Raw genomic sequence first — 54,920 nt, 5'->3', positions numbered from 1 at the left:
ATTGCCACCTTCCTCTTTACCAGCTGGCTGGGCCGGGTGCTGGGGGTCGATGCCGGGCTGACCCAGCTGATCGCCGCCGGCAGTTCGATCTGCGGTGCCTCGGCGGTGATCGCCACCAATACGGTGACCCGGGCGCGTGACGAGGATGTCGCCTATGCGGTGGCCTGCGTGACCATCTTCGGGTCGCTCTCCATGGTACTGATGCCGTTGGCGGGCGGTCTGTTGCAGATGGGGCCGCAAAGCTTCGGCTTGTGGGCCGGATCGTCGATTCATGAGGTTGCCCAGGTGGTTGCCGCCGCCTATGCCCGCGGTCAGGAGGCCGGCGAATTCGGCACCATTGCCAAGCTGACGCGGGTGATGATGCTGGCCCCCGTGGTGCTGACGCTAGGGGCGCTGGCGACCCGCCGGCTGCGCCGCGACGGTGGCGAGGCCAGCCGCGCCGCGCCGCCGGTGCCCTGGTTCGTGTTCGGTTTCATCGCAATGGTGGGCGTCGCCAGCACCGGCTGGCTCCCCTCAGGGCTGTTGTCGGGGAGCGCCACGCTGACCAGCTTCCTGCTGGCCACCGCGCTGGCGGCAATGGGGCTGGAGACCGATATCCGCAAACTGGCGGCGGAGGGGCTGCGCCCGGCGCTTCTCGGCGCAGGGGCCTGGGTTTTCATTTCTCTTTTCAGCCTGGGTCTGGTTCTGATGGCGGCATGACCTTCGAACAGCTTCGTATCTTCGTCGCCGTCGCCGAGCGGGAGCATGTCACCCGCGCGGCGGCGGCGCTGCATCTGACCCAGAGCGCCGTCAGCGCCGCCATCGCCGCGCTGGAAGAACGCCACGCCGTCTGCCTGTTCGATCGGGTCGGGCGGCGCATCGTCCTGACCGATGCGGGGCGGCTGTTTCTGGGCGAAGCGCAGGCGGTGCTGGCACGGGTCGACCAGGCAGAGCGGGTGCTGGGCGATCTGGCCGGGCTGCGCCGCGGCACCTTGCGGCTGGGCGCCAGTCAGACGGTGGCGAATTACTGGCTGCCGCCGCTGATGCAGCGGTTTCACGCGGCGCATCCGGGATTCGCGCTGGAGCTGATCACCGGCAACACGACCGAGATCGTCCGGATGGTCGAGGCGGCGACGGTGGATCTGGGCTTTGTCGAAGGTGCGGCGGAGGCGCCGCGGCTGGCGGTGGAGACCCTGCCGGGGGATGAGCTGGCGCTGGTGGTGGCGCCGGCCGGGCCCTGGGCGGCGACACCGGGGACGGTGGCGTCGGGGGAGGCGGAGACGAGGGCGGCGGCGCTGGCGGCGATGCCCTGGGTCCTGCGCGAGCCCGGCTCCGGCACCCGCGCGGTCTGCGAGACGGCGCTGGCGGGCTATGGGCTGGGGTTCGGCGATATCGAGGTGGCGCTGGAGCTGCCCTCCAACGAGGCGGTGCGCGCCGCCGTCGTCGCCGGGGCCGGGGCGACGATCCTGTCGACGCTGGTGGTCGGCCCGTCGATCCGCGCCGGGGAGCTGATCCGGTTGCCCTTCGATCTGCCGCCGCGCCCCTTCCACGTGCTGCGCCACCGCGACCGCCATGTCTCCCGTGCGGAGGCGCGGTTTCTGGACCTGGCGCAGGCGGGTGGCGCCCTGTGATGCGGCGGCCGCGAACGCCGGCCGGAGGGCGCGTCGACGGGGGAGGGGCCTGTTTGCCCCCTCTTTCCCTTGCTGGGCAACTCACCCCCGAGGATATTTCCGGCCAGAAAAAGACCGGGGGGAGATCGGGCGGGGCGCGGTGATTGTGTCCAGGCTTTCAGTCTTCGATTGACCGATAGGGGGTAAGCTATCAGTCTGGGGCCATGGCCATCACCTTTCGTCAGCTCGAGCATTTTCTGGCCCTGTCGGAGGAGCTGCATTTCGGCAATGCGGCGCGGAAGCTGAATATTTCGCAGCCGCCGCTCTCCGCCAGCCTGAAGCAGCTGGAGGAACATCTGGGCTTTGCGCTGATGATCCGCACCAACCGGTCGGTGCGGCTGACCGAGGCGGGGGTGGTCTTCGCCCGTCATGCGGCGCGGCTGCTGAGCCAGCTGACGCAGGCGGAGGTGATCGCGGCGCAGACCGCCAAGGGCAGCACCGGCCGGCTGAGCGTGGCCTTCGCCCCGTCGATGCTGTTTCGCAATCTGCCCTCGACCCTGCGGCGGTTTCAGGAGGCCTACCCCAGGGTGGAGCTGATGCTGCACGAGATGAACACCGCCGATCAGATCGACTGGCTGACCCGGCATGAGTTGGACGTCGGTTTCATCCATGGCATCCCGCTGCCGGAGACGGTGGAAGAACATCTGCTGGAGACCGAGCGGCTGGTCTGTTGTCTGCCGCGCGGTCACCGGCTGGCTGGGCGCAGCCAGATTTCGCTGGATCAGCTGGCGGGGGAGCGGTTCCTGGTCTTCGCCCGCGAATACGCCGAGGCCAATTACGACCGGATCGCGGCGCTGCTGGCACAGCACGGGCTGGAGCTCTACAGCCCCTACAAGCTGCGCAACTGGTTCACGGTGGTGGCGCTGGTCAGTCAGGAGCTGGGGGTGGCGATTGTGCCGGCGTCGCTGGCGCGGATGGCCTTCGGCGATGTCACCTATGTCGAGATCCAGCGGCAGGAGGCGGAGCACCGGATCTCGATGATCTGCCACCGCGAGAGTGGCAATGAGGTGGTGCGGGAGTTCATCCGATTCGTGAAGGCCTCAGACATGGGGCATGCCAGCCCCGCGGGGTGGGATGGAAACGAGGGTTGAGGCGCGGGGGACGCCGCGGCGCCTGCGCCGGTGATCCCGTCTCGCCGCTCAACCTGTCGAGGCGCGCGATCGGGGCGCATGGCCGATCCGGCGCACGACGGGCGGGAAAGGCGCGTGCCGCTCCGCCAGAGCGGCGAAAGTCGGGGCCGAAACGGAAAGCCCCTTGCGGGACCTGGAGATATCCGCCGAAGCTGATCCGATTTTTGAGGCGCTTTGAGGGAATTTCAGCGGGGTGGATGGTGGGCGACCTTGGAATCGAACCAAGCGTGCGTCTCCGCGAGGGAGTTACAGTCCCCTGCCACACCTTGCGGCCTGTCGCCCATCCACGTGCGCTGTTGCGCCCGCTGTGCCGGCGTGATTACTAGCGTGGCCGAAGGGCGTCAACAGGAAAAACCGCATTTATTCAGCCTTTGCGGAGAGAGCCGGGGAAGACCATGAAAAAGCCGAAGTGGGTCATCGAGAAAGAGCAGTCGCGCAAGGCCGCCGCCGCCGAAACTGTGTGGCTGTTCGGGCTGCATGCGGTGCGCGATGCGCTGCTCAACCCACGGCGCGAAAAACTGCGGCTGATGGTGACGCTGAATGCCCAGGCCAAGCTGGCCGATGCCATCGCCGAGGCGGGGCTGGAGCCGGAGGTGGTCGATCCGCGCAAGTTCAACGCACCGATCGATCCCGGCTCGGTGCATCAAGGGGCGGCGCTGGAGGTCAAGCCGCTGGCCTGGGGCAGCCTGGCGGAGGCCTGTATCGGCCGCGACGTGCCGCGGGTGATTCTGCTCGACCGGGTGACGGACCCGCATAACGTGGGGGCAATTCTGCGCAGCGCCGAGGTGCTGGGTGCCTCAGCGGTGATCGGGACCCGACATCACTCCGCCCCGGAAACAGGGGCGCTGGCCAAGACGGCGAGCGGCGCGCTGGAGCGCCAGCCCTATCTCAGGATGCGCAATCTGGCGGAGACCATCGAAGAATTGCAGGGCATGGGCTTCTACGTCCTCGGCCTGGATGGCGAGGCGGAGGAGACCATCGAAACCGCGATGGCCGGCCGCTATGATCAGCCGGTGGCGCTGGTGCTGGGGGCGGAGGGGCCGGGGCTGCGGCCCAAGACCAAGGAAACCGTCGACAAGCTGGTCAAAATCGACGCAGCCGGCGGTTTCGGCTCGCTCAATGTCTCCAATGCCGCGGCGATCGCCCTATATGCCTCTCTGACGCATTGAAGGGCACAGCAAACGGCGCAGGGAGCGGACCTGCCGGCATGGCCTGCGCGGGAGGAGGCGACCATTCCCAGGACGACCAAGATTGCGACCTGCTGCTATTGCGGCACCCGCGCCGCGCTGGTGCTGAGCGGTGAGACCCGGCATGAGCTGAGCTGTTCGGCCTGCGGCGCGCCGCTGCACCGGATGAAGATGCTGCCGCAGGACCCGGCAGCCAAAGCCGCGGCTCCCCGGCCGGAAAAATCCTCCAGGCCGAAAAAGCGGAAGAAGGCGAAGATGCGCAAGGGGCTCTGGGCCCGGGCGCTGGAAGAGGCCTTCGACCTGGTGGAGGACGTGTTCGACTGACCGCCACGATGGCAGCGCCGGCTCCGGTGCTGTCATGAAGTTTCACAAGCCCGTCATTTCGCCGCTGTAGGGCTGTGCCGGCGGCGCATTCTCGCTACATCTTGGATATCGCGTTTCAATCCGGATGCCCGCCTGACCGTCATGATGCTTCGCCTGTTCCTGTCTTCCTGCTTCTTTGCCGTGATGCTGACCGGCCTGGCACGGGCCGGCGATCACCGCAGCCTGTTCTTCAACCGCGATGGCGTGGCGCTGTCGGGTTATGACACGGTGGCCTATTTCGTCGACGGGGCGGCGGTGCGGGGGCGGCAGGATATCGCGGTGATGTGGCGCGGCGTGGTCTGGCAATTCGCCAACCTCTTCCATCGTGAGCTGTTCGAGGCCAACCCGCGCGCCTACGCGCCGCAATACGGCGGCTATTGCGCCCATGGCATGGCCTTTGGCCGGGCTTCCTCCACCGATCCGCAGGCCTGGGCGATCCGGGAGGGCAAGCTCTATCTCATCCACTCCAAGGCGCAGCGCGACCTGTGGCTGCTGGCGCCGTCGGACTTCGTGGCCCGGGCCAATGCGCATTGGCCCAAGGCCCTGCATCGCTGATCGTGTTTCACGAAAATGCGAGGGGGTCTTTTTTTCCGAAATCTGCTGCTTAAATCACACAGTGACCGCGGACCGGAACTCCCGCGGGTCATTTCACTGTCCCTCGTTCCACACCTGTCGCCCGGAGCTTTTCAGCTTCGGGCGCTTTTTTCTGTCCCGCGCGACCCTTAAGGTGAGGCCATGCCCGAGTATTCCGACGACCTGCTGAAAGACATCCTGACCCGGACCCGGACCATCGCGCTGGTCGGGGCTTCCGCCAATCCGGAGCGGCCGAGCTTCCGGGTCGGCCAGTTCCTGGCGGCGCGGGGCTATCGGGTGATCCCGGTCAATCCCGGGCTGGCGGGTCAGGAGCTCTGGGGGCAGACCGTCGCCGCGTCGCTGGCGGAGATCGATGAGCCGGTGGATATGGTCGATATCTTTCGCCGCTCCGAGGCGGTCGGGCCGATCGTGACGGCAGCGCTTGCGGCCTTTCCGGGTCTGCAGACGGTGTGGATGCAGCTGGGCGTGGAGAATGCCGCCGCCGCGGCCCAGGCCGAGGAACGGGGCGTTCTGGTGATCCAGAACCGCTGCCCGAAAATCGAATACGACCGGTTGATGAGCTGAGGCGCGGGCGCAGGGCGGCTATGCGCCTCGCTTTGAGTTTTTAATTTGAATTGCAAATCAAATGATATTACCCGGGCGAGGAGTCTCCTGCCAATGAGCGCCGATATGTCTTCCCCCCGCACCCGTTTCGGTATCCGCTTTGCCCTGTTGTCGCGTCTCTGGCGGCGGGTGCTCGACATCCATCTGACCGAGGCCGGGCTGACCGATGCCACCTGGGTGCCACTGATCCATCTGAAGGAGACCGGCGGCGGGCTGACGCAGAAGGATCTGGCCGGGCTGGTGGGCGTCGAGGGATCGAGCCTGGTGCGGGTGATCGACATCCTGTCGCGGCAGGGGCTGGTCGAACGCCGCCCCGATGCCACGGACGGGCGGGCCAGGCTGATCTTTCTCACCGCAGAGGGCGACCGACGGGTGAGCGAGATCCGCGCCATGCTCTATGCCGCGGAGAAGGAGATGCTGATGGACCTGTCCGACAGCGAAATCGCCGCGACGCTGGAAACCTTCACGCGGATCGAGCGCCGCCTGAAACAGCTGCAAGCGCGGCCGGAGGAGGGCGGGAGCGATGCGCGGGCGTGATTCCACGAGAAACCGGCCCGGGGCGGGGAGCGCCGAAGGATCCCCAAGGCGGGCGGACAGCCTGCGGCAACTGCTGCACCGGCGCCAGTTGCTCGACGCGGTGACGCTGGCGCGGCAACCTTCGCTGCGCAATGCGGCGCTGGCCGGGCTGCAGGCGGCGCTGGCGATGGTGATCGCGCTGCCGCTGTTCCATTTCTCGCCCTGGCCGCAGCTGACCGGCTTTGCCTCGCTCGGGGCGATGGTGGCGCTGTTCGGTCGGTTCGCGCCGGAGCGCGGGCGCAGCCGGATCCTGCTCATGGCTGCGCTGTCACAGAGCTTCGCGGTGTTCGCCATGTCGCTGGCTGTCTGGCTGGGCGCCCCGACGGCGCTGCAGCTGGGCCTGCTGGCGCTGGCCTGCGGCGGGTTCTTCTTTCTCACCGTCAGTGCCGGCTTCGGCCCGCCGGGGGCGCTGATCTTCGTCTTTGCCGCCGGCGCTGCGATGGGACATGTCGATAGCTTCACCGTGGTGTTGGGCCGGACGCTGGCCACGGCGGGGGTGGCGGCGCTGGCTTGCGCGATCTGCTGGGGGATGGAAACGCTGCGCCAGCCGGCCGCGGCGGCCCAGCGTGCGCCGGACGATGCCGCCCGCCCGCTGGGGCACCGGCTGTTCGCGTCGGGACGGATCGTCATCGGCGCCGGGCTGGCGGCGGCGATCAGCCATGCGCTCGGTGGGCACTATCCGGCCTGGGCGGCGATGGGGGCGCTCGCGGTGATGCAGGGCGGGCACCTGCATGTGAGCATGAACCGCGCCCTGCAGCGGATGGCGGGGACGGTGGTCGGCGCGCTGATCGCCTGGGCGATTCTGATCCAGGACCCGGGTTTTCTGACTGTGGCGGTGGCACTTGCGATTCTGCAGTTCACCACCGAGCTGATCATCGGCACCAACTATGCCTTCGGTCAGGTGCTGGTGACGCCGATGGCGCTGTTGATGAGCCATCTCGCGGCCCCGGCCACCGCCGGTCCGGCAATGGCGCCGGAGAGGGTGATAGACACCCTGCTGGGGGCGAGCCTGGGGATCCTGGTGGCGGTGATCTTCTCCAGCCTCGATGACCGCCGGCACCTGGCCGAGCACCATCGCGCCCGGCTGGACGGCTGAACAGGGCGGGGGCGTCCCGCGTGACAGGCGCCGCCGGGGCCTCAGCCCTTGCGGGCGGCCTTTTCGGCGATGCCGCTGATGCCCTGACGGCGGGCCAGCTCATCAAGCACGGCCTGCAGCGGCACGTCGCGGGCCTGCAGCATGACCAGCAGGTGATAGAGCGTGTCGGCAGCCTCGGAGGTCAGCCGCTCCCGGTCGCCCTTCACCGCCTCGATGATCGCTTCCACCGCTTCTTCGCCGAATTTCTCGGCGCATTTCTCCGGTCCCTTGGACAAGAGCTTGGCAGTCCAGCTCGACTCGGGGTCGGCCGAGGCGCGCTCGGCAATGGTCTGGGCCAGGTGATCGAGGATATGCATCAGGCGAACTCCATCCGCATGGGGAGACCGGCGGCGGCCATGTATTCCTTGGCCTCGCGGATGGTGTAATCCCCGAAGTGAAAGATCGAGGCCGCCAGCACTGCGCTGGCATGCCCCTCGGTGACGCCGTCGACCAGGTGCTGCAGCGTGCCGACTCCGCCGCTGGCGATCACCGGCACATCGACGGCATCGGCAATGGCGCGGGTGAGGGGCAGGTTGAAGCCGGCGCGGGTGCCGTCGCGGTCCATCGAGGTGAGCAGGATTTCCCCGGCGCCCTTCGCCACCACCTTGCGGGCGAAGTCCACCGCGTCGATCGGATTGCCATTGGTATCGAGCGCGGGTTTGCGCCCGCCATGGGTGAAGATCCCCCAGCGGGTGCCGACGCCGTTGTCATCCGTTTCGATGGTCTTGGCGTCGATGGCGACGACGATGCACTGGCTGCCGAAATGATCAGAGGCTTCGGCCACCACATCCGGATTGGCGACGGCGGCGGAGTTGAAGCTGACCTTGTCGGCACCGGCCAGCAGCAGGGAACGGACATCGTCGCGGGTGCGGACCCCGCCGCCCACGGTCAGCGGGATATAGCATTGCTCCGCCGTGCGCCGCACCAGATCGTACATCGTGCCGCGGTTCTCATGGGTGGCGTGGATGTCGAGAAAGCAGAGCTCGTCGGCGCCGGCGGCATCATAGGCCTTGGCGGCCTCGACCGGGTCGCCGGCGTCAACCAGATCGACGAAATTGACGCCCTTGACCACGCGGCCGTCGGCAACGTCGAGGCAGGGGATGATGCGGGTTTTCAGCATGGGCCGCTCTCCTTTGCCGCTTTCATAGCGTCGGGGATGCAGAGGGGAAAGGGGGGATGGGCGGCCCGGAGGCCGGCGCCGGGGGCGGGACCCCCGGCGGGGATGTCGCGCCCCCGGCGCGCGGCCTCCCGCGGGGAAATTTGCGGCCAGAAAAAGACCGGGGCGATCTGCTTTGGCGGGAGCCGCTCAACCCTGCGCGGCGATGCGGCGCAGCGCGGATTTCAGGATCAGCACGTGGAAGGGTTTGATCAGCGCCAGATAGAAGTGACCCAGCGCGTTGTTGCGATGCACCCAGGTGGAGAGATGGACGAGGCCGCCGGCCTTCAGCACGGTGATGCGGAAGTCGAGATGCCGGTCGTCCATGCCGACGATGATTTCGTCCTCATCCTCGTATTCCACCGGAAAGCCGGCGTGCTCGTCGCTGGCGGCGGTCCTCAGGCCCAGCGGCGCGACCAGCGTATCGCGCAGGCGCAAGAGCGCCCTGGCCCAGCCGGGCGAGCGCAGGGCCAGTTCCAGCGCCTGCCGCGCGCTGAGCGGGGTGGCAACGCTGTAGGTGTCGAGGAAATCGCCGGGGCGGACGCGGGCCCAGATGCGGGCGTGGCGGGGCAGCGGGACGGTCTGGGCGGGCATCGTGGCTCTCCTCCGGCTGGATGACGCGAGGGAAGAGAACCACGCCGGCCCGGGCCGTGGCATGTGACCGACTGTCTCAGCCCCGCAGGGTGGCCAGCGCCTGTTGCAGGTCGATGGCACCGTCATAGAGGGCGCGGCCGGAGATGGCACCGTTGAGCGGGGCGCCGCAGTCGCGCAGCGCGATCAGGTCGTCGATCGAGCTGACGCCGCCGGAGGCGATCACCGGGATCGACACCGCCCGGGCGAGCGCCGCCGTCGCCTCGACATTCGGGCCCTGCATGGCGCCGTCGCGGTTGATGTCGGTATAGATGATGGCGGCGACCCCGGCGTCCTCGAAGGAGCGCGCCAGATCGGTGGCGTCGACGTCGGTTTCCTCGGCCCAGCCCTTGGTGGCGACCTTGCCGCCGCGGGCGTCGATGCCGACAGCGACCTGTCCGGGGAAGGCGCGGGCGGCCTCGCGCACCAGATCGGGGTTTTCCACCGCCACTGTGCCGAGGATGACGCGGGCCAGCCCCTTGTCGAGCCAGGTCTCGATCGTCTTCATGTCGCGGATGCCGCCGCCGAGCTGGGCGGGGACGTCGCAGGCTTCCAGAATGGCCTCCACTGCGGCGGCATTGACCGGCTGACCGGCAAAGGCGCCGTTCAGATCGACCAGATGCAGCCAGTCGCAGCCGGCGGCGACGAAGGCGCGGGCCTGGGCGGCGGGATCGTCGTTGAAGACGGTGGCCTTCTCCATCTCGCCGCGCAGCAGGCGCACGGCCTGACCGTCCTTGAGGTCGATAGCGGGGTAGAGGATCATCTGCGGGCCCTTTCGTTGCGCTGTTGGCGGCCTTTTGCACCGGGTTCGGGGGAAATGCAACGAAACCCGGATCCGGGCTTGCCGGTCCGGGGGCGGGCGCGTCAGTCTCGGGGCGGCAAGCGGGAGGATTCGCGATGAGATACAGGATTTCAGCAGCGCTGGCAGCGCTGGCGCTGGGGCTGGCGAGCGGGGCTGCGGCCGATCCGGCAGAGGGGATGTGGAAGACCCAGCCGGATGACGGCGCCTATGCCCATGTGCGGCTCGGCCCCTGCGGCGCCGCCGTCTGCGGCGTGATCGAACGCACTTTCAACGCCGGCGGCGAATATGCCTCGCCCAATATCGGCAAGACATTGGTGATCGACATGATGCCGCAGGGCGACGGGTCTTACGAAGGTCGTGTCTGGCGCCCGTCGAACGACAAGATCTACATCGGCAAAATGGAGCTGTCCGGCGACAGCCTGGCGCTGAAGGGCTGTATCGCCGGAGGGCTGATTTGTTCGAAACAGACCTGGCAGCGGTTGCCCTAGGCCGGTCACGCCGCGAGGGGCGGCGGACCCGCGGCCTCAGGGTCTCCAGCGCAGGAAGTTGCCGATCAGGGTCAGGCCGGTCTTCTGGCTTTTCTCCGGGTGGAACTGCATGCCCAGCATGGTGCCCCGGCCGACGATCGCGGTGACGTCGCCGCCGTAATCGACATGGGCGATCCGATCCGCCGCATCCGCGACGCGGAAGTGGTAGGAGTGGACGAAATAGGCGTGATCGCCGGTCTTGATCCCTTCCAGCACCGGGTGGGGATGGTCGATCACCAGGTCGTTCCAGCCCATGTGCGGCACCTTCAGCGCTGGGTCGGAGGGGGTGATCTTCACCACCTCGCCGCCGATCCAGTCGAGCCCCTTGGTATCCTCGTATTCGCGGCCCCAGCTGGCCATCAGCTGCATGCCGACGCAGATTCCGAGGAAGGGGCGGCCCTTGACCTCCACCGCCTCGACCAGTGCGTCGAACAGGCCGGACTGGCCGCGCAGCGCAGAGGCGCAGGCCGGAAAGGCGCCGTCGCCGGGCAGCACGACGCGATCGGCGCGGGCGACGACATCGGCGTCGCCGGTCACAACCACGGTGCCGCCGCCGACCTCATGCGCCATGCGCTGAAAGGCCTTTTCGGCGGAATGGAGGTTGCCGCTTTCGTAGTCGATGATGGCGGTCAGCATTTGGGCCTCCGAATATCATGCGCGTATCCCCGGGACGCGGGACCAGGCGCTGGTTAAGAGCTGGCTTCCGGGGCGCTGTGCGTCCCGGATCGCGCCTCCCTCGGGGCGGACGCGATCCTGTGTTCACCCTGGTGCCTGAACGGGGCCAGGAGGTGGTTCAAAGCGCCCCTTTGGTCGAGGGGATCGCATCGGCCTTGCGCGGGTCGGTCTCCACCGCCATGCGCAGGGCGCGGGCCACCGCCTTGAAGGCGGCCTCGGCGATATGGTGGCTGTTGAAGCCATGGAGCTGGTCGACATGCAGGGTGATGCCGCCATGGGTGCTGAGCGCCTGGAAGAATTCGCGCACCAGCTCGGTATCGAAGGTGCCGATCTTCGGCGTCGGCAGGGTGACGTTCCAGACCAGGAACGGCCGACCGGAGAGATCGAGCGCGCAGCGCACCTGGGCATCGTCCATCGGCAGGTGACATTCGCCATAGCGGCGGATGCCCTTCTTGTCGTCAAGCGCCTGTGCCAGCGCCTGACCCAGCGCGATGCCCACATCCTCGACCGTGTGGTGATCGTCGATGTGGTAATCGCCCTTGGCGCGCACCGTCATGTCGATCAGCGAATGCCGCGACAGCTGGTCCAGCATGTGGTCGAAGAAGCCCACGCCGGTCTTGTTGTCGTAGGTCCCGCTGCCGTCGAGATCGATGTCGACGGTGATGTCGGTTTCCGCCGTCTGGCGGCTGATCCGGGCCTGTCGCATGACGCCTGTCCTTTGCTGCCGCGCCGGGGCGCGTTCAGATGAAGTCGCGCCCCTTATAGGCGGGCGGCGGCGCGGCGCCAAGATGCCGATGCGCCGGTTTCGCGCTTCCCCCGCGGGCGGGGATGGGAAACAATGCGCCATGAAATATCTGGCCGATACCGAAGAGCTGATCCGGGACGGGATCCTGTCCGAGCCCCAGGCGGCAGAGATCGCCCGCCGCTCGCGCGAGGCGATGATCGCGCTGGCGATCAATATTGTGCTGTTCTGCGGCCTCCTCGCGGTGATCGCCGGCATGGCGGCCTATCTCGACGATGCCGCGCAGCTGACGCTGCTGGGGGCGGCGGTGACGCTGGCCGGGGGGATCGCGCTGCTGCTGGCCGGGGAGGCCTATCGGCTGCTGGCCAATGCCACCGCGGTGATCGGGGCGGCGATGCTGGTGGGCGGCGGTGCCTTCTGGCTGGTGCAGGCGCGCGGCACGCCGGATGCGGCGGCGGTGCTGGGGGTGCCGGTGGCGCTGCTGGGCTATCTCTGCTGGCGGGTGGGGCCGTCGCGGCTGCGGTTTCTGACCGGCTGGCTCTGTTTCCTGGGGGTGGCAGTGCATTTGGCCGGGCTGCTGGCGCAGCCGGCGCTGATCGCGCCGCAATGGCTGGTCTATCATTACGCCGGCGTGGCGCTGGTGCTGTGCGGTCTGGCGCTGGACATCCGGCTGATCACGGCGCTGTCGATGCTGGCCTTCGCCGCGGCGTTGTCGTCGCGCAGCTTCTACGCGACCGGTGCCTATGCGGTGGCGATCTACGAATGCACGCTGACGATCCTGCAGATGGGTGTGCTGGGCGGGCTCTGCCTCTGGGCGATGCGGCGGTGTCCCGATCGGCGCGCGCGGCACGCGGAGATCCTCGGCCGGCTCGCCTTCATCTGGCTGAACATGGCGTTCTGGATCGGGTCGATTTGGGGCGATACGGTCGGGGCGACCCTCTGGGGGCCGCGTTGGGCCCGGTTCAGCGAGATACCCTACTGGCAGGCGGATGCGGCGCTGCAGGCGGAGTTCCGCACCGCGCGGGAGGCCTTCGTGGCCTCGGCGCTGCATATCCCGGAGACCGTCTATGCCATCGCCTGGGCGGTGCTGTTGGCGGGTACGGTGATCTGGGCGGCGATGGGCGCGCGCCGGGCGCTGTTCAACACCGCCGTCACCTTCGGGGCGATCCACCTCTATACCCAGTATTTCGAGCGGATCGACACCACCCCGGGCAGCATCGTCATCGCCGGGCTGATCGCCATCGCCCTGGCCTATGCTACCTGGCGGCTGAACGCGCATCTGAAGGCGCGCGCCGGGGAGGGCGCCAGGGCGCGGGGATGATGATGGGGGTGGTCATGGCGGAGATCGCGGGGGATTGAACCCGATGGGCGGAGATGCGAGCTTGGCGGCGGAATAATTCAGAGGCCTCTCATGTCCACCTGCGTCTTCATCCAGCTGCGCTGCAAACCCGGCACCACCTATCGGGTGGCCGAAAAGATCGCCCTGCGGGAAATCCATTCGGAGCTCTATTCGACCAGCGGCGAATACGATCTGTTGATGAAGGTCTATATTCCCGAGGGCGAGGATGTCGGTAAATACATCAACGACAACCTGCTGGACATCGAGGGGATCGAGCGGTCGATGACGACGATGACCTACAAGGTCTTCTGAGCGGCGCGTCTTTGTCGGGGCGTGGGGGGCCGTCTGCTCCCTCCTGCCCCTGCGCGGCAATTCACCCCCGAGGATATTTTTCGCCCGAAAAAGACGGACGCGCGCCGGAGCCGTGCGTCGCAGTAGCGAGCGTCAGTCCTTCTTGCCCTTCATCAGCCGGTCGGCCTTCTTGCGGACCAGCACGGTGCGCAGGTCGTGCATCGCCATCAGCAGGCTGTCGGTGATGGCGTCGAGCTGGGCGTCGGTGGCGCGCGACTGCACCCATTGGGCGGTGAGATTCAGGTGATCGACCGCGCGCAGGATGTCGTCGACTTCGCGCCGGGCCAGAACCTGGGCGCGATCCTTCATCCAGGCGCGGATCTGGCGCAGATCCTCTGCGGTCAGCTCGCGGTTGGCATGGGGCTTGATCTCGCCGTTGCGCATGTTGATGACGGCGATCTGGTCCATCTCGATCCGCCGGTCCCGCGCCGCCTGGTCGAGGCGAAAGACGAGGGCGCCGTTGTCGCGGACGCGAAAGTAGTATTCGGGCAGATCGCTGGTCATCGGCAGGCTCCTCTCGCCCCGGGGGCTGCGGCGGGCGGCACCCGCCACAGCGGCCGGATCAGGTCAGGCTGGCGCAGAAATCGGCGATGCGGGCGCAGGCCTCTTTCAGGTTGTCGTCCGAGGTGGCGTAGCTGACCCGGAAGTTGGGGCTGAGGCCGAAGGCGGCGCCGAAGACCACGGCGACGCCCTTTTCCTCCAGCAGCGCCTTGGCGAAGGTCTCGTCATTCTCGATGGCGACGCCGGCCGGCGTGGTCTTGCCGATCAGCCCGGAGATCGATGGGTAGACGTAGAAGGCGCCTTCGGGCACCGGGCAGGTGATGCCGTCGATCGCGTTCAGCGCGTCGACCACCATGTCGCGGCGGCGTTTGAAGATGGCGTTGTTGGGCGCAAGGAAGTCCTGGGTGCCATTCAGCGCCTCGATCGCCGCCCACTGGCTGATGGTGCAGGGGTTCGAGGTCGATTGCGACTGGATCTTGCGCATCGCCGCGATCAGCTGCTCCGGGCCACCGGCATAGCCGATGCGCCAGCCGGTCATCGCATAGGCCTTGGAGACGCCGTTGCAGGTGAGCGTGCGGTCATAGAGCGCCGGTTCGATCTGCGCCGGCGAGAAGAATTCGAAATCGTCGTAGACCAGATGTTCGTACATGTCGTCAGACATGATCCAGACATGCGGGTGTTTCACCAGAACGTCGGTCAGCGCCTTCAGCTCAGCCTTGCTGTAGCCGGCGCCGGTCGGGTTCGAGGGGGAGTTGAAGATGAACCACTTGGTCTTGGGCGTGATCGCCGCCTCCAGCTGATCGGGGGTCAGCTTGAAGGCGTTTTCCAGCGTGGTTTCCACGGCGACAGGGGTGCCGCCGGCCAGCAGCACCATATCGGGGTAGCTTACCCAGTAGGGCGCGGGAATGATCACTTCGTCACCCGGGTTCAGCGTCGCCATCAGCGCGTTGTAGAGGATCTGCTTGCCGCCGGTGCCGACGCTGATCTGCTTGGGCGTATAGCTCAGGCCGTTTTCACGTTCGAACTTGGCGCAGATCGCCTGTTTCAGTTCCATCAGCCCGTCGGGGGCGGTGTATTTGGTCTTGCCGGCTTCGATCGCCGCGATGGCGGCGGCCTTGATGTTGTCGGGGGTGTCGAAATCGGGCTCCCCGGCGCCGAGGCCGATCACGTCGCGGCCGGCGGCCTTGAGCTCTGCCGCGAGGGTAGTGACCGCCACCGTGGGGGACGGTTTGACGCGGGAGAGGGTCGTGGAGAGGAAACTCATGGCAGGCCTCGATTTGAATGTTTGACGCGTCTGTCATAGGGTGAGGCCGGAAAGCGATCAAGCCGCCCTGGCGTCGTCGCGAGACTGGCGCATGGCGGCTATGACCTGAGGGAGAGTGACATGACGGAGACAGAGACAGACTGGTTCGGGCCGGACGCGGCGACCTTCGGCGACCGGGTGGCCGGTGCGCGCGAGGCGGCGGGAATGACGCAGTCGCAGCTGGCCCGGCGCCTGGGAGTGAAGCGCACCACGGTGCGGGCCTGGGAAGAGGATCTGTCGGAACCGCGTGCCAACAAGCTGTCGATGATGGCGGGGCTGCTGAATGTCTCGATCATGTGGTTGCTGACCGGAGAAGGCGATGGCATGACGGCGCCGGTGGACGAGGACGACGAGGATGGCCGTGACCTGCGCCAGCTTCTGGGCGAGCTCAGAAGCCTGCAGTCAGACATGCGCGCCCTCGCCGAACGCGCTGCGCGCACCGAGAAGAAGCTGCGCGCCCTTGTGGAACGGAAACAGGAATGAACGAGACACGCGAAATCCGCATCAAGCGGCTGAAGATGCGCTCCATGCGGCGCGGCATCAAGGAGATGGATCTGATCCTTCAGGCCTATGCCGGGCGCCATCTGGAACAGATGGATGCCGCGCAGCTCGATCTCTACGAGGCGCTGCTCGATGAAAACGATCAGGACCTCTATCAGTGGGTGACCGGCCAGGCGCCAGCCCCGGCGGCGCTGGCGCCGCTGATCGGTGACATCGCCCAGACCTTTCAGGTCTGAGGCCGGGCGGATCCTGCGTCCCGTGCGGGCGTGGGACGCAACGATCCGGCGGACCGGCGCCGGTCTGCCGAAGTGATTAAAAACTCTTCACGAGATTTAACCGAATTTTCGGGATTTCCGCTCAGGCTGGTCGCAAGCAGTTTGAGATGGAGACACCTATGAGTATGGAAATGCAGATGAGCCTGGCATCGCGCAAGGGCTTCATGACGGGGTATCTCGAATCGCTCGCCCTGGTCGAACGGCTGCACCGTCTGCTTCTGGACGTTATCAAGGATGAGTTCGAACGGGTTGGCGTTCTGGAAATCAACGCGGTGCAGGGGCTGTTGCTGTTCAACATCGGCGACAACGAAGTGACCGCTGGGGAACTGAAGTCGCGCGGATATTATCAGGGCAGCAATGTCAGTTATAACCTGAAGAAGCTGGTCGACATGGGCTATATGCATCACCAGCGCTGCGAGATCGACCGCCGGTCGGTGCGGGTGCGGCTGACCCAGCAGGGCCGCGATATCCGCGATATCGTTTCCGGCCTCTTTGCGCGCCACGCCGAGGGGCTGGAGGAGAAAGGTGTGATCACCGCCGCCGGGATCGAGGATATCACCAGCGCGCTGAAGCGGATGGAACGCTACTGGAGCGATCAGATTCGCTATATCTACTGAATATCTGCTAGCGGGCTGAGGCGCTGATCCTGCCCCTCAGGGGCGGGGTCGGCCGCTGCGGGTCAGCCGGGTCCTGGCGGCAACCGCCCGGGCAGGGCGCCGATGGCGCGGGGCTGCAATTCCCGGATCAGCTTGCGCCGCATGGCGCGTTCGTAGTCGCCGAAGCCGCGGGCGATTTCCAGGAAGGCGCCGGGACCATGCAGGACGTGTTCGCGGTAGTAGCGCACGATATCGACCTGATCGGGGCCGTCGGTCGCCGCCACCACCAGGCCGTTGACCACCACCTCGCCAAACGGAAACTCCGCATAGGCGCTGGCCGGGGGGAAGCCTTCGTTGTTCTGGCCGTCGCCGGCCATGTCGAGGGTCTGGAACAGGCAGCGCGGGCCACGGGATAGCAGACCGGCGCCATAGCCGAGCGCATAGCCCATTGCGGTGGGAAATTCGGTTTCGCCGCGGCTGGAGCGGCCGATGGTCTCCGCCAGCGCCAGCAGATCGGCGCGGTTGCGGATCAGCTGCCAGTCGGCCAGCAGCTTCTGCTTGTGCCTTCCGCTCCACTCATAGGCGGCGATGGCGACGGGCAGGGGGCTGGCGAACAGCGCGCGGTCGACCTCGGGGGCGAGGAGGGCGGCCGCCAGCCCGCGCCGCTGCAGCTGGTCTTCGCGGGCATCGACCGAACTGGACACATCCATCGCCAGAACCAGTGCCAGCCGACAGCCGTCACCGGAGCTCTGCGCGGTTGCGGCCCCGGCGCTCAGCGCCAGGGCCGCAGCTGCGATCCATGCGGTCAGCTTACCAATGGCCGGTGTTCTCCATCGTGTCCCAGGGGGCCTGCGGCGGCAGCGCCTCGCCATTCTGCAGCAGCTCGATCGAGATATTGTCGGGCGAGCGGACAAAGGCCATATGGCCGTCGCGCGGCGGCCGGTTGATGGTGACGCCGGCGTCCATCAGCTTCTGGCAGGTCTCGTAGATGTTATCGACGCCATAGGCGAGATGGCCGAAATGGCGGCTGTCGCTGGGCAGCCCGTCGTCGCCGTCCCAGTTGTAGGTCAGTTCGATCGGGCAGTCCTCCTGCCCGGGAGGGGCGAGGAAGATCAGCGAAAACCGCCCTGCCTCGCTGTCGTACTGGCGGGTTTTGACCAGGCCGAGCAATTCATAGAAGGCCATCGAGGCCTCGAGATCCTTCACGCGGACCATGGTGTGGAGATATTTCAGCGCCATTGTCGGGATATCGCCTTTGTTCATAGTGGGACTTCGCACCAGATTAGCGTGCCTGCGCCGCATGTCGAGCCACAGGCCGGGGGCGAGCGGTCAGAAGGCGGATTGGATGCCGAAATTCACCCCGACCTGCTCGACATCGTAGAGCGAGATATTGCTGTCGGTGCGCGAAGCGGTGATCTGCATCGTCGGGTTGAACCCGTAATAGTCGATCTGACGGAAGATCATTGTCACATCCGCCTGCAGCCGGTCGTCGTTGCGCCCGTCGCGGCTGTGGGGAGAGACATCATAGCTGCGGTTGCGCGCCCAGACCCCGAATTGCAGTGTGGCGCCGGCGATGGGTTTGGCCAGCGTCAGCTCTGCCCTGAGACCGATTTCATCGTATTCGTCGGAGGCATAAGTCGAGGAGGCGGTGGCCAGCGTCGCCCCGGTCCAGAGCGTCGCGGCGCCGAAGATGCGCTGCGAATAGAACAGATCGGCGCGCAGGGTGTCGCTGTCGCTGGTGGCGATTCCCAACTGGCGTTCGCCGGTCAGCCGCAGGTCGATCTTGCGGCCCCGGGGCAGCCGGTAGGACTGCGCCCCGCTCAGTCGCAGGAAGCGGGCGTATTCGTTGCCGCCGTACCAGCTCTGCCCCATGTCGGCGAGCAGCCGGTATTCGCCGCGCCGGTTCAGGTTCAGGCCGCGCTGACTGTAGCCCAGGGAAAACGTGTCGAAGGCGAAATCACTGCCCTTGGCATTGGGGGCGATTTCCTTCGCTTCGTTCGACAGGGTGTAATGGCGCAGATCGGTGGAGAAGGTCAGATCGTGGGCGCGAGTCTCGGTCTCGACGAAGCGATAGCGGCCGCGCAGCCCCAGCGCATATTCGACACCGGAAAGCGCCCGGGCCGTACCGCCGAGTTCATATTCCACCGGCTCGTCAAAGATCAGCTCGCTCAGCGCGTAGTTCAGATAGGAGGACCGCTTGGAGGAGCCGTTGTTGACGTTGGATGTTGGCGTGACCGAGAACGACAGTTGCATCGCCCAGGGATTGCGCATCCGGACATAGCGGAAATCCTCGGCCGCGCGTTGCGACAGCCGTTCGTCCGGGGCGAACTGGATCGCCCGGCGCAGCCACCATTGCGCCTGTGTGCGCTGGCCGTTCGACGACAGCGCCTGCGCCATCACCAGCGAACTGGCGTATTTCTCCGCATCGGTGGTGGCGCTGCGCCAGGCGGCGCGGGCGGCGTCTTTGGCCTGATCGTAGCGGCCGAGGTCGCGGGCGGCGCGGGCGTTGATCAGCAGCGCGGTGCGGTCGGTCGGATCGCGCTGCAGCAGCGCCTCGGAAAAGCGGAGGGCGCGCCGGGCATCGCCGCCGCGCAGCGCCATCCAGGCGGCGCCGCGCATCTGGTCCGGCGCCAGCTCCAGCCCGTCGGACTGTGCCATCGCCGGCCCGCCGCAGAGAGCGAGCCCGAACAGTACTGCCGCCCCCCAGCCCCGGGAGGCGCGCGGAAGGATGCGCCGCCACATGGTCGGCCCTATCGGTATACGACGAAGCCGCTGGTGTCGCGCACCGTCTCCGCGATCGGGTCGACACTGTTTTCCAGCACCACGATGCCGACGATCTGATTGGCCTTCTTGCCGGAGACGATGGCATAGTAGTTGCCGGTCTCGAACACCGCGGTATCGCCGCTGCTGTTGGTGTAATAGCTCTGCACCGTGCCGAGGATCTCGCCGTTGTCGTCCATCACGCCGGGGCCGACGTTGAAGGTCGCCACCGGATAGCTGCGCAGGGTGATATCCTCGGCTGTCTCGATCCGGTTCAGCACCGTGCGGGTGATATCGTTGCCGTTGATGTCGAAGATCTTGCGGTTGCTGATCGTACCGGTGACGGCATCGCCGCGCCCGCCGGTGGTGGCGTTGAAATCGTCGAAGTCGATGGCGATCTCGATATCGGCGGTGGAATATTCCAGCCCGCCCGCGCCCCGGAAATCGCGCATCCCCGCCATCACCCCGTTATAGAGCGCCTGGCCGGTCGAGGGCAGCACCACATCGTTGTTGCGCTGGTAGATGAAGCCGCCGAAGCCGTAACCGGCATAGGCGCCGGTGCGCACGATGGCGAATTCGGTGTTGCCGTTGCGGCTGACCCCGTAGATCGCCCGGTGGGTGAATTGGTTCACCGGCTTGTCGTTCTCGGGGTCGGTATATTGGGTGTCGGCCTCGTAGACCGCGTATTTCCCGGCCAGGGAGCCGACCTTGTCACCGCGGGCATATTCGTTGTCGCCGTCGAAGGCGAGGTTGTCGACGGTGAAAGTGTCGGTCTTGGAGTTGTAGCTGATATCGGAGGCGTAGCCGTTGCCCTCGTACCCGCTTTCGTCCGAGGTCGGCTCGGAGCGGTAGATCGCCGTCGCCGCGCTGGGGGAGGGGGTGCCCGGCGGCATCTCGCGGTCGCTGTCGATGCCCGACCCGCCGTCATCCTCGGTGGTGGTGTCCTCGGTGAAGGGGTTGCTGCCACCGCCACATGCGCAAAGCGCCAGGGCCGTCGCGGCCGCGACGATAAACCTGCTCATACTGCCTGCCTCTGTTCTCTGTAAAGCCGGAACAATTTTGCCACGAAGGAACCGGGAAAACGCAGCAAAGTCAATCTGCAAAGGTCCTGTCTTCAGGCTTTTGGCGGCGGGGATGGCGGAAATGCCATACCTGATCTAGCGGTTTTATCGCAATCTTCGGCAATATATAGTGGCGTTCGACTCATCTTGTGAAAGGATCCCGCCATGCCGCTGTCGCCCGAGCAACAGGCCGAAATCGACGATCTGCGCGCCCGGCCGCAGCCCACGCTGCGCAGCACCGCGCCGGGGATGGAGGGTCACCTCTACACCGCCTATCCGGTGCTGGACCATGGCTTCGTGCGGGTGGTCGACTACATGGGCGACGATGCGGCGATCTGCCAGGCGGCGCGGGTCTCCTACGGCAAGGGCACCAAGTCGGTGTCGAATGACGAAGGGCTGATCCGCTATCTGATGCGGCACTGGCATTCGACCCCCTTCGAGATGTGCGAGATCAAGCTGCACGTCAAACTGCCGGTCTTCGTGGCGCGCCAGTGGATTCGCCACCGCACCGCCAACGTCAACGAATATTCGGCGCGCTATTCGATCCTGGACCGCGAATTCTATATCCCGGCGCCGGAACATGTGGCGGCGCAATCGACGGTGAACAACCAGGGCCGGGGCGAGCTGCTGGAGGGGGCAGAGGCCGCCCGTGTCCTGGAAATCCTGAAAGCCGACAGCGCGCGGGCCTATGACAATTACGAGGCGATGATTTCCCAGGACGGCCAGCAGGGGCTGGCCCGCGAATTGGCGCGGATGAACCTGCCCGCCAATATCTATACCCAATGGTATTGGAAGGTCGATCTGCACAACCTGTTCCATTTCCTGCGCCTGCGGGCAGACGCCCACGCCCAATACGAAATCCGGGTTTATGCCGAGGAGATCTGCAAACTGGTCGCCGATTGGGTCCCCTTCGCCTATCGCGCCTTCGAGGATTACCGCATGGGGGGCGCAACGCTCTCCGCCACAGCCCTTGATTGCATTCGCCGGATGGTGAAGGGTGAAGAGGTGACGCAGGAGACCTCCGGCATGTCCAAGGGGGAATGGCGGGAGTTTATGCAAGTGGTGGGGTGAGAGGGCTATGAAGAAAGCGGAATCGGCGATCGAGCAGATCCTGAGTGATGACTACGAGGTTGTGGAGGGGAAGGAGCAGAATCAGCCGATCTTTGATTTTGATACAGACTATGCTGGAATTAAGCAAAAGCACGACGATACTGTTGAGGCTTGGAAATCTCTTGCCGACGAAGATCGAGCGAAGTATGGGAGGGGGCTCCCGGATTATTTGATTGAGGCGGGAGCTGAGAACCCGAAAGATCAAAAATTTTCTCGCGCGCGAAATGCATATTTGGTTTCTAACGAGATTTCCGCGCGAGTTGGAAATGCGTCGCCTTTCAAGGTTCTGCCTCTTGATGCAATTAATTATCAGAGCTCGTTGACGGAGCTTGTAGAGAGTATCGAGAATACGGAGTAAATTAGACATATATATCGGATGAGGAAGCAGACGTCAGGGGATTCGAAGAAATCGGGTATTCCTGAGGCGGAGGCTGCAAAGCTAAAGAACTGTTTCGGTCAGGGGCGGGAATTGTATTTGGCTGGTTGCCGAGGTTCGTTGATGGTCAAGCCTCTAAACCACTTTTATTCTGTGACTGCTTATTCATATGGCATGATTGTGTTGAACAGTCCCGTTCGATACAGTAAAGATAATTTGCCCAGCTCTCACGGGATGGTCTACCTACCAGATGCAGTACAGTGTCAATTTGGCGGCGATAGTCCAACAGGGACTTTCAGTGAACTGTTTAGCTCATTCCCTACTGACTTGATTAACTTGAAGGGTATTGAATTTCATCAGGATTTTAGGGAGAGTATCAAGGCATTTTACTCCCATAGAGTTAAGGCAAGTATCGGGACGCTTTTAAGTATGCTGCCTGAAATGGCGGAGTATTATGCGTTAATGACTGGGCGTCGATCGAGGGTATTTCCTCTTGATGTGGTGAATGCCAATAATCCCAGAATGTTGACTTGGGAATTTCAGATTGGCGACGGGACGTCGCTTCCGACGCGTGAGGTTGTAGAGCGATCTTTTCCTGGCTTTGAGATAACGGAGAGATTCGGAAAGTACATTGTGTCAGTTCCGGCCACTAAAGCCTCCGAAATTGATGCTCTAATATATTCGGATGTGCGTGGTCGATTGTATTTTGTTGAGAATCCATTTTATCCTATTTTGCTTCCTGAGATTTGTATTCACTTTCTTTTGAATCATATATATTCTTGTATTATGAGGTATCGTCCGGATGAGTGGGGTAACGTTATTTTGAATGAGGTGTCGTCGGATACATCTCTATTGACGCGCCATTATTTTTCAAATTATGAAAGAAAAATTCTTCTTCTCGTTTTGCGGAATCTGTCAAAGTATATGCCGATCGTTGAGTTGGGCGATACGAAATAGCGCTGGGGGAGGGGGGCTGTTCGGCGCGCCGCAGGCGCGCCCGCGCCCGACCCTCCCCGTCACGCCGTAGGCGTGCCTCCGGCACGACGAGGGCGCGTTCCGCACCCACCCTCGGGTCGGGCGCGTGGGCTTGAATGTCGAGGGAGGGGCAGGCGCATCCCCTCGCAAAACACCCTGGAACAGACCGCGAACGGATCTTTAACTGCGCCGAGATCCGCGCTAAGTTCCCCCTATGAGCAGTTACGACGATCTTGATGCCTTCGAGGGTGCCGCCCTGTCGGCCCGGGCCATGGCGGCGCGGCCGGCGCCTTATCTCGACGATCTGAACCCCGCCCAGCGGGAGGCGGTCGAATGTCTCGACGGCCCCGTTTTGATGCTGGCCGGCGCCGGCACCGGCAAGACCAAGGCGCTGACCGCCCGCATCGTGCATCTGCTGAACACTGGCAGGGCCCGGCCGAACGAAATCCTCTCGGTCACCTTCACCAACAAGGCGGCGCGCGAGATGAAGGAACGGGTCGGTCGCCTGCTGGGCCAGGCGATCGAGGGCATGCCCTGGCTGGGCACCTTCCATTCGATCTGCGTCAAGCTGCTGCGCCGTCACGCCGAACTGGTGGGGCTGAAATCGAACTTCACCATCCTCGACACTGACGACCAGATTCGCCTGCTGAAACAGCTGGTTCAGGCCGCCGGCATCGACGACAAACGTTGGCCCGCCCGGCAATTGGCCGGGGTGATCGATGGCTGGAAGAACCGCGCGCTGACGCCCGACAAGATTCCCACCGCCGATGCCGGTGCCTATAACCACCGGGGGGTGGAGCTTTATGCGCAGTATCAGGAGCGTCTGCGCCAGCTGAATGCCGTCGATTTCGGCGATCTGCTGCTGCATATGGTGGTGATCTTTCAGACCCATCCGGACGTTCTGGCGCAATATCAGCGCTGGTTCCGCTATATCCTGGTCGACGAATATCAGGATACCAACGTGGCCCAATACCTGTGGCTGCGGCTGTTGGCCGGGGGGCACAAGAACATCTGCTGCGTCGGCGACGACGACCAGTCGATCTACGGCTGGCGCGGCGCCGAGGTGGGCAATATCCTGCGGTTCGAAAAGGATTTTCCCGGCGCCCATGTGGTGCGGCTGGAACAGAACTACCGCTCGACCCCGCATATCCTCGCCGCCGCTTCGAACGTCATCCGGGGCAATCAGGGGCGTCTGGGAAAGGAGCTCTGGACCCAGGCGGAAGAGGGCGAAAAGCTGCGCCTGATCGGCCATTGGGACGGGGAAGAGGAAGCGCGCTGGATCGGCGAGGAGATCGAGGCGATGCAGCGCGGCACCCGCGGTCTGCGTGCCTTCAACCTGGACGAAATCGCGATTCTGGTCCGCGCCAGCCATCAGATGCGCGCCTTCGAGGATCGGTTTCTGACCATCGGTCTGCCGTATCGGGTGATCGGCGGCCCCCGCTTTTACGAGCGGATGGAGATCCGCGATGCCATGGCCTATTTCCGGCTGGTGGTCAGCCCGGAGGACGATCTGGCGTTTGAGCGCATCGTCAACACGCCGAAACGGGGGCTGGGCGACAAGGCGCAGCAGACCATCCAGACCACGGCGCGCGCCAATGGCGTCAGCCTGCTGGAAGGCGCCCGGATCGCGGTGGAGGATGGGCTGATCAAGGGCAAGGGCGGTGCCGCGCTGCGCACCCTGGTCGAGGATCTGCGCCGCTGGGGCCGGATGGCTGGCGACAAGGACATGACCCATATGGAGCTGGCCGAAATCGTCCTGGACGAGAGCGGTTACACCACCATGTGGCAGAACGACAAGACGCCGGAGGCGCCGGGCCGGCTGGAAAACCTCAAGGAACTGGTCAAGGCGCTGGAGAACTTCGAGAATCTGCAGGGGTTCCTGGAGCATGTCAGCCTGATCATGGACAACGAACAGGCCGATTCCGAACAGAAGGTGTCGATCATGACGCTGCATGCCGCCAAGGGGTTGGAGTTCCCGGCGGTCTTCCTGCCCGGTTGGGAAGACGGGCTGTTCCCGTCGCAGCGCAGCATGGACGAAAGCGGCGTCAAGGGGTTGGAGGAGGAACGCCGCCTCGCCTATGTCGGCATCACCCGGGCCGAGGAGGTCTGCACCATCTCCTTCGCCGCCAACCGGCGGGTGTTCGGCCAGTGGCAATCGGCGCTACCGTCGCGCTTCGTCGATGAATTGCCTGAGGATCACGTGGATGTGCTGACACCGCCGGGGCTCTATGGTGGCGGCTATGGTGCCGCCGCGGCACCGGTGCGCGGCACCATCGAAACCCGGGTGGCAGAGGCGAATGTCTACAACTCCCCGGGGTGGAAACGCATGCAGGCCCGTGCCGGCGAACGCGGTGTGTCGCAGCCGAAGGAAAGCCGCAACACGGTGATCGACCTGACTGCCGTTTCCAGCTTCACCATCGGGGAGCGGGTGTTTCACCAGAAGTTCGGCTATGGCAGCGTCACGGGGATCGAGGGCGACAAGCTCGAGGTCGATTTCGAAAAGGCTGGTCCGAAGAAGGTGGTGGCGCGGTTCATCAGCGCCAGCGACGATATCCCGTTCTGACCTCTGCGCGGTGCCGGCTTGATGCCGGCCCCCGCCCCGGGGCTTCGGGCAAATGGTTGCAGCGGGTCGATTTGCCATGGACCTCGCGGTGAAACCTGTCATCCTCCCGGCCGTGAGGTGCCCCCTTCGGGGGGAGAATTGGGAAGCCGGTGAAAATCCGGCACTGCCCCCGCAACGGTAAGGATCGCGAACGTCCGGCGAAACCACTGAAGGCCTGCGCCTTTGGGAAGGGTCGGATCAGCCCCATCGTCCAAGTCCGGAAACCAGCCTTGCAGCAATGCCAGATCGCGGGCGGCGGTCGGGGCGCTGCGGGCCGGTCTTTTTTCCCCGCATGTGTCATCCTTCGCTGCCCCCACAGACCATTCGGCGCGGGGCGCGGCGGAGAAAGGATGACGATGACCAGAATGAATTTCCCAAGGACGGGTTCGGGGGCGCAGCCATGATGCTGGCCGGAATTCTGCAGGCGCTGCGCGACCTGCCCGAAGAGGTCGACCCGGAGGTCGCCGCGCGCATGGGCTATCTGGAATGGGTGATGACCCTGCCGGAGGGGTGCCCGGAAGCGGCCGCGGCCGAAGTGGCGGAACAGCGCGCTGCGCCGCTGGCGCGCAATTCACGGCCTGTGGCGCTGTTCTGTGGCTATCTGCGCCAGACCCGGGAGCTTTCCGTGCCGGCTTCTGCGCCGACCCGGCGCGGTGGCGGGGGACGGCGCCGGCACTGAGTGACAGGGCCGGCGGGCCGGGAGGCCAGAAAGGGTTTGGGCAAAAGAAAACGGCGGCACCAGGGAGGAGGAGAGGTGCCGCCGTTCTCATGCAACACCAAGCGCAGGGAGGAGGAGAGCGCCGGTGTATCCGGTTATGTCGTTTCCCCTTTCGGGGGTGGAGTGGCCGGTGACGCAGGGAGGAGGAGAGCGTCACCGGCCGATCCAACACCGAGCGCAGGGAGGAGGAGAGCGCCCGGTGTATCCGGTTATGTCGTTTCCCCTTTCGGGGGTTGGAGTGGCCGGTGACGCAGGGAGGAGGAGAGCGTCACCGGCCGATCCAACACCGAGCGCAGGGAGGAGGAGAGCGCCCGGTGTATCCGGTTATGTCGTTTCCCTCTTTCGAGGGTTGGAGTGGCCGGTGACGCAGGGAGGAGGAGAGCGTCACCGGCCGATCCAACACCGAACGCAGGGAGGAGGAGAGCGTCCGGTGTATTCTGTCCGGCTCAGGCCGGTATCTGGTGCGGCGGCATCAGGGAGGAGGAGAGATGCCGCCGCTTAGAACAGACCCTCAAGGGAGGAGGAGATGAAGGTCTGAACCCGTTGTGTCTTCGTTGCCCCGTCAGCAGACTTCGCGGGAGGCTTGGTAGGCCACGCGGCGCAGTTCGGAGCGGTGCAGGCCGAGATCGGCCAGTTCCTTGTTGTTCAGCGCGCCCATTTCACTCAGGGTCTGGCGGAACACCCGAAAGCGCTCAACGCGCAACCGGACATCCGCGGCCCAGGCATTCATCCGGCCCAGAAGGCTGGCATCCCGGTTTTCGCTATGTGTCAGAGCGGCCATTGTATCGTTACCTTGCTTCGTCAGCGTCGTCTGTGCAGCACCATGTTGCGGCGCCGTGTTGAGACTGAAAATAGGCAAATGCTGCGTTTGCACAATAGCCTGGTGCTTCAATGCTGCCATGCAGCAAGTGCATAGATTGCCTGCATAATAAATGGGCAGCACTTCTGACGTAAGGTTATGATCGCAGGGTTTGGCGTGTAAATTGTCAATGCGGCGGAGCGTCCCGGCGGGGCCGTGCGGCGCGGCCGTCGTGCGATCAGATGGTTAACGATATAACTGCCTAAGATAACGATAAAAATCTTGCTGACTGCCGGTTTCGACCGCTTCGAACCGTCAGACGTTTTGGGTGACATGAGTTTTGCTCGGTTCGGCGGGGAGAATTTGCTGTCCTAACGTCACCCTTCGAGCGGGCGCAAAATGGCCCGTGGTAAAACTGCAACAGCAGGCTGGAGACCGGGCGAATTTCTCGCCGGATCGGCGGGAAGCCCTTGGTGAGGCGCTCGTCCGGCAGCGGGCGGGCCAGGCCGGTGACTCGGTTTTCGGCTGGTCGTGTCTGGCGACACTATTGGAGACGTCTCTATTGGAAGGGGCGGTCTCGCGGTCTGGCTGGCGCCGGTTTGCGTCGTGCCGGGACTGAACGGGAAATGATGGTCATCACTTATGGGAAATCACGGGAGTGAGCTGGAAACCGGGTTCACCGGCAGGTGATTCGGCGTGAAAATGAGAACAAAAAAGAAACATTTACTCGCTCATCCGGGGGCGGTGAAAAAATTACGGGAAGTACTGGGATTTGTTGGGACAGTGCTCGAAAAGCTACATCTTGTGTCCCGATTCTTCCATTCTGCTAGGGAGGCTATGCTGATTCTCTGCCGGTCGCGTGAGTCTTGCGCTTCACTGCGGCGTGAGGCGGGAAGAGTCCAGGTTGTCCCGCAAATTCCAGTTGCTTTCCATGAATTCCCGTGGCATCCCTTGTTCATCGGATGAAAACGAGACAAGGCGGGCGCCAACACAGCCCTCCGACCAAAATAAAAAAGCAGGTTTCATACAGGCACTTCGCTTTCATCAGACCAGAGAGATCCGGCGCGCGAGCGAGCAGACATCCCCCCAGGTGGCGCGCGCAGTCGGACACCCCGCTCAGCGGGATCAGAGCGGCGGGTTGATCAGTGGCAGCAGATCAACCCGCCGTTTTTCCATCCGGGGGGAGGCAAACAGAGACCCGGGAGCACGGGCAAAGGGACAGATGGCGTGAGCCGGCGGTTCAGAGGCGAATACACCTTTAAGGTGGATAGCAAGGGCAGGGTGTCGATCCCGGCCCTGTTTCGCCGTGTGCTCGAAGCCGGGGACCCCGACTATACCGAAGGCCTCCGCCCGCAGCTCGTCCTGGTCTACGGCGACGCGGATCAGGACTACCTCGAGGCCTATACGATCGACGAGATCGACAAGCTCGAAGCCAAGATCGACCGGCTGCCCAGCTCCAAGCTGAAACGCAAGCTTACCCGCAACATCACAACCCGCTCGCATCATACCGAGGTCGACCCGGATGGCCGGCTGGTGCTACCGGCGCGCTATCGCGACAAGATCGGCCTGGACAAGGAGGCGCTCTTCGTCGGCACCTCCGGTACCTTCCAGATCTGGAACCCGGACACTTACGAGGACTATCTGGCCGAGGAGGACGAAGAGGATCTGGGCTTCGACCTGCCGGAAGGCACCAGTGCGCTCGATGCGCTGGACATGGTGCTCGCGGAACGGGACGGGGGCTGACCGATGACGGCAGATGCGCCCGCCCCGAGGTCCGACCGTCCCCATGTTCCGGTTCTTCTGCGTGCGCTGCTCAAGGCGGTGGCGCCGGTCGAAGGTGTCTGGCTGGACGGAACCTTTGGCGCCGGCGGCTACAGTCGCGGGCTGCTTGAGGCCGGGGCCGACAAGGTGATCGGTGTCGACCGCGATCCGCTGGCCTTCGAGATGGCGGCGGAGTGGGCCGGGGACTATGGCGACAGGCTGGTGCTGCAGCAGGGCGTGTTTTCCCGCATGGACGAGTATGCGAAGGACCTCGATGGCGTGGTGCTCGATCTCGGGGTTTCCTCCATGCAGCTCGATCAGGCGGAGCGTGGCTTCTCCTTCATGAAGGATGGCCCCCTCGACATGCGCATGTCGCAGCAGGGTCCCTCGGCCGCCGATCTGGTCAATACCGCCGACGAATCCGATCTGGCTGACATTCTCTTTCTCTATGGCGAGGAACGCGCCAGCCGCCGCATCGCCCGCGCCATCGTCCGGGAACGCGAGAAGGCGCCGTTCGAGACCACGCTGCAGCTGGCGCATGTGATCGAATCCTGCCTGCCGCGGTCCAAGCCGGGGCAATCGCATCCCGCCACCCGCAGTTTCCAGGCGCTGCGCATCGCAGTGAACGACGAATTCGGTGAGCTGTTTCGCGGGTTGATGGCGGCGGAACGGGCGCTGAAGCCCGGCGGGCAACTTGCGGTGGTCACCTTCCATTCGATCGAGGATCGGATGGTGAAACGCTTTTTCCAGGATCGCGCCGGCACCGGCGGGCGGGCCAACCGCTATGCCCCCGAGCAGGAGATGCCCGATCCGCAGTTCATCCTGAAATCCCGCAAGGCGATCGCGCCGGACGAAGAGGAGCTGGCCGAGAACCCGCGCGCCCGCTCTGCCCGGCTCAGGGTCGCGGTGCGGACTGAGGCCGCTGCCGGCAGTGTCGATCCCCGGCGGATCGGCATGCCGCTGTTGAAGGAGAAGGGACGATGAAGGGCATTGCCTATGTTCTGGCCGCGCTTGTGGTCTTCGGCCTGGCCTTCTGGGCGTATCGTGAGAATTACGCCACCCAGCAGGTCCTGAAGGAAACCCGCGGGCTGCAGCGCCAGATCGGCGATGCGCAGCTGCGGCTCGGGGTGCTGAGGGCCGAATGGGCCTATCTCAACCGGCCCGAACGGCTGTCGGAACTGTCGCAGATCAATTTCGACCGTCTGGGGCTGTTGCCGCTGCGGCCGGATCAGTTCGGCCGCATTGATGAGGTCAGTTTCCCGCCGGCGCAGGACCCGCTGCTGCCGATCACCAATTCGGTCGATGTCTCGACCATGGCCGCCGACGGGGAGGGCAACCCGTGATCCGTACCCCGCTGCGCCCGCTGGCCCGTATCCTGCCCGCCCGCGAGAAGGGTGAAAACCCCGACGCCATCGAACGCGAGAACATCCGCCGCCGCCATGCCGAGATGCAGGACCGCGCTCGGGTACGGGCCGAGGGCCGTCTGCTGGTACTGGGGCTGTTCTTTCTCTGCGCCTTCGTCGTGGTCGGTGGCCGCATGGCGTTGATGTCGACGTCGGAGCCGGCGGAGCCGGTGGCGAGCGCCCCGGGCGCGGCCATCGCGATGCAGCGCGCCGATATCGTCGATCGCGAAGGCCGCATCCTGGCGACCAACTTCGAAACCCACTCGCTTTATGCGCAGCCGCCGCAGATGGTCGATCCGATCGCCGCGGCCCAGGGCTTGAAACAGATCTTCCCCGATCTGGACGAGGCCCGGATGATCAAGGATTTCACCGGCAAGCGCAAATTCGTCTGGATCAAGAAGCGGATCAGCCCGGAACAGCAACAGGCGGTGCACGATCTGGGCGATCCCGGCCTGCTGTTCGGGCCGCGCGAGATGCGGCTTTATCCCAATGGCCGGCTGGCGGCCCATGTTCTGGGCGGCGCCGGATTCGGCAAGGAAGGCGTGAATGCCGCCGAGGTGATCGGCGTCGCGGGCATCGAAAAGCAGTTCGACGACTACCTGCGCGATCCCGCCAACGGCTCCACCCCGCTGACCCTGTCGCTCGACCTGACAGTGCAGGCGGCATCGGAGCAGGTGCTGGCCGGCGGAATGCGGCTGATGAATGCCAAGGGCGCCTCCTCGATCCTGATGGATGTCCATACGGGCGAGGTGCTCTCGGTCGTCAGCCTGCCGGATTTCGATCCCAACGACCGGCCGCGGCCGCTGCTGACCGGCGATCCCAGCGATAGCCCGCTGTTCAATCGCGCGGTGCAGGGGGTCTATGAACTCGGCTCCACCTTCAAGATCTTCGCCGCCGCCCAGGCGCTCGACCTCGGGCTGGTGTCGCCGGAGACGATCATCGACACCTCCGGACCGATGAAGGTCGGCGGCTATCCGATCGGTGAATTTCACGGCAAGAACTATGGCAAGCTCAGCGTCAAGGACGTGATCGTCCACAGTTCCAACCGGGGCACCGGGCGGATCGCGCTGGAAATCGGTTCCGAGCGGCAAAAGGCTTTTCTCGGGGCGCTCGGCATGTTCGATCCCACCCCATTCGAGATCGTCGAGGCGCGCGGCGCCCAGCCGCTGATCCCGAAACGCTGGACCGATCTCAGCACGGTGACGATCTCCTATGGCCATGGGCTGTCCGCCAGTCCGATGCACCTGGCTGCCGCCTATGCCACCATCGCCAACGGCGGGCATTACGTCAGCCCCACGGTGCTGAAGCGCAAGGGGCCGCAGTATGGGCCGCGGGTGATGTCGGCCGAAGCCGCCAAGGAAGCCCGCCAGATGCTGCGCGCGGTGGTGACCGAGGGCACCGCCAGCTTCGGCGATGTCGAGGGCTATTCGGTGGGCGGCAAGACCGGCACAGCGGACAAGCCGAAACCGCAGGGCGGCTACTATGATAATAAGGTGATCGCCACCTTCGCCTCCATGTTCCCGACAAATGATCCGAAATACGTGCTGATCCTCACTCTGGACGAGCCGCAGATCCATGCGCTGAAGGAAGATCGCCGCACCGCCGGCTGGACCGCCGTGCCGGTGGCGGCCGAGATGATCCGCCGGGTGGCGCCGCTGCTGGGGCTCCGGCCCGACGTTGATCCGCAGAGGCGCGCTGCTATAACCCTGACGTCGTCGAATTGAGTCTAGGAAAACTGGGTGAGGGGCATCATGGGCACACCGGAAAAACCGCTCAGCCAGCTGGCTCTGACCGCGCGCGGCGGCCGCGATCCGATGATCGCGGGGCTCGCCGTGGACAGCCGCGAGGTCAAGCCCGGCTATCTCTTCGCCGCGCTTCCGGGCACTCGTGTCCATGGGGGGGAGTTCATTCCCTACGCCCTGCGCATGGGTGCGGCGGCGATCCTGACCGACAGCACCGGTGCCGCGCTGGCTGAAACGGAGCTGGCTGGGTTCGAGGGTGCGCTGGTGGTGGTCGAGGACCCGCGCCAGGCGCTGGCCTGTGCCGCCGCGCTCTGGTTCGGTGCCCAGCCGCGGGTGATGGCGGCGGTGACCGGCACCAATGGCAAGACCTCCGTCGCCACCTTCCTGCGCCAGATCTGGACCGCGCTGGGGCATCCGGCGATCAACCTCGGCACCACCGGGGTCGAAGGCGCCTGGACCGCGCCGCTGCATCACACCACGCCGGAACCCATCACCCTGCACCGGGTGCTGGCGGAGGCCGCCGCCCATGGGGTGACCCATGCGGCGATGGAGGCCTCCTCGCACGGGCTGGAGCAGCGTCGGCTCGATGGCGTCGACCTGATGGCGGCGGGTTTCACCAATTTCACCCAGGACCACCTGGATTATCATGAGAGCTTCGAGGCCTATTTCGCGGCCAAGGCCGGGCTCTTTCGTCGGGTGCTGCCGCCCGAGGGAACCGCGGTAATCAATCTCGACGATCCGCGCGGCCCGGAGATGCGCGCCATCGCCGCCGCGCGCGGCCAGGCGGTGCTGACCGTGGGGCAGGAGGATGGCGATCTGCAACTCCTGAGCCAGCGCTTCGACGCCAGCGGTCAGGACCTGCGCTTCGCCTGGCGCGGCCGGACGCATCAGACCCGGCTCGATCTGATCGGCGGGTTCCAGGCGCAGAACGTTTTGGTTGCCGCCGGTCTGGCGATCGCCTGCGGGGCGGAGCCGGAACAGGTGTTCCGCAGCCTGCCGGAGCTGATCACGGTGCGCGGCCGCATGCAACTGGTCGCCACCCGTGCCTCCGGCGCGACGGTCTTTGTCGATTTCGCCCATACCCCCGATGCGATCGCCACTGCGCTGAAGGCGCTGCGGCCGCATGTGATGGGGCGGCTGATCGCCATCGTCGGCGCCGGCGGCGACCGCGACCGTGGCAAGCGGCCGCTGATGGGGCGGGCGGCGACGGAACATGCCGATGTGGTCTTCGTCACCGACGACAATCCGCGCAGCGAGGAACCGGCGCTGATCCGCGCCGCCGTGCTGGAGGGCGCCCCGGGGGCGATCGAGGTCGGCGACCGGGCCGAGGCGATCCTGCGCGGCGTCGATGCGCTGGAGCCGGGCGACGCGCTGCTGATCGCCGGCAAGGGGCATGAAACAGGCCAGATCGTGGGGGATGACATCTTGCATTTCGATGATGCCGAACAGGCCAGCGTAGCGGTCGCCGCGCTGGACGGGCGCCGGGTATGACGCTCTGGACCGGGGCAGAGGCAGCCGCCGCCACCGGCGGGCGGCTTCAGGGCGACTGGTCGGTCACCGGGGTGTCCATCGACACCCGCACGCTGGAGGCCGGCGATCTCTTCGTGGCGCTGAAGGCGGCCCGCGACGGCCATGACTTCGTCGCCCAGGCGCTGGCCGCCGGGGCGGCGGCGGCGCTGGTCAGCCGGCTGCCCGATGATGTCGCCGCCGATGCGCCGCTGCTGATCGTGCCCGATGTGCTGGAGGCGCTTGAGGCGCTGGGAGCGGCGGCCCGGGCCCGGACCGGGGCGCGGGTGGCGGCGATCACCGGCAGTGCCGGCAAGACCTCGACCAAGGAAATGCTGTTGCGGGTGCTCTCCGATCAGGGGCCGACCCATGCCAGCGTCGCCAGCTACAACAATCACTGGGGCGTGCCGCTGACGCTGGCGCGGATGCCGCGTGAGACCCGCTTCGCGGTGATCGAGATCGGCATGAACCACCCCGGAGAGATAGCGCCGCTGGCCCGGCTGGCGCGGCCGCATGTGGCGATGATCACCACCGTCGCCGCCGCGCATCTGGAGGCTTTCGACAGCGTCGAGGATATCGCCCGCGAGAAATCGGCGATCCTCGACGGGCTGGAGCCGTGCGGCATCGCGGTGCTGAACACCGACCTGGCCGAATCCGGTATCCTCTTCGATCACGCGCGCGAACTGGGGGCAACAGCCTTCGGGTTCGGGGTCGAGGCGGAGGATTATCATCTGCTGGCGGCGGAGGTCACCGGCGACACCACCCGGGTGCGGGCCCGTACCCCGCGGGGCGAGGTGGCTTTCACCCTGGCGACGCCGGGGCGCCATTTCGCGATGAACGCGCTGGGGGCGCTGGCGGTGGCGGATGCGCTCGGCGCCGATCCGGCCGGTGTCGTGGCCAGCCTGCCGCGCTGGTCGCCCTATCGCGGCCGCGGCGCCCGCGAGCTCCTGGGGCTTCCCGACGGGACGCTGACGCTGCTCGACGATTCCTATAATGCCAATCCGGTGTCGATGGCGGCGGCGCTGGCGGTGCTGGCCAGCGTTGCGCCCGAGGGCCGGGGCCGCCGCATCGCCTGTCTCGGCGACATGAAGGAACTGGGGCCGCAAGGCCCGTCGCTGCATGCCGGGCTGGCCTCGTTGCCGGCGATGGCGCAGATCGACACGGTCCATTGCATCGGCCCGCTGATGCGGGCGCTGCATCAGGCCCTGCCGGCGCATCAGCGCGGCCTGTGGTGCGAAACCAGTGCCGAGCTGGCCGTGAAACTGCCCGGGCTGGTGGGCAAGGGCGACGTGGTCCTGGCCAAGGGATCGCTCAGCATGGGGTTGGCGAAACTCGTTGACGCCTTGCGGGGAATCGGTCAAGGGGGCGCGTTTCCGGGTGACAAGACGTAAGGATAGGAACGGCTAAGATGCTTTATTGGCTGACCGCGCTGTCGGATGGCGGGGATTTCTTCAATCTCTTCCGCTATATTACCTTTCGGGCCGGCGGCGCCTTCCTGACCGCGCTGGTCTTCGGTTTCGTCTTTGGCCGGCCGCTGATCAACGTGCTCCGGCGCAAGCAGGGCAAGGGCCAGCCGATCCGCGACGACGGCCCCGAGGCGCATCTGTCCAAGGCCGGCACGCCGACCATGGGGGGGCTGCTGATCGTCGGGGCGCTGCTGACGACGACACTGCTCTGGGCGCGGCTCGACAATTCCTTCGTCTGGCTGGTGCTCTTCGTCACCCTGTCCTTCGCCTTGATCGGCTTTGCGGACGACTACGCCAAAGTGTCGAAACAGAACACCAAGGGGGTGCCGGGCAAGCTGCGGCTGGCGCTGGGGATCGCCATCGCGGTGATCGCCGCCTTCTGGGCGGAGTGGAGCCATCCGGTCGATCTGCAGAACCAGCTGGCGCTGCCGGTGTTCAAGAACGCGCTGATCAACCTGGGATATTTCTACGTGCCCTTCGTCGTCGTCGTCATCGTCGGCGCCGCCAATGCGGTGAACCTGACCGACGGGCTCGACGGGCTGGCGATCATGCCGGTGATGATCGCTGCCACCACGCTGGGCATCATCGCCTATGCGGTGGGGCGGATCGACTTCACCGAATACCTCGACGTGCATTACGTGCCCGGCACCGGGGAGCTGTTGATCTTCACCGCCGCGCTGTTCGGCGCGGGGCTGGGGTTCTTGTGGTACAATGCGCCGCCGGCGGCGGTCTTCATGGGCGATACCGGCAGCCTGGCCCTGGGCGGTGCGCTGGGGGCGATCGCGGTGGCGACCAAGCACGAGCTGGTGCTGGCCGTGGTCGGCGGGCTCTTCGTGGTCGAGGCGCTGAGCGTGATCATCCAGGTGCTTTATTTCAAGCGCACCGGCCGGCGGGTGTTCCTGATGGCGCCGATCCATCATCATTACGAGAAGAAGGGCTGGGCCGAGCCCACCATCGTGATCCGGTTCTGGATCATCTCGCTGATCCTGGCGATGATCGGCCTGGCGACGCTGAAGGTGCGCTGAGGCGGGGCCGGACGGTCCCGGTCCTGTGAGGCGTGCGCGAAGCGTGAGCTGCGGGAGCCTCCGGCGGGGATATTTCAGGCCAGAAAAAGAGCCGGAAAAAGAGCTGGGCGCGCGCCCGGTTTACGGGCTGCGGTGAAGGTCCCCGGCGGGGAGGAGGGGCGCGGGCGGTTGCCGGCGCTTTCCATCCCGGGGCGGCTGCGCTAGCCAGTGGCCAGGGGCCGGGCATCCGGTCGGGCAATCGAAAGGACAGGCGATGATCCCGGTGCGTGGGTATGAGGGGGCGAAGCTCGCTATTTTGGGGCTGGGCCGGTCGGGGCTGTCGGCGGCCCGGGCGCTGCGCGCCGGCGGCGTCGAGCCGGTCTGCTGGGACGATAACCCCGAGGCGCGGGGTCGGGCCGAGGCCGAGGGCTTTGCCTGTGCCGATCTGTCCCGGCCGGGCGCCTTCGAGGGGCTGGCGGCGCTGATCGTATCGCCGGGCATCCCGCATCTTTACCCGCGGCCCAATCCGGTGGTGCATGCGGCGCTGCAGGCGGGGGTGCCGGTGGACAACGACATCGGGCTGTTCTTCCGCTCGCTGGCGACGCCGGCGTGGCATCGCTATGACAGCCCGCCGCGGGTGGTGGCGGTGACCGGATCGAACGGGAAGTCCACCACCTCCGCCCTGATCCATCACATCCTGACCGAGGCGGGCCGGCCGTCGCAACTGGCCGGCAACATCGGCCGCGGGGTTCTGGATCTCGACCCGCCGGGAGAGGGCGGCGTGGTGGTGCTGGAGCTGTCCAGCTATCAGACCGATCTGGCGCGGGCGCTGACGCCGGATGTGGCGGTCTTCACCAACCTGTCGCCCGACCATCTGGACCGGCATGCCGGCCTGGGGGGGTATTTCGCCGCCAAGCGACGGCTGTTCGCCGAGGGCGGTCCTGATCGGGCGGTGATCGGCGTGGATGAGGACGAGGGGCTGTTCCTGGCCGGTCAACTGGCCGAGGGGCCGGCGGACGACCGGGTCATCCGCGTCTCGGTGGCGCAGAAGCTGACCGGGCCGGGCTGGCAGGTTTTCGCCCGCAAGGGGTACCTGTCGGAATACCGCAAGGGCCGGCAGGTGGGCTCGATCGACCTGCGCGCCGTCAAGGGGCTGCCGGGGGCGCATAATCACCAGAACGCCTGTGCCGCCTATGCGGTGGCACGCAGCCTGGGGCTGGCGCCGAGGGTCATCGAAGAGGCGCTGCACTCCTATCCCGGCCTGCCGCACCGCAGCCAGGTGATCGCCGAGGCCGGCGGGGTGACCTACGTGAACGATTCCAAGGCCACCAATGTCGACAGCGCCGCCAAGGCGCTGGGGGCCTTCGCCCGCATCCGCTGGATCTGCGGCGGGCTGGAGAAGGAAGGCGGCCTCGCCCCACTGCTGCCCGCGACCGGATCGGTGGCCAAGGCCTATGTCATCGGCCGGGAGGCGGCGAATTTCGCCATGCAGCTGAATGTGGAGGCGGAGATCTGCACCACCATGGCCCGCGCGGTCGAGCGCGCGATGGCAGAGGCCGAGGCGGGCGACACCGTCCTTCTGGCCCCGGCGGCGGCAAGCTTCGACCAATACGACAGCTTCGAGCGCCGCGGCGAGGATTTCGTCGCCGAGGTCACGGCGCGGCTGGCGGGGTAAAGGGGAGCGGGCGGAGAGCTGGCGCTCGCCGTGCTGAGCCCGAAGGTCTGCTATGCGGACGAAGCTGCCGCTCACCGAAGGAGATTTGCAGCGATGCTCGCTTGAATGATGAGCATCGCACCAGTCAGAGCATGGAGAAAAAAGAACCCGCTTCCGCTCGTTAGATAATACATGAGTGCGAACTCCAAGCCAAAACCGATGCACCCCGGCAACATTGCGAGGATACGCGATTTGACCGAGCCCGCGACCATGGAGCGCCGTAGCAGGAGAGGCCCCTCTAATGGTTTGTGTATCAATTGCTCAGGCGCGCCTGAATAGGCCCTCTCCCGGGCGAGGGTAGCGGCGTTGAGCCTTAGCGAAGCATAGAAAATCAAGGGAATGGCAGTCAGCGCGGAAATAGTGATCACACTGACAAAGAGTCCAATCAGATTCACATCGCCGCCCTGCAGATAGAAGTAGACACCAGCCAGGCTGACCATCGGTAGCGACAGCGACAGCAAAGCGGCCAAGAGCACTTCGCGCAGAAAGGCGTTGCGACCCAGCGTGATGGCCAAGGCCTCTGCTGACGCGGGATTGAGTATTGGGCCCAGAGTTCGCGACATCAAGCTGCATTCCGAATTCACAAGTTCGGCCGATACCTTAGATTATTCGCGACCGGCAGCAATGGGCTCGCAGCAGACGTACGCCGCGCAAATCACGAGTGACTGCTGTGGGCCAATGCCGCCCGTTCCCCTTGCGCCAACATCACTGCGCTCTCTCACCCCCGCGCCACAATCGCCTGTCCTGCCGCCACCGCCGATGACCAGGCCCATTGGAAGTTATACCCGCCAAGCCAGCCGGTCACATCCACCGCCTCGCCGATCGCATAAAGACCGGGGAGCGTTTTCGCCTCCATCGTCTTCGACGACAGCCCGTCGGTGTCGATGCCGCCCAGCGTGACCTCGGCGGTGCGATAACCTTCGGTGCCGGCGGGCGTCAGGCGCCAGTCGGACAATTGCGCGCATAGGGTGGCGAGCGCGGCGTCGGATTGATCGGCGAGATTGCCGGTGATCCCCAGCATGAGGCCCAGGTGATCGACCAGCTTGGCCGGCAGGTGGCGCGCCAGTTCCGTGCTCAGCGCCTTGCGGCCCGAGCTTTGGCGTTGCGCGCGCAGGAGGTCGTAGAGCGGCAGCTCGGGGATCAGGTTGACCGCAATCTCCTCGCCCTCGCGCCAATAGGAGGAGAGCTGCAGCACCGCCGGACCCGACAATCCGCGGTGGGTGAACAAAAGCGCCTCGTCGAAGCTGGCGCGCGCGTTCGACAGCCGGGCGGGCAGGGCGGTGCCCGAGAGCGGCGCAAAGCGGCCGTCGGTAAAGGTGAGGGGCACCAGGGCGGGGCGCGTCTCGGTCACTGCCAGCCCGAACTGGCGCGCGATGTCATAGGCAAGGCCCGTGGCCCCCATCTTGGGGATCGACTTGCCCCCGGTCGCCAGCACCAGATTGCGGCAGGTGACGGCGATCCGCGTGCCCTCCCGCTCCAGCTCCAGCGAAAAGCCGCTCTCCCCATGGGAGAGCGCGATGAGCTGCGTCGACAGCCAGAGCGTGGCGCTGGCGCGGGTCATCTCGGCCCGCAGCATCTCGACGATCTGGGTGGCCTTGTCGTCGCAGAAAAGCTGCCCCAGCGTCTTTTCGTGCCAGGCGATGCCATGGCGGCCGATCAGGTCGATGAAATCCCATTGGGTATAACGGGCGAGCGCCGATTTGCAGAAATGCGGGTTCTGCGACAGGTAGTTGCCGGGCTCAGCGTAGAGGTTGGTGAAATTGCACCGCCCGCCGCCGGAGATGCGGATTTTCTCGCCCGGCGCGCGGGCATGGTCGATGACCAGCGTGTCCGGCCCGGCATGGGCCGCGCACATCATGCCGGCGGCGCCGGCGCCCAGAATGATCGTCCGATACTCCATCCCCGCCGCTTGGCGTGGATCCGCTGCTTTGGCAAGAGGATCGCACTGGCGCGAAGGCGGTTTTCCGGCTAGAGTTGGGGCGCAGATCCGGAAAACCGGGCGCGACAGGCAGATTAGAGCAGTAGCATAGGGCAGGATTTCCATGACCGAGATGGTCTATGGCGCGGTTCCCGCGCAACGGGGTGAGCCTATTCTCCCGAAATGGTGGCGGACGGTCGACAAATGGTCGCTGTCCTGTGTGCTGATCCTGTCGGTGATCGGGTTGCTGCTGGGGCTGGCCGCCTCGCCACCCCTGGCTGCGCGCAACGGGTTCCAGCCGTTTCACTATGTCGAGCGTCAGGCGGCCTTCGGGGCGATGGCGATGCTGGCGATGCTGCTGACCTCGATGATGTCGCCCACGCTGGTGCGGCGGCTGTCGGTCCTGGGCTTCATCGGCGCCTTCGTGGCGCTGGCGCTGCTGCCGTTTCTGGGCACCGATTTCGGCAAGGGCGCGGTGCGCTGGTATTCGCTGGGCTTCGCCAGCCTGCAGCCGTCGGAATTCATGAAGCCGGTCTTCATCGTCGTGTCCGCCTGGCTCCTGGCCTCCAGTCAGGAGATCAACGGCCCGCCGGGAAAACTCTGGTCGATGGGGCTGTGCACCGTGATCGTCGGCATGCTGGTGATGCAGCCGGATTTCGGTCAGGCCAGCCTGGTGCTGTTCGGCTGGGGGGTGATGTATTTCGTCGCCGGCGCACCGCTTCTGCTGCTGATGGGCATGGCCGGCGTCGTGGTGCTGGGCGGCACCATCGCCTATTCCAGCTCTGAACACTTCGCGCGGCGGATCGACGGGTTCCTGAACCCCGAGCTCGATCCGACCACGCAGCTGGGCTATGCCACCAACGCCATCCGCGAAGGCGGTCTGTTCGGCGTTGGTGTCGGCGAGGGGCAGGTGAAATGGTCGCTGCCCGACGCCCATACCGATTTCATCATCGCCGTGGCGGCCGAGGAATACGGGCTGATCCTGGTGATGATCATCATCGCGCTCTATGCGTCGGTGGTGGTGCGCTCGCTGCTGCGGCTGATGCGGGAACGCGATCCCTTCATCCGGCTGGCGGGCACCGGGCTGGCCTGTATCTTCGGGGTACAGGCGCTGATCAACATGGGGGTGGCGGTGCGGCTGCTGCCGGCCAAGGGCATGACACTGCCCTTCGTCAGCTATGGCGGCTCGTCGCTGATCGCGGCGGGGGTGTCGCTGGGCATGCTGCTGGCGCTGACCCGGACCCGGCCGCAGGGTGAAATCGGCGACATCCTGCGCGGACGCGGCTGATGGGCTGGCGGCGCCGGACGATTTGCGCCATTGCGCTGCGCACCAGACGGAATTTTCAGGGATAGGCCCATGTCACAAAAGCTGCTGATGATCGCCGCCGGCGGCACCGGTGGCCATATGTTCCCGGCCCAGGCGCTGGCAGAGGCGATGCTGCGCCGCGGCTGGCGGGTCAAGCTGTCGACCGATGCGCGCGGCGCCCGCTATACCGGCGGCTTCCCGCATACGACCGAGATCACCCAGGTCTCCAGCGCCACCTTTGCCCGCGGCGGGATTCTGGCCAAGGCGCTGGTGGCGCCGAAGATCGCGGCCGGGGTTCTCAGCATGGCGATGCAGATGCGGCGCGACCGGCCCGATGCGGTGGTGGGGTTCGGCGGCTATCCGTCGATCCCGGCGCTGGGGGCGGCGACGCTGCTGAAGCTGCCGCGGATGATCCACGAACAAAACGGCGTGCTGGGGCGGGTCAACCAGGTCTTTGCCAAGCGCGTCGCGGGCGTCGCCTGCGGCACCTGGCCCACCGATCTGCCCGAGGGGGTGCCGGCCGAACACGTCGGCAATCCGGTGCGCCGGGCCATCGCCGAACGCGCCGGTGCGGCCTATATCCCGCCGGGCGATTACCCGATGTCGATCCTGGTCCTGGGCGGCAGCCAGGGCGCGCGCATCCTGTCGGATGCGGTGCCGGGCGCCGTGGCGGCGCTGCCTGAGGGGCTGCGCCGACATATCCGCGTCAGTCATCAGGCCCGCGCCGAGGATATGGAGCGCGTCACCGCCTTTTATGCCGAGGCCGGGATCGCGGCGGAGGTGAAGACCTTCTTCAACGACGTGCCCGCCCGGATGAGCGAGGCGCAGCTGGTGATCAGCCGCGCCGGCGCCTCGACCATCGCCGATCTGACGGTGATTGGTCGGCCGGCGATCCTGATCCCCTTTGCCGCCGCCGCCGGCGATCATCAGACCGCCAACGCGCGCGGGCTGGTCGATGCCGGCGCCGCCATCCTGATCCCGGAAAGCCGGCTGGACGAGGTCGTGCTCGCCACCCAGATCGCGACCGTGCTGGGCCATTCCGATGGCGCCGTGCAAATGGCCCACGCGGCGCTGGCCGTGGGCATTCCGGATGCCACCGACCGTCTGGTCGGCCTGGTCGAACATCTTGCCGAAGAAGGATAATTCATGACCCCCGCCACCAAACTGCCCGGAGATGTCGGCCCGATCCATTTCGTCGGCATCGGCGGTATCGGCATGTCCGGCATTGCCGAGGTGCTGCTGAACCACGGCTACCGGGTGCAGGGGTCGGACCTGAAGACCTCGAAGATCACCGACCGCCTGGCCGGGCTGGGTGCCGAGATCTTCGAAGGCCAGCGGGCCGAGAATCTCGAAGGCGCGGCGGTGGTGGTGATCTCCTCGGCGATCAAGCCCGGCAACCCGGAGCTGGACGAGGCGCGCCGGCGCGGCCTGCCGGTGGTGCGCCGGGCCGAGATGCTGGCTGAGCTGATGCGGCTGAAATCCAACGTCGCCATCGCCGGCACCCATGGCAAGACCACCACCACCACCCTGATGGCGGAGATGATGGTCGCCGGCGGCTTCGATCCCACCGTGGTCAACGGCGGTATCATCCATGCCTATGGTTCCAACGCGCGGATGGGGCAGGGCGAATGGATGGTGGTCGAGGCCGACGAGAGTGACGGCACCTTCAACCGGCTGCCCGCCACCATCGCCGTGGTCACCAATATCGACCCCGAGCATATGGAGCATTGGGGCGATTTCGACCGGCTGCGCGACGGCTTCTTCCAGTTCGTCTCGAACATCCCCTTCTACGGGCTGGCGGTCTGCTGCACCGATCATCCCGAGGTGCAGGCGCTGGTCGGGCGCATCACCGACCGGCGGGTCAGCACCTATGGTTTCAACGCCCAGGCCGATGTCCGCGCGGTGAACCTGCATTATCAGGGCGGCGTGGCGCATTTCGACATCCTGCTGCAGGCCGAGGGTGGCCGGATCGAGGGCTGCACCCTGCCGATGCCGGGCGATCACAATGTCTCCAACGCGCTGGCGGCGGTCTCGGTGGCACGGCACCTGGGCATGAAGCTTGAGGAAATCCGCGCCGCGCTGGCCAAGTTCGGCGGCGTCAACCGCCGCTTCACCAAGGTGGGCGAGGTCGACGGGGTCACCATCATCGACGATTACGGCCATCACCCGGTTGAGATTGCCGCCGTGCTCAAGGCGGCGCGTCAGGCCACGTCGGGCCGTGTCATCGCGGTGCATCAGCCGCACCGCTACACCCGGCTGCATTCGCTGTTCGACGATTTCTGCGGCTGCTTCAACGAGGCCGATGTGGTCGGCATCTCCGAAGTCTATGCCGCCGGCGAAGACCCGATCCCCGGTGCCAGCCGCGACGATCTGGTCGCCGGTCTGATCCGCCACGGCCACCGCCACGCGCTTGCCGTCACCTCGGAGGAGGCGCTGACCGAACTGGTGCGCGCCGAGGCCCGGCCCGGCGATATGGTCGTCTGCCTCGGCGCCGGTACCATCAGCGCCTGGGCCAACCGCCTGCCGGAGCGTCTGAAAGGGTAACCGATGTCAGAGCCCCTCAAACGCCGGATCGGGCTGGGCCTGCTGACGGCCTATGGCGTGGGGGTGATGATCGGCGCCGGCATCTATGTGCTGGTCGGCGCGGTGGCGGCCGAGGCCGGGATCTGGGCGCCGCTCTCCTTCCTGCTGGCCGGGCTGATCGCCGCGCCCACCGCGCTGAGCTATGCCGAATTCTCCACCCGCCTGCCGGAAGCGGCGGGGGAGGCCGCCTATGTCGGGCAGGGGTTGCGCAGTCAGCTGCTGGCGGTGCTGGTGGGGCTGGCCATCGTCGCCGCCGGCACCGTCTCGGCCGGGGCGGTGCTGCGTGGCGGCGTCGGGTATCTGACCCAGGTGCTGCCGGTCGGCGCGGTGCCGGCGATCATCGGGTTGGGCCTGGCGCTGACTGCGGTGGCGGTCTTCGGCGTGCTGGAAAGCCTGGCGCTGGCGGCGATCTTCACGGTGATCGAGGTCGCCGGGCTGGTGGCGGTGATCTGGGCCGGCAGCGTCGCCCCGGCCAGCGCCGATTTCCTCGACCCCGCCCCCATCGCGCTGGCCGGTGTCGGTGGCGCCGCGGTGCTCGCCTTCTTCGCCTTCATCGGTTTCGAGGATATCGTCAACATGGCCGAGGAAGTCGAGCGGCCTGAGCGCACCCTGCCGCGGGCCATCCTGATCTCCCTGGCGATCACCTCGGTCCTCTATGCGGCGGTGACGCTCGCTGCCCTGCGGGCGGTGCCGGTGGCGGATCTGGCCGGCAGCGGCAGCCCGCTGGTGCTGGTCTGGCGTGCGGCGGGGCATGGCGACGGTCACTTCCTGGCGGCGATCGCGGTCTTCGCGGCGCTGAACGGGGTGCTGGCGCAGATCGTGATGGCCAGCCGGGTGCTGTTCGGGCTGGGCCGGCGCACCGCCGCGCTGGCGGTGTTCCATCGGGCCCATCCGCGGCTGGGCACGCCGGTGCGGGCGACGCTGCTGATCGGTGCGGCGGTGACGCTGTCGTCGGTCTTCGTTCCCTTCACCACGCTGGCCGGTCTCACCTCCTCGATCCTGCTGGCGGTCTTCGTGCTGGTGAACCTGGCGCTGATCCTGCAGCAACGCCGGGTGCCGCAGGCGCCGTTCCGGGTGCCGCGGTGGGTGCCGGTTCTGGGGCTTCTGGCCTCGGCGGTGGCGCTGGCCAGTTCGCTGGCCGACGCGTTCGCGGGGGCGCAGTGAGTCCGGCGGTGGTCCTGGCCGCGCTCTGGGCGGTGGCGGCCAGCGCGGTGGCGATGCTGCCGATGCGGCTGCAGATGTTGCCCGGGCTGGCGCTGCTGATGTCGGCGCCCGTCGTGATCGGCTATCTGGGGCTGCGTCATGGCTGGATCGCGGCGGCGCTGGCGATACTGGCGCTGCTGTCGATGTTCCGCCGCCCGCTCGGCTATCTGCTGCGGCGGTTGCGAGGGCCGCGCCGATGAGCCTGTCGCTGATCCTTGTCTGTCTCTGGGCGGTGCTGGCCAACCTGCTGGCAATGCGGCCGTCGCGCGACAACCACTGGCGGCTGGCCTATGGGCTGATCGCCACCGGCATCCCGCTGCTGGGCTATGTGACCTGGCAGATGGGGCCCTGGGTCGGGCTGGTGCTGCTGCTGGCCGGCATCTCGGTGCTGCGCTGGCCGGTCTATTTCCTGATCCGGCGGCTGCGCCGGGGTCGTCGGCGCCGGCTTTGAGCCGGGCGGACCTGCGCGGGGACGGGCGCCGAAAAACCGCCGGCCCGCGGGCTGACGGCTTGTTCCCCGGCGGGAGGGGCGCTAGCAGAGGGGCATGACATTCGATGATTTGCCTCAGGTGCGTGGCCGGCTGAGCCACGAGAAACCGCTGTCCGAACTGACCTGGCTGCGGGTCGGCGGCCCGGCGGCGGTGCTGTTCCAGCCCGCCGATCCGGAGGATCTGGCAGAGTTTCTGCGGGCGCTGGATCCTGCCGTTCCGGTGATGCCGATCGGCGTCGGCTCCAATCTGATCGTGCGCGATGGCGGGCTGCAGGCGGTGGTGATCCGGCTGGGCCGCGGGTTCAACGGCATTTCGGTCGAGGGTGCCCGGGTCACGGCGGGGGCGGCGGCGCTCGATGCGCATGTGGCGAAACGGGCGGCGCAGGCGGGCGTCGACCTGGGGTTCCTGCGCACCATTCCGGGCAGCATCGGCGGTGCGCTGCGGATGAACGCGGGTTGCTATGGCTCCTATGTGGCCGATGTCTTCGTCTCCGCCCGGGCGGTGACGCGGGCGGGCGAGCTGGTCGAGCTCGGGCCCGAAGATATGGGCTTCGCCTACCGGCAGAGCGCGTTGCCCGAAGGGATGGTGCTGATCGAGGCGACGTTGCAGGGGGGGGTGGGCGATCCGGCCATGTTGACCGCCCGGATGGAAGATCAGCTGCGCCGGCGCAACGAAACCCAGCCGACGCGGGAGCGCAGCGCCGGGTCGACCTTCCGCAACCCGGCGGGGTTTTCCAGCACCGGGCGGGCCGACGATGTCCACGATCTCAAGGCCTGGAAGCTGATCGAGGACGCCGGCATGCGCGGGGCGCGGCTGGGTGGCGCGCAGATGAGCGAGAAACACGCCAATTTCCTGATCAACGCGGGTGGCGCGAGTGCCACGGATCTGGAAGCCCTGGGTGAGCTGGTGCGAAAAAAGGTTTACGAAACCAGCGGCATAAAGCTAGAATGGGAAATCAAGCGGATCGGTGACCCGGAGCGGGACCCGGCCGCGCAATAAGATCATCAAATGACCCCGACACGCGCAACCGACAGGCAATAAAACGGGCGCGAAGACGGGGAAGCAACACGGATCGCCAAAGGTCCGGATACATTGAGGCACAGTGTGGGTCAGTCGAGCGGAAAGACTCCCCTTGTGGCGGTATTGATGGGCGGCGCCTCGGCCGAACGCGAGGTGTCTTTGTCCAGCGGGCATGAATGTGCCGCCGCCCTGCGGGCAGAAGGCTATGAGGTAGTGGAGCTGGACGCCGGCCCCGACCTCGCCGTGAAATTGCGCGACATCGCTCCCGATGTGGTCTTCAATGCCCTGCATGGGCGCTGGGGCGAGGACGGCTGTGTTCAGGGGCTGCTGGAGTGGCTGCGCATCCCCTATACCCATTCCGGGGTTCTGGCCTCGGCGCTGGCGATGGACAAGGAACGCAGCAAGGAGGCCTATCGCGCCGCCGGGCTTCCGGTGGTCGACAGCCTGCTTTGCGACAAGGCAGAGGCCTGCCAGCGCCACATGATGGCGCCGCCCTATGTCATCAAGCCCAATCGCGAAGGCTCCTCGGTCGGGGTCTATCTGGTGCAGGAGGGGGCCAACGGTCCGCCGGCGCTGTCTGCGGAGATGCCCGATCAGGTGATGGTCGAGACCTATGTGCCGGGGCGCGAGCTGACCACTACGGTGCTGGGCGACCGGGCGCTGACCGTGACCGATATCCTGACCGACGGCTGGTACGACTACGACGCCAAGTATCGCCCCGGCGGATCGCGCCATGTGGTGCCGGCGGAGCTGCCGGAGGAGATCTTCGATGCCTGCCTCGATTATGCCCTGCGTGCCCATCAGGTGCTGGGCTGCCGCGGCATGAGCCGAACCGATTTCCGCTGGGACGAGGCGCGGGGCCGCGACGGGCTCTACCTTCTGGAAACCAACACGCAACCGGGGATGACGCCGACCTCGCTCAGCCCCGAGCAGGCGGAAAAGGGGATCGGCATGAGCTTCGGAGCACTGTGCCGCTGGCTGGTGGAGGACGCCTCATGCGATCGGTAAACGGCCGGACCCAGCGTTCCGACCCGGCGCCGTCGCGCCTGAATTACCGCCTGCAGCGCTGGATGCTGACGCCGGGTATCCGGCTGGCGCTGCGCGTGGGGGTGCCGTTCTGCGTCTGTTTCGCGCTGGGGTCGGCCTTTCTGGCCGATCAGCAGCGCCGCGACGCGCTCAATATGTTCATCGTGCAGCTCAGGGCCTCGATCCAGGAACGGCCGGAATTCATGGTCGGGCTGATGGCGATCGACGGCGCCGGCAGCAGCCTGTCCGAGGATATCCGCGAGGTTGTCGGCCTGGATTTCCCGGTCAGCTCCTTCGATCTGGATCTGGAGGAGCTGCGCCAGACAATCATCGGGCTCGACCCGGTGAAGTCGGCGGCGGTGCGGATCCGGCCCGGCGGCATTCTTCAGGTCGATGTCGAGGAACGGCAGCCGGCGGTGGTGTGGCGCAGCCGGTCCGGGCTGGCGCTGCTGGATGCCGGCGGCACCCATGTCAACGATCTGGCCGAGCGGGGGCTGCGGCCGGAACTGCCACTGATCGCCGGCAAGGGCGCGGATAAACATGTGCCCGAGGCGCTGGCGCTGATCGCCGCGGCGCAGCCGCTGACCGACCGTCTGCGCGGGCTGGTGCGCATCGGCGAACGGCGCTGGGACCTGGTGCTGGACCGCGGTCAGCGGGTGCTGTTGCCGGAAGAGGCGCCGGTGCGGGCGCTGGAGCGGGTGCTGGCGCTGAACGAGGTGCAGGATCTTCTCGACCGCGACGTCAGCGTGGTGGACATGCGGCTGGGGCCGCGGCCGACCATCCGCATGACAGAAGCGGCGGTCGAGGACTGGTGGAAAATAAGAAAAATAAACGGGTACGGGCAGTAGACGATGACGGATCTCTATCATTCCCAACGGGCGATGCGGCAGATGCGCCGCCAGGCATTGCAGCGCGGCGTGATCGCCATCCTGGATGTCGGCAGTTCCAAGATCGCCTGCCTGGTGCTGCGGTTCGATGGGACCGGCAAGCTGAGCGAGGACAACTCCATCGGCTCGCTGGCCGGGCAGAGCGGTTTCCGCGTGATCGGTGCCGCCACCACCCGGTCGCGCGGGGTGCAGTTCGGCGAGGTCACCGCGATGCAGGAGACCGAGCGCGCCATCCGCACCGCGTTGCAGGCGGCGCAGAAGATGGCCGAAATCCGCGTCGACCATGTGATCGCCTGTTTCTCCGGCGCCAATCCGCGGTCCTACGGGCTGGATGCCACCGTCGAGCTGGAAGGCCAGGTGGTGACCGAGGCCGAGATCGCCCGGGTGCTGGCGGCCTGCGACGTGCCCGATTACGGGGCGGGGCGCGAGGTACTGCATGCCCAGCCGGTGAACTTCGCGCTCGACAACCGGTCGGGGCTGATCGATCCGCGCGGTCAGCTGGGCCATAATCTGGCGGTCGACATGCATATGCTGACGGTCGACGACCTGGCAGTGCAGAACCTGGTGCATTGCATCAAGCGCTGCGATCTGGAACTGGCGGGGATCGCCTCTTCTGCCTATGTCTCCGGCATCTCGGCGCTGGTCGAGGACGAACAGGAGCTGGGGGCGGCCTGTATCGACATGGGCGGCGGCACCACCAGCATCTCGATCTTCCTGAAGAAACACATGATCTATGCCGATTGCGTGCGGATGGGCGGCGATCACATCACCGGCGACATCTCCATGGGGCTGGGGGTGCCGATGGCCAATGCCGAGCGGATTAAGACCTTCTGCGGTGGCGTGCATGCCACCGGTGCCGACGATCGCGACATGATCGACATCGGCGGCGATACCGGCGATTGGGAGCATGACCGCCGCACTGTCAGCCGGGCCGAACTGATCGGCATCATGCGGCCGCGGGTCGAGGAAATCCTGGAAGAGGTGCGCGCGCGGCTCGATGCCGCCGGGTTCGAGCATCTGCCGAGCCAGCAGATCGTGCTGACCGGCGGGTCGAGCCAGATCATGGGGCTGGACGGGCTGGCGAGCCGCATTCTCGGCCAGCAGGTGCGGCTGGGCCGGCCGCTGCGGGTGCATGGGCTGCCGCAGTCGGCGACCGGGCCGGGGTTCGCCGGGGCGGTGGGGCTGAGCCTGTTCGCCGCCAACCCGCAGGACGAATGGTGGGATTTCGAAATCCCGGTCGACCGCTATCCGGCACGCTCGCTGCGCCGGGCGGTGAAGTGGTTCCGCGACAACTGGTGAGCGGTGGCGTCGTCTGTGGCCGGGCGGTGGAAAACCTTGTGGATAACCTGTGGTTTTCGGGTGACCGCGCGCGGCGGAGCGGGTAGAGTGACAGCAAGCCCCCCGGCAGCGGGGGCGATCAGATAGAGGCCGGGCAGGGCTCTCTGAATCGGAAAAACGCGCGCATCGCGGATGGGATTCCATCGGCGCTGTCAAGTATGTTGTGTTCGCGGACGTCTGACCGCCCAGATATGTGGATTCCGGCAAGATGCCGCGCAAATTGGCCCCTTTCGGGGCTATATTTCGTGGTTCCACAGCAGTTTTTTCGTGACGTTTCCGACACAGTTGATTAATTATTGGAGCTGATAGGCAGAATAAGGCCGTGACTCGGCCCGGATCAGCACAGGCGGACAGTACCAATGACATTGAATCTCTCGATGCCCGGCCAGGAAGAACTGAAGCCTCGGATCACCGTTTTCGGGGTCGGTGGCGCAGGCGGCAACGCCGTCAACAATATGATCGAAAAGGCGCTGGAAGGTGTCGAGTTCGTCGTGGCCAACACCGATGCACAGGCCCTGCAACAAAGCCACGCACCCAACCGCGTGCAGCTGGGGATCAAGGTGACCGAAGGGCTGGGCGCCGGCGCCCGCGCCACGGTTGGCGCCGCTGCTGCGGAAGAGAGCATCGAACAGATCGTCGACCATCTGGCCGGCTCGCACATGTGCTTCATAACCGCCGGCATGGGCGGCGGCACCGGCACCGGCGCCGCGCCGATCATCGCGCAGGCCGCGCGGGAGCTGGGCGTGCTGACGGTCGGCGTGGTGACCAAGCCGTTCCAGTTCGAGGGCGCCAAGCGGATGCGCCAGGCCGAAGACGGGGTCGAGGCCCTGCAGAAGGTCGTCGATACGCTGATCATCATCCCGAACCAGAACCTGTTCCGGCTCGCCAACGAAAAGACCACCTTCACCGAAGCCTTCTCGATGGCGGACAATGTCCTCTATCAGGGCGTGAAGGGGATCTCGGACTTGATGGTGCGCCCGGGCCTGATCAACCTCGACTTCGCCGATGTCCGCTCGGTGATGGACGAGATGGGCAAGGCGATGATGGGCACCGGCGAGGCCGAGGGCGAGGATCGCGCCATCCAGGCCGCCGAGAAGGCGATTGCCAACCCGCTGTTGGACGAAATCAGCCTGCGCGGCGCCAAGGGTGTGCTGATCAACATCACCGGCAGCCATGACCTGACCCTGTTCGAACTGGACGAGGCCGCCAACCGCATCCGCGAGGAAGTGGACCCGGAGGCCAATATCATTGTCGGCTCGACGCTCGATACCGCGATGGAAGGGGTGATGCGCGTCTCCGTCGTCGCCACCGGCATCGACGCCTCCGACGTGCAGAGCGATATCCCGGTGCCGCGCCGTCCGCTGTCGCAGCCGCTGAAGCAGAAGGTGTCGGTCGAGGAAACCCGCGCGCCGCTGGAACTGGAAACCCCGGTTGCCGCCACCGCGCCGGTGGCAGAGCCGGCTCCGGCCCCGGAGGCCGCCGCGCCGGTGGCTGGGGCTCAGGTTGCCGCCACTGCCCCGACCGCCCCGGAGATGGAAGAACCGAGCCTGTTCGCCGATCTCGAGGATCCGGCCCCGCGCCATGATCACGCCGACTACGCCGCCCCGGTGATCGACGAGGACGACGGCCTGCCGCCGCCCGCCTATCGCCCGGCGGAACCGGTATTCCAGCCGCGCAGCGAGTACGAGGAGGTCGAGGCCGAAAGCTTCGTCGCGCCGAAGGCGCCGGCTCCCGGCACGCCCTCGCCCGAGGCGCTGGCCCGTCTGCACGCCGCTGCCCGCAATGTGCCGCGCGCGCCGCAGCAGGCGGCTCCGAAACCGGCTGCTCCGGCGCCGCAGGAAAAAAGCCGTTTCGGCTTCAACCGGCTGATCGACCGGATGACCGGCCATGCTCCCGACACGCCCAGCCAGGCGGCTCCGGCCCAGCCGCGCCCGCAGCCGCAGATGCGCCGCGAGGCCACCGCGCCGCAACCGGCGGCCGAGCCGGATCAGGAACAGGATCGGATCGAAATCCCGGCCTTCCTGCGCCGTCAGGCAAATTAATCCAGTCAAATCCTATCGCGAAAGGCCGCCGGAAGGCGGCCTTTTTCATTGTTAATACAGTGTGTTAGGTGGGTGTGAGCAGGGTTTTGCCGAATTGTTTCATTGATGTTTCATTCGGTTACAAAGATTGAGTTGAGGCTTGCCGGCCCCCGCCTTACTTCGGGGTCAACAGCCGGTCCCGCGACCGTCTGGACACCACGGTAAGAGGCCGCACTTGCAACATACGCTCAGAACTTCGGTGACCTTCAAAGGGGTCGGGCTGCATTCCGGTGCCCCGGCGACCATGGTGATCTGCCCTGCAGCGGCGGGTTACGGCATCTGGTTCAAGCGGACCGATATCGCGCTTGGCGACGCGATGATCCCGGCGCTCTACGACGTGGCGGAGCATACGCCGCTCTGCACCCGGCTGGTGAATACCGCCGGCGTGTCGGTGTCCACGGTCGAACATATCATGGCGGCGCTCGCGGGCTGCGGTATTCACAATGCGCTGATCGAGATCGACGGGCCGGAAGTGCCGATCATGGATGGCTCTGCCGCCCCCTTCGTACGTGGGATCATGGCGCGCGGCGTGCGGCGGCAGTTGTCGCCAGTGCTGGCCTATGAGGTGCTGAAGACCGTCAGCGTCGAGAACGCGCAGGGCGCCCGCGCCACGCTGTCGCCCTCCGACCGGCTGAGCATCGAGTTTCACATCGATTTCGCCGATGCCGCCATCGGCCGCCAGAGCAAGACGCTGGATATGGGCAACGGCACCTTCGCACGTGAGCTCTGCGACAGCCGCACGTTCTGCCGTCAGGCCGATGTCGACGCGATGCACGAACACGGTCTGGCCCTGGGCGGCACGCTGGATAACGCGGTGGTGGTCGATGGCGACCGCATCCTCAGCCCCGGTGGTTTGCGCCATTCGGATGAGGCGGTGCGCCACAAGATGCTGGACGCGCTCGGCGATCTGGCGCTGGCCGGTGGCGCGATCCTCGGCCATTACCGCGGCGAACGCGCCGGCCACACGCTGACCAACATGCTGCTGCGCAAGCTGTTCGCGACCCCCGGCGCAGTGCGCCCGGTGCTCTGCGATGAAGAGACCGCCGCCCGTCTGCCGGGCACTGGCCTGGTCTGGGACGAGATTCCGCAAGTCGCCTGAACCGGCGGATCCGCCGCTCTGGCAGGAACCGGCCATGCCACTGCGGCGTGGTGCGTTTAAGACGTTTTGCCCCGGAAATTATTGTGCTAGACCGAGGCGCAAACAGGCGGCGCGCCTGACAAGACGATGAGGATTGGCAAGCATGATCGGCGGCAGGTCGGGGGTGAAAACCATCGGGGCATTCATTCTGATGGCTGCATTGGCTGCCTGCGGAAATGCGCCGGTCGACCGTTCTCAGAAGCTCGACGGCTATACGCCCGAGCAGATCTATGAACGGGGTGAATTTGAGCTGACGCGCGGTCGCGCCGGCGATGCGGCATGGTATTTCTCGGAAATCGAGCGGCTTTACCCCTATTCCAGCTGGGCCAAACGGGCGCTGATCATGCAGGCCTTCTCCTATCACAAGGGGCAGGACTACCCGGAAAGCCGGGCGGCGGCGCAGCGATATATAGATTTCTACCCGACTGACGAGGATGCCGCCTATGCGCAGTATCTCCTTGCCCTCAGCTATTACGACCAGATCGACGAGGTCGGTCGCGATCAGGGGCTGACCTTCCAGGCGCTGCAGGCGCTGCGCACGGTGATCGAGGTCTATCCCGACAGCGAATATGCCACCTCGGCGATGCTGAAGTTCGACCTCGCCTTCGACCACCTGGCGGCGAAGGAGATGGAGGTGGGGCGCTACTACCTGCGGCACAAGCAATACGCCGCTGCGATCAACCGCTTCCGCGTGGTGGTGGAGGATTTCCAGACCACCACGCATACCGCCGAGGCGCTGCACCGTCTGGTGGAGGCCTATCTGTCGCTGGGTCTCGTCAACGAGGCGCAGACCGCCGGTGCCATCCTCGGCTATAACTACCAGTCGTCCGAGTGGTATCAGGACAGCTACAAGCTGCTGACCGCGCGCGGCCTGAAGATGCGCGACATGGGTAACAACTGGCTCAGCCAGATTTATCGCCAGTCGGTGCAGGGGAAATGGCTCTGACCCGGGCGCGCTCCGGCGGGGTTTCGGGCAGGCAAGATGCTGCGGTCGCTTGATATCCACGACATGCTGATCATCGACCGGCTGGAACTGAACTTCCAGCCGGGTCTGAATGTGCTGACCGGTGAAACCGGCGCCGGCAAATCCATCCTGCTCGATTCGCTGGGCTTCGTGCTCGGCTGGCGTGGCCGGGCCGAGCTGGTCCGCCAGGGCGCCGATCAGGGCGAGGTGGTCGCCGTCTTCGATCTGCCCGAAGGTCATGCCGCGCATGGGGTGCTGGAAGAGGCCGGGCTGCCCGGCGGGGCGGAGCTGATCCTGCGCCGGGTCAACACCCGCGAGGGTCGCAAAACCGCCTGGATCAACGACCGGCGCTGTTCCGGCGAGGTGCTGCGGGCGCTGTCGGAAACGCTGGTCGAGCTGCACGGCCAGCAGGACGATCGCGGGCTGCTGAACCCGCGGGCACACCGGCAGTTGCTGGATGAATTCGCCGGTCTCGACGGGGCCGGTCTGCGTGCCGCCTGGCGCGGCCTGCAGACCGCGCGCAAGGCGCTGGCAGAGACCGAGGCGGCGCTGGACGCGGTGCGCGAGGAAGAGGAATTCCTGCGCCATTCCGTGGCGGAGCTGGACAAGCTCGATCCGCAACCGGGCGAGGATGGCGAGCTGGATGCGCGTCGTCGCCAGATGCAGGGTGCGGAGCGGATCCGCGACGATATCGCCCGTGCCTCCGCCCTGCTGGGTGGGGAGGGGGCCGAGGCCGCCATGGGCGAGGCGCTGCGCTGGCTCGAAGGGGTGGCGGGGGATGCCGGCCCGACGCTGGACGCGCCGCTGGCGGCGCTGGGGCGGGCGATGATCGAACTGTCCGAGGCGCAGGACGGCGTCGAACGGCTGCTGGAGGCGCTGGAGTTCAATCCGGCGGAACTGGAAGAGACCGAGGAGCGGCTGTTCGCGATCCGGGCGCAGGCGCGCAAGCACGGGGTGCAGCCCGACGATCTGGGCGATTTCGCCGAGACGCTGCGCGGCCGTCTGGCGCGGCTCGATGCCGGCGAACACGATCTCGAGGACCGGCGCGCCGCTGTCCGGGCGGCTGAGGTGGCCTATGATGCCGCCGCCACTGCCATGCGCGCGGCCCGGGCCGAGGCCGCCGGGCGACTGGACGCGGCGATGATGGCCGAGCTGGCACCGCTGAAGATGGAGCGCGCGGTGTTCGAGACCCGCCTGGCGCCCGCCGATCCGGGCCCCGAGGGGATCGATACCGTCGCCTTTACCGTCGCCACCAACCCGGGGGCGCCGGCCGGGCCGCTGAACAAGATCGCCTCGGGCGGGGAGCTCAGCCGTTTCCTACTGGCGCTCAAGG

57 protein-coding genes, 1 tRNA gene and 1 riboswitch (2 of these 59 cut by a window edge) are annotated in these 54,920 nt (G+C 66.1%); of the genes, 42 read left to right on the top strand and 16 right to left on the bottom strand.

Translation table 11 applies throughout. The features are described from left to right. The 3 genes from QO033_RS10080 to QO033_RS10070 form a co-directional block, all read left to right on the top strand. Window positions 1-699: the 3' portion of a YeiH family protein gene (locus QO033_RS10080; RefSeq protein ID WP_407682108.1), read on the top strand. It extends 354 nt beyond the left edge of the window; the window shows 699 of its 1,053 coding nt (coding positions 355-1,053); its start codon lies beyond the left edge, outside the window; its stop codon occupies window positions 697-699. Then, window positions 696-1,610 (top strand): LysR family transcriptional regulator, encoded by a 915-nt coding sequence (locus QO033_RS10075; protein WP_284480837.1) that lies wholly within the window; start codon window positions 696-698, stop codon window positions 1,608-1,610. The genes QO033_RS10080 and QO033_RS10075 overlap by 4 nt, the downstream gene beginning before the upstream one ends. A 203-nt stretch (window positions 1,611-1,813) precedes the next feature. Beyond that, window positions 1,814-2,740, top strand: a complete 927-nt coding sequence (locus tag QO033_RS10070) for a LysR family transcriptional regulator (RefSeq protein WP_284480836.1) — start codon at window positions 1,814-1,816, stop codon at window positions 2,738-2,740. A 237-nt stretch (window positions 2,741-2,977) separates the two neighbouring features. On the opposite strand, the gene QO033_RS10065 is transcribed toward QO033_RS10070, so the two are convergent. Continuing rightward, window positions 2,978-3,061, bottom strand: a tRNA-Tyr gene (locus QO033_RS10065). 113 nt (window positions 3,062-3,174) lie between these two features. Here QO033_RS10065 and rlmB point away from each other — a divergent pair. The 6 genes from rlmB (at window position 3,175) to QO033_RS10035 (ending at window position 7,198) form a co-directional block, all read left to right on the top strand. After that, window positions 3,175-3,948, top strand: a complete 774-nt coding sequence (gene rlmB, locus QO033_RS10060) for a 23S rRNA (guanosine(2251)-2'-O)-methyltransferase RlmB (protein ID WP_284480835.1) — start codon at window positions 3,175-3,177, stop codon at window positions 3,946-3,948. Between the two features lie 63 nt (window positions 3,949-4,011). Continuing rightward, window positions 4,012-4,290 carry a hypothetical protein gene (locus QO033_RS10055; protein WP_284480994.1) on the top strand — a complete coding sequence of 93 codons (279 nt, stop codon included), beginning with the start codon at window positions 4,012-4,014 and terminating at the stop codon, window positions 4,288-4,290. Window positions 4,291-4,431: 141 nt separating this feature from the next. Then, window positions 4,432-4,884, top strand: a complete 453-nt coding sequence (locus QO033_RS10050; protein ID WP_284480834.1) for a YHS domain-containing (seleno)protein — start codon at window positions 4,432-4,434, stop codon at window positions 4,882-4,884. A gap of 180 nt (window positions 4,885-5,064) precedes the next feature. Then, a complete protein-coding gene (locus QO033_RS10045; RefSeq protein ID WP_284480833.1) occupies window positions 5,065-5,487 on the top strand; it encodes a CoA-binding protein in 423 nt (140 codons plus the stop codon). A gap of 105 nt (window positions 5,488-5,592) precedes the next feature. Beyond that, window positions 5,593-6,063, top strand: a complete 471-nt coding sequence (locus tag QO033_RS10040) for a MarR family winged helix-turn-helix transcriptional regulator (protein ID WP_284480832.1) — start codon at window positions 5,593-5,595, stop codon at window positions 6,061-6,063. Next, window positions 6,050-7,198 carry an FUSC family protein gene (locus QO033_RS10035; RefSeq protein ID WP_284480831.1) on the top strand — a complete coding sequence of 383 codons (1,149 nt, stop codon included), beginning with the start codon at window positions 6,050-6,052 and terminating at the stop codon, window positions 7,196-7,198. The genes QO033_RS10040 and QO033_RS10035 overlap by 14 nt, the downstream gene beginning before the upstream one ends. A 41-nt stretch (window positions 7,199-7,239) precedes the next feature. On the opposite strand, the gene QO033_RS10030 is transcribed toward QO033_RS10035, so the two are convergent. From QO033_RS10030 to hisA, 4 genes are all read right to left on the bottom strand, one after another. Then, window positions 7,240-7,554: a phosphoribosyl-ATP diphosphatase gene (locus tag QO033_RS10030; protein ID WP_284480830.1), complete on the bottom strand. Its 315-nt coding sequence runs from the start codon at window positions 7,552-7,554 to the stop codon at window positions 7,240-7,242. After that, window positions 7,554-8,357 carry an imidazole glycerol phosphate synthase subunit HisF gene (gene hisF, locus QO033_RS10025; protein WP_284480829.1) on the bottom strand — a complete coding sequence of 268 codons (804 nt, stop codon included), beginning with the start codon at window positions 8,355-8,357 and terminating at the stop codon, window positions 7,554-7,556. The genes QO033_RS10030 and hisF overlap by 1 nt, the downstream gene beginning before the upstream one ends. A gap of 186 nt (window positions 8,358-8,543) precedes the next feature. Continuing rightward, the gene (locus QO033_RS10020; protein WP_284480828.1) at window positions 8,544-8,987 is read right to left on the bottom strand and encodes a DUF2867 domain-containing protein; all 444 of its coding nucleotides are present in this window, start codon (window positions 8,985-8,987) and stop codon (window positions 8,544-8,546) included. Between the two features lie 76 nt (window positions 8,988-9,063). Beyond that, window positions 9,064-9,786 carry a 1-(5-phosphoribosyl)-5-[(5-phosphoribosylamino)methylideneamino]imidazole-4-carboxamide isomerase gene (gene hisA / locus QO033_RS10015; RefSeq protein ID WP_284480827.1) on the bottom strand — a complete coding sequence of 241 codons (723 nt, stop codon included), beginning with the start codon at window positions 9,784-9,786 and terminating at the stop codon, window positions 9,064-9,066. Between the two features lie 134 nt (window positions 9,787-9,920). Between hisA and QO033_RS10010 the strand changes: the two genes are divergently transcribed. Then, window positions 9,921-10,313: a DUF2147 domain-containing protein gene (locus tag QO033_RS10010; protein WP_284480826.1), complete on the top strand. Its 393-nt coding sequence runs from the start codon at window positions 9,921-9,923 to the stop codon at window positions 10,311-10,313. 36 nt (window positions 10,314-10,349) lie between these two features. Here the strand turns inward: QO033_RS10010 and hisH are convergent, their stop codons facing one another. Further along, window positions 10,350-10,988 (bottom strand): imidazole glycerol phosphate synthase subunit HisH, encoded by a 639-nt coding sequence (hisH, locus tag QO033_RS10005; RefSeq protein WP_284480825.1) that lies wholly within the window; start codon window positions 10,986-10,988, stop codon window positions 10,350-10,352. A gap of 157 nt (window positions 10,989-11,145) precedes the next feature. After that, the gene (gene hisB, locus QO033_RS10000) at window positions 11,146-11,733 is read right to left on the bottom strand and encodes an imidazoleglycerol-phosphate dehydratase HisB (protein ID WP_284480824.1); all 588 of its coding nucleotides are present in this window, start codon (window positions 11,731-11,733) and stop codon (window positions 11,146-11,148) included. A gap of 139 nt (window positions 11,734-11,872) precedes the next feature. Here hisB and QO033_RS09995 point away from each other — a divergent pair, with 139 nt between their 5' ends. After that, window positions 11,873-13,090: a hypothetical protein gene (locus QO033_RS09995; RefSeq protein ID WP_284480823.1), complete on the top strand. Its 1,218-nt coding sequence runs from the start codon at window positions 11,873-11,875 to the stop codon at window positions 13,088-13,090. A gap of 90 nt (window positions 13,091-13,180) precedes the next feature. Continuing rightward, on the top strand, window positions 13,181-13,420 hold the full coding sequence (locus tag QO033_RS09990) for an Lrp/AsnC family transcriptional regulator (RefSeq protein ID WP_284480822.1): 240 nt from the start codon (window positions 13,181-13,183) through the stop codon (window positions 13,418-13,420). Window positions 13,421-13,552: 132 nt separating this feature from the next. Here QO033_RS09990 and QO033_RS09985 read toward each other — a convergent pair whose 3' ends face one another. Beyond that, on the bottom strand, window positions 13,553-13,963 hold the full coding sequence (locus QO033_RS09985; RefSeq protein ID WP_284480821.1) for a hypothetical protein: 411 nt from the start codon (window positions 13,961-13,963) through the stop codon (window positions 13,553-13,555). Between the two features lie 58 nt (window positions 13,964-14,021). Next, a complete protein-coding gene (locus tag QO033_RS09980; RefSeq protein ID WP_284480820.1) occupies window positions 14,022-15,224 on the bottom strand; it encodes a pyridoxal phosphate-dependent aminotransferase in 1,203 nt (400 codons plus the stop codon). Between the two features lie 120 nt (window positions 15,225-15,344). Between QO033_RS09980 and QO033_RS09975 the strand changes: the two genes are divergently transcribed. The 3 genes from QO033_RS09975 (at window position 15,345) to QO033_RS09965 (ending at window position 16,656) form a co-directional block, all read left to right on the top strand. After that, window positions 15,345-15,746: a helix-turn-helix domain-containing protein gene (locus QO033_RS09975; RefSeq protein WP_284480819.1), complete on the top strand. Its 402-nt coding sequence runs from the start codon at window positions 15,345-15,347 to the stop codon at window positions 15,744-15,746. Then, the gene (locus QO033_RS09970) at window positions 15,743-16,000 is read left to right on the top strand and encodes a succinate dehydrogenase assembly factor 2 (RefSeq protein ID WP_284480818.1); all 258 of its coding nucleotides are present in this window, start codon (window positions 15,743-15,745) and stop codon (window positions 15,998-16,000) included. The genes QO033_RS09975 and QO033_RS09970 overlap by 4 nt, the downstream gene beginning before the upstream one ends. 158 nt (window positions 16,001-16,158) lie before the next feature. Continuing rightward, on the top strand, window positions 16,159-16,656 hold the full coding sequence (locus QO033_RS09965; RefSeq protein ID WP_284480817.1) for a MarR family winged helix-turn-helix transcriptional regulator: 498 nt from the start codon (window positions 16,159-16,161) through the stop codon (window positions 16,654-16,656). A 62-nt stretch (window positions 16,657-16,718) separates the two neighbouring features. Here QO033_RS09965 and QO033_RS09960 read toward each other — a convergent pair whose 3' ends face one another. The 4 genes from QO033_RS09960 to QO033_RS09945 form a co-directional block, all read right to left on the bottom strand. Beyond that, window positions 16,719-17,444, bottom strand: a complete 726-nt coding sequence (locus tag QO033_RS09960; RefSeq protein ID WP_407682110.1) for a DUF1194 domain-containing protein — start codon at window positions 17,442-17,444, stop codon at window positions 16,719-16,721. Between the two features lies 1 nt (window position 17,445). Further along, entirely contained in the window at window positions 17,446-17,874 is a 429-nt protein-coding gene (locus QO033_RS09955) for a VOC family protein (RefSeq protein WP_284480992.1), read from the bottom strand. Between the two features lie 90 nt (window positions 17,875-17,964). Next, window positions 17,965-19,293 carry a porin family protein gene (locus QO033_RS09950; RefSeq protein ID WP_284480816.1) on the bottom strand — a complete coding sequence of 443 codons (1,329 nt, stop codon included), beginning with the start codon at window positions 19,291-19,293 and terminating at the stop codon, window positions 17,965-17,967. A gap of 92 nt (window positions 19,294-19,385) precedes the next feature. Further along, the gene (locus QO033_RS09945) at window positions 19,386-20,417 is read right to left on the bottom strand and encodes a hypothetical protein (protein WP_284480815.1); all 1,032 of its coding nucleotides are present in this window, start codon (window positions 20,415-20,417) and stop codon (window positions 19,386-19,388) included. Between the two features lie 204 nt (window positions 20,418-20,621). Between QO033_RS09945 and thyX the strand changes: the two genes are divergently transcribed. From thyX to QO033_RS09920, 5 genes are all read left to right on the top strand, one after another. Further along, complete coding sequence (thyX, locus tag QO033_RS09940) at window positions 20,622-21,527, top strand: FAD-dependent thymidylate synthase (protein WP_284480814.1); 906 nt, start codon at window positions 20,622-20,624, stop codon at window positions 21,525-21,527. 7 nt (window positions 21,528-21,534) lie between these two features. Next, entirely contained in the window at window positions 21,535-21,924 is a 390-nt protein-coding gene (locus QO033_RS09935; RefSeq protein ID WP_284480813.1) for a hypothetical protein, read from the top strand. 18 nt (window positions 21,925-21,942) lie between these two features. Beyond that, window positions 21,943-22,899 carry a YaaC family protein gene (locus tag QO033_RS09930; protein WP_284480812.1) on the top strand — a complete coding sequence of 319 codons (957 nt, stop codon included), beginning with the start codon at window positions 21,943-21,945 and terminating at the stop codon, window positions 22,897-22,899. Between the two features lie 232 nt (window positions 22,900-23,131). Beyond that, window positions 23,132-25,480, top strand: coding sequence for an ATP-dependent helicase (locus QO033_RS09925; protein ID WP_284480811.1), 2,349 nt, complete (start codon window positions 23,132-23,134; stop codon window positions 25,478-25,480). Between the two features lie 98 nt (window positions 25,481-25,578). Continuing rightward, a riboswitch (cobalamin riboswitch) is annotated at window positions 25,579-25,766 on the top strand. 153 nt (window positions 25,767-25,919) lie between these two features. Further along, window positions 25,920-26,198 carry a hypothetical protein gene (locus QO033_RS09920; protein WP_284480810.1) on the top strand — a complete coding sequence of 93 codons (279 nt, stop codon included), beginning with the start codon at window positions 25,920-25,922 and terminating at the stop codon, window positions 26,196-26,198. A 601-nt stretch (window positions 26,199-26,799) separates the two neighbouring features. On the opposite strand, the gene QO033_RS25260 is transcribed toward QO033_RS09920, so the two are convergent. After that, a complete protein-coding gene (locus tag QO033_RS25260) occupies window positions 26,800-27,138 on the bottom strand; it encodes a DUF1127 domain-containing protein (RefSeq protein ID WP_321170045.1) in 339 nt (112 codons plus the stop codon). 1,125 nt (window positions 27,139-28,263) lie between these two features. Between QO033_RS25260 and mraZ the strand changes: the two genes are divergently transcribed. The 8 genes from mraZ to murD all read left to right on the top strand — a co-directional run bounded on the left by mraZ (window position 28,264) and on the right by murD (window position 37,593). Next, entirely contained in the window at window positions 28,264-28,779 is a 516-nt protein-coding gene (mraZ, locus tag QO033_RS09910) for a division/cell wall cluster transcriptional repressor MraZ (protein WP_284480809.1), read from the top strand. 3 nt (window positions 28,780-28,782) lie between these two features. Further along, window positions 28,783-29,781, top strand: a complete 999-nt coding sequence (gene rsmH / locus QO033_RS09905; protein WP_284480808.1) for a 16S rRNA (cytosine(1402)-N(4))-methyltransferase RsmH — start codon at window positions 28,783-28,785, stop codon at window positions 29,779-29,781. After that, the gene (gene ftsL / locus QO033_RS09900; protein WP_284480807.1) at window positions 29,778-30,140 is read left to right on the top strand and encodes a cell division protein FtsL; all 363 of its coding nucleotides are present in this window, start codon (window positions 29,778-29,780) and stop codon (window positions 30,138-30,140) included. The genes rsmH and ftsL overlap by 4 nt, the downstream gene beginning before the upstream one ends. Further along, window positions 30,137-31,924: a peptidoglycan D,D-transpeptidase FtsI family protein gene (locus QO033_RS09895; RefSeq protein ID WP_284480806.1), complete on the top strand. Its 1,788-nt coding sequence runs from the start codon at window positions 30,137-30,139 to the stop codon at window positions 31,922-31,924. The genes ftsL and QO033_RS09895 overlap by 4 nt, the downstream gene beginning before the upstream one ends. Before the next feature lie 27 nt (window positions 31,925-31,951). Further along, a complete protein-coding gene (locus tag QO033_RS09890) occupies window positions 31,952-33,433 on the top strand; it encodes a UDP-N-acetylmuramoyl-L-alanyl-D-glutamate--2,6-diaminopimelate ligase (RefSeq protein WP_284480805.1) in 1,482 nt (493 codons plus the stop codon). Continuing rightward, window positions 33,430-34,839: a UDP-N-acetylmuramoyl-tripeptide--D-alanyl-D-alanine ligase gene (locus tag QO033_RS09885; RefSeq protein WP_284480804.1), complete on the top strand. Its 1,410-nt coding sequence runs from the start codon at window positions 33,430-33,432 to the stop codon at window positions 34,837-34,839. Before QO033_RS09890 ends, QO033_RS09885 begins: the two co-directional genes overlap by 4 nt. A gap of 17 nt (window positions 34,840-34,856) precedes the next feature. Then, a complete protein-coding gene (gene mraY, locus QO033_RS09880) occupies window positions 34,857-35,939 on the top strand; it encodes a phospho-N-acetylmuramoyl-pentapeptide-transferase (RefSeq protein ID WP_284480803.1) in 1,083 nt (360 codons plus the stop codon). A gap of 253 nt (window positions 35,940-36,192) precedes the next feature. Then, complete coding sequence (gene murD, locus QO033_RS09875) at window positions 36,193-37,593, top strand: UDP-N-acetylmuramoyl-L-alanine--D-glutamate ligase (protein ID WP_284480802.1); 1,401 nt, start codon at window positions 36,193-36,195, stop codon at window positions 37,591-37,593. A gap of 71 nt (window positions 37,594-37,664) precedes the next feature. Here murD and QO033_RS09870 read toward each other — a convergent pair whose 3' ends face one another. Beyond that, the gene (locus QO033_RS09870) at window positions 37,665-38,147 is read right to left on the bottom strand and encodes a hypothetical protein (protein WP_284480801.1); all 483 of its coding nucleotides are present in this window, start codon (window positions 38,145-38,147) and stop codon (window positions 37,665-37,667) included. A 203-nt stretch (window positions 38,148-38,350) separates the two neighbouring features. Then, on the bottom strand, window positions 38,351-39,532 hold the full coding sequence (locus QO033_RS09865) for a BaiN/RdsA family NAD(P)/FAD-dependent oxidoreductase (protein WP_284480800.1): 1,182 nt from the start codon (window positions 39,530-39,532) through the stop codon (window positions 38,351-38,353). A gap of 142 nt (window positions 39,533-39,674) precedes the next feature. Here QO033_RS09865 and ftsW point away from each other — a divergent pair, with 142 nt between their 5' ends. The 14 genes from ftsW to recN form a co-directional block, all read left to right on the top strand. Next, on the top strand, window positions 39,675-40,838 hold the full coding sequence (gene ftsW / locus QO033_RS09860) for a putative lipid II flippase FtsW (protein ID WP_284480799.1): 1,164 nt from the start codon (window positions 39,675-39,677) through the stop codon (window positions 40,836-40,838). Window positions 40,839-40,907: 69 nt separating this feature from the next. Next, the gene (locus QO033_RS09855) at window positions 40,908-41,999 is read left to right on the top strand and encodes a UDP-N-acetylglucosamine--N-acetylmuramyl-(pentapeptide) pyrophosphoryl-undecaprenol N-acetylglucosamine transferase (RefSeq protein ID WP_284480798.1); all 1,092 of its coding nucleotides are present in this window, start codon (window positions 40,908-40,910) and stop codon (window positions 41,997-41,999) included. Window positions 42,000-42,002: 3 nt separating this feature from the next. Further along, window positions 42,003-43,400: a UDP-N-acetylmuramate--L-alanine ligase gene (gene murC / locus QO033_RS09850; protein WP_284480797.1), complete on the top strand. Its 1,398-nt coding sequence runs from the start codon at window positions 42,003-42,005 to the stop codon at window positions 43,398-43,400. Window positions 43,401-43,403: 3 nt separating this feature from the next. After that, on the top strand, window positions 43,404-44,603 hold the full coding sequence (locus QO033_RS09845; protein WP_284480796.1) for an APC family permease: 1,200 nt from the start codon (window positions 43,404-43,406) through the stop codon (window positions 44,601-44,603). A gap of 8 nt (window positions 44,604-44,611) precedes the next feature. Continuing rightward, window positions 44,612-44,842 carry a DUF2484 family protein gene (locus QO033_RS09840; protein ID WP_284480795.1) on the top strand — a complete coding sequence of 77 codons (231 nt, stop codon included), beginning with the start codon at window positions 44,612-44,614 and terminating at the stop codon, window positions 44,840-44,842. Then, window positions 44,839-45,093, top strand: coding sequence for a DUF2484 family protein (locus QO033_RS09835; protein WP_284480794.1), 255 nt, complete (start codon window positions 44,839-44,841; stop codon window positions 45,091-45,093). Before QO033_RS09840 ends, QO033_RS09835 begins: the two co-directional genes overlap by 4 nt. Before the next feature lie 94 nt (window positions 45,094-45,187). Further along, window positions 45,188-46,132 carry a UDP-N-acetylmuramate dehydrogenase gene (gene murB, locus QO033_RS09830; protein WP_284480793.1) on the top strand — a complete coding sequence of 315 codons (945 nt, stop codon included), beginning with the start codon at window positions 45,188-45,190 and terminating at the stop codon, window positions 46,130-46,132. A 135-nt stretch (window positions 46,133-46,267) separates the two neighbouring features. Further along, window positions 46,268-47,161 (top strand): D-alanine--D-alanine ligase, encoded by an 894-nt coding sequence (locus tag QO033_RS09825; protein WP_284480792.1) that lies wholly within the window; start codon window positions 46,268-46,270, stop codon window positions 47,159-47,161. Further along, window positions 47,149-48,027 carry a cell division protein FtsQ/DivIB gene (locus QO033_RS09820; protein ID WP_284480791.1) on the top strand — a complete coding sequence of 293 codons (879 nt, stop codon included), beginning with the start codon at window positions 47,149-47,151 and terminating at the stop codon, window positions 48,025-48,027. Before QO033_RS09825 ends, QO033_RS09820 begins: the two co-directional genes overlap by 13 nt. A 3-nt stretch (window positions 48,028-48,030) precedes the next feature. Continuing rightward, entirely contained in the window at window positions 48,031-49,365 is a 1,335-nt protein-coding gene (ftsA, locus tag QO033_RS09815; protein ID WP_284480790.1) for a cell division protein FtsA, read from the top strand. A 398-nt stretch (window positions 49,366-49,763) separates the two neighbouring features. Continuing rightward, window positions 49,764-51,446: a cell division protein FtsZ gene (gene ftsZ, locus QO033_RS09810; RefSeq protein WP_284480789.1), complete on the top strand. Its 1,683-nt coding sequence runs from the start codon at window positions 49,764-49,766 to the stop codon at window positions 51,444-51,446. Window positions 51,447-51,660: 214 nt separating this feature from the next. Continuing rightward, window positions 51,661-52,584: a UDP-3-O-acyl-N-acetylglucosamine deacetylase gene (gene lpxC, locus QO033_RS09805; protein WP_284480788.1), complete on the top strand. Its 924-nt coding sequence runs from the start codon at window positions 51,661-51,663 to the stop codon at window positions 52,582-52,584. Between the two features lie 142 nt (window positions 52,585-52,726). Further along, window positions 52,727-53,569 (top strand): outer membrane protein assembly factor BamD, encoded by an 843-nt coding sequence (locus QO033_RS09800; RefSeq protein WP_284480787.1) that lies wholly within the window; start codon window positions 52,727-52,729, stop codon window positions 53,567-53,569. 36 nt (window positions 53,570-53,605) lie between these two features. Beyond that, a protein-coding gene (gene recN / locus QO033_RS09795; RefSeq protein ID WP_284480786.1) for a DNA repair protein RecN crosses the window boundary here: on the top strand, window positions 53,606-54,920 show its 5' portion. The gene runs 329 nt beyond the window's last position; the window shows 1,315 of its 1,644 coding nt (coding positions 1-1,315); its start codon is at window positions 53,606-53,608; the stop codon falls past the right edge of the window.

This window comes from Pseudodonghicola flavimaris (assembly GCF_030164425.1).
GTDB lineage: Bacteria > Pseudomonadota > Alphaproteobacteria > Rhodobacterales > Rhodobacteraceae > Pseudodonghicola > Pseudodonghicola flavimaris.
The sequence above is the reverse complement of the archived record's forward strand: the minus strand, read 5'-3'. Positions and strand labels throughout refer to the sequence as shown.

What these genes read in the sequence shown, in the direction of transcription:
- hisA (WP_284480827.1), bottom strand. Translation starts at nt 9,786, where the DNA reads ATGATCCTCTACCCCGCTATCGACCTCAAGGACGGTCAGGCCGTGCGC.
- QO033_RS09995 (WP_284480823.1), top strand. Translation starts at nt 11,873, where the DNA reads ATGAAATATCTGGCCGATACCGAAGAGCTGATCCGGGACGGGATCCTG.
- QO033_RS09990 (WP_284480822.1), top strand. Translation starts at nt 13,181, where the DNA reads ATGTCCACCTGCGTCTTCATCCAGCTGCGCTGCAAACCCGGCACCACC.
- ftsW (WP_284480799.1), top strand. Translation starts at nt 39,675, where the DNA reads ATGACCGAGATGGTCTATGGCGCGGTTCCCGCGCAACGGGGTGAGCCT.
- QO033_RS25260 (WP_321170045.1), bottom strand. Translation starts at nt 27,138, where the DNA reads ATGGCAGCATTGAAGCACCAGGCTATTGTGCAAACGCAGCATTTGCCT.
- QO033_RS10030 (WP_284480830.1), bottom strand. Translation starts at nt 7,554, where the DNA reads ATGCATATCCTCGATCACCTGGCCCAGACCATTGCCGAGCGCGCCTCG.
- mraY (WP_284480803.1), top strand. Translation starts at nt 34,857, where the DNA reads ATGCTTTATTGGCTGACCGCGCTGTCGGATGGCGGGGATTTCTTCAAT.
- QO033_RS09950 (WP_284480816.1), bottom strand. Translation starts at nt 19,293, where the DNA reads ATGGCACAGTCCGACGGGCTGGAGCTGGCGCCGGACCAGATGCGCGGC.
- QO033_RS09975 (WP_284480819.1), top strand. Translation starts at nt 15,345, where the DNA reads ATGACGGAGACAGAGACAGACTGGTTCGGGCCGGACGCGGCGACCTTC.
- QO033_RS09920 (WP_284480810.1), top strand. Translation starts at nt 25,920, where the DNA reads ATGATGCTGGCCGGAATTCTGCAGGCGCTGCGCGACCTGCCCGAAGAG.
- QO033_RS09970 (WP_284480818.1), top strand. Translation starts at nt 15,743, where the DNA reads ATGAACGAGACACGCGAAATCCGCATCAAGCGGCTGAAGATGCGCTCC.
- QO033_RS10010 (WP_284480826.1), top strand. Translation starts at nt 9,921, where the DNA reads ATGAGATACAGGATTTCAGCAGCGCTGGCAGCGCTGGCGCTGGGGCTG.
- QO033_RS09885 (WP_284480804.1), top strand. Translation starts at nt 33,430, where the DNA reads ATGACGCTCTGGACCGGGGCAGAGGCAGCCGCCGCCACCGGCGGGCGG.
- QO033_RS09855 (WP_284480798.1), top strand. Translation starts at nt 40,908, where the DNA reads ATGTCACAAAAGCTGCTGATGATCGCCGCCGGCGGCACCGGTGGCCAT.
- ftsA (WP_284480790.1), top strand. Translation starts at nt 48,031, where the DNA reads ATGACGGATCTCTATCATTCCCAACGGGCGATGCGGCAGATGCGCCGC.
- hisB (WP_284480824.1), bottom strand. Translation starts at nt 11,733, where the DNA reads ATGCGACAGGCCCGGATCAGCCGCCAGACGGCGGAAACCGACATCACC.
- rlmB (WP_284480835.1), top strand. Translation starts at nt 3,175, where the DNA reads ATGAAAAAGCCGAAGTGGGTCATCGAGAAAGAGCAGTCGCGCAAGGCC.
- QO033_RS10075 (WP_284480837.1), top strand. Translation starts at nt 696, where the DNA reads ATGACCTTCGAACAGCTTCGTATCTTCGTCGCCGTCGCCGAGCGGGAG.
- QO033_RS09835 (WP_284480794.1), top strand. Translation starts at nt 44,839, where the DNA reads ATGAGCCTGTCGCTGATCCTTGTCTGTCTCTGGGCGGTGCTGGCCAAC.
- murD (WP_284480802.1), top strand. Translation starts at nt 36,193, where the DNA reads ATGATCCCGGTGCGTGGGTATGAGGGGGCGAAGCTCGCTATTTTGGGG.
- QO033_RS10045 (WP_284480833.1), top strand. Translation starts at nt 5,065, where the DNA reads ATGCCCGAGTATTCCGACGACCTGCTGAAAGACATCCTGACCCGGACC.
- QO033_RS09980 (WP_284480820.1), bottom strand. Translation starts at nt 15,224, where the DNA reads ATGAGTTTCCTCTCCACGACCCTCTCCCGCGTCAAACCGTCCCCCACG.
- QO033_RS09965 (WP_284480817.1), top strand. Translation starts at nt 16,159, where the DNA reads ATGAGTATGGAAATGCAGATGAGCCTGGCATCGCGCAAGGGCTTCATG.
- rsmH (WP_284480808.1), top strand. Translation starts at nt 28,783, where the DNA reads ATGACGGCAGATGCGCCCGCCCCGAGGTCCGACCGTCCCCATGTTCCG.
- hisH (WP_284480825.1), bottom strand. Translation starts at nt 10,988, where the DNA reads ATGCTGACCGCCATCATCGACTACGAAAGCGGCAACCTCCATTCCGCC.
- QO033_RS09985 (WP_284480821.1), bottom strand. Translation starts at nt 13,963, where the DNA reads ATGACCAGCGATCTGCCCGAATACTACTTTCGCGTCCGCGACAACGGC.
- QO033_RS09890 (WP_284480805.1), top strand. Translation starts at nt 31,952, where the DNA reads ATGGGCACACCGGAAAAACCGCTCAGCCAGCTGGCTCTGACCGCGCGC.
- QO033_RS10070 (WP_284480836.1), top strand. Translation starts at nt 1,814, where the DNA reads ATGGCCATCACCTTTCGTCAGCTCGAGCATTTTCTGGCCCTGTCGGAG.
- QO033_RS09820 (WP_284480791.1), top strand. Translation starts at nt 47,149, where the DNA reads ATGCGATCGGTAAACGGCCGGACCCAGCGTTCCGACCCGGCGCCGTCG.
- QO033_RS09925 (WP_284480811.1), top strand. Translation starts at nt 23,132, where the DNA reads ATGAGCAGTTACGACGATCTTGATGCCTTCGAGGGTGCCGCCCTGTCG.
- ftsZ (WP_284480789.1), top strand. Translation starts at nt 49,764, where the DNA reads ATGACATTGAATCTCTCGATGCCCGGCCAGGAAGAACTGAAGCCTCGG.
- hisF (WP_284480829.1), bottom strand. Translation starts at nt 8,357, where the DNA reads ATGCTGAAAACCCGCATCATCCCCTGCCTCGACGTTGCCGACGGCCGC.
- murB (WP_284480793.1), top strand. Translation starts at nt 45,188, where the DNA reads ATGACATTCGATGATTTGCCTCAGGTGCGTGGCCGGCTGAGCCACGAG.
- QO033_RS10040 (WP_284480832.1), top strand. Translation starts at nt 5,593, where the DNA reads ATGTCTTCCCCCCGCACCCGTTTCGGTATCCGCTTTGCCCTGTTGTCG.
- QO033_RS09955 (WP_284480992.1), bottom strand. Translation starts at nt 17,874, where the DNA reads ATGGCGCTGAAATATCTCCACACCATGGTCCGCGTGAAGGATCTCGAG.
- murC (WP_284480797.1), top strand. Translation starts at nt 42,003, where the DNA reads ATGACCCCCGCCACCAAACTGCCCGGAGATGTCGGCCCGATCCATTTC.
- thyX (WP_284480814.1), top strand. Translation starts at nt 20,622, where the DNA reads ATGCCGCTGTCGCCCGAGCAACAGGCCGAAATCGACGATCTGCGCGCC.
- QO033_RS09945 (WP_284480815.1), bottom strand. Translation starts at nt 20,417, where the DNA reads ATGAGCAGGTTTATCGTCGCGGCCGCGACGGCCCTGGCGCTTTGCGCA.
- QO033_RS09845 (WP_284480796.1), top strand. Translation starts at nt 43,404, where the DNA reads ATGTCAGAGCCCCTCAAACGCCGGATCGGGCTGGGCCTGCTGACGGCC.
- ftsL (WP_284480807.1), top strand. Translation starts at nt 29,778, where the DNA reads ATGAAGGGCATTGCCTATGTTCTGGCCGCGCTTGTGGTCTTCGGCCTG.
- QO033_RS09865 (WP_284480800.1), bottom strand. Translation starts at nt 39,532, where the DNA reads ATGGAGTATCGGACGATCATTCTGGGCGCCGGCGCCGCCGGCATGATG.
- QO033_RS09935 (WP_284480813.1), top strand. Translation starts at nt 21,535, where the DNA reads ATGAAGAAAGCGGAATCGGCGATCGAGCAGATCCTGAGTGATGACTAC.
- QO033_RS10035 (WP_284480831.1), top strand. Translation starts at nt 6,050, where the DNA reads ATGCGCGGGCGTGATTCCACGAGAAACCGGCCCGGGGCGGGGAGCGCC.
- QO033_RS09800 (WP_284480787.1), top strand. Translation starts at nt 52,727, where the DNA reads ATGATCGGCGGCAGGTCGGGGGTGAAAACCATCGGGGCATTCATTCTG.
- QO033_RS09930 (WP_284480812.1), top strand. Translation starts at nt 21,943, where the DNA reads ATGAGGAAGCAGACGTCAGGGGATTCGAAGAAATCGGGTATTCCTGAG.
- QO033_RS10020 (WP_284480828.1), bottom strand. Translation starts at nt 8,987, where the DNA reads ATGCCCGCCCAGACCGTCCCGCTGCCCCGCCACGCCCGCATCTGGGCC.
- QO033_RS10050 (WP_284480834.1), top strand. Translation starts at nt 4,432, where the DNA reads ATGATGCTTCGCCTGTTCCTGTCTTCCTGCTTCTTTGCCGTGATGCTG.